Here is a 57,671-nt window from a genome sequence, read left to right on the forward strand (position 1 = left end):
ACTCCGACTCCGACTCCGACTCCGACTCCGACTCCGACTCCGACTCCGACTCCGACTCCGACTCCGACTCCGACTCCGACTCCGACTCCGACTCCAACACCTACGCCTGCCCAAGCTTTTGCTGGCACATGGGAATCAACTTACTGTAATAACTCATCATTAGGTGCATTTCGATTGGTGGTTGAAAATTATCAGACTCAAAGTAATACGCTTGATTTTGTTATAGATAGTGAGCAATACACTGAACCGCAATGCGCAGGCTCTGTTAAAGGCGATCTAAAATTAGATGGAGGTCCAACCAGTGGCTTAGTGCTTGAAAATATTGGTAATGCGATTACTGCGAATAAAACCAAATATCATACCGTTATGGTTAAAAGTCGTAGCGGTTCTCAAAGTGTTGCGGGTGTACTTGCGTTTAGAGATGCCAATACTTTTTGTTTATTAGAAAATAAACCAAATCCGGTGGGCAGTGAAATTGATCAATATGTTCAATCTATAAACTTAAATGCGACGCAGGGTGTGTGTTGGAAAAAGTCGAGCATTCAGCGATTCCAAAGAAAAGCGCCAACAACAGTAGTTTCATCAGCTAAAGCTTTATTAGCTGATGTTCAACCAAGTTTACAGAAATTACAAACGCAATTAGATACACAATCAAATGCAGGTTATCGTCTAAATCACGCGAACTTTGATACGCGGACCACATCGGAGACAGCATCTTTTGAGTTATACATTGATGCGCGAGACGATCGTAATTTATATGTAAAAGACAACTCAGCGAGTGCAGTTAAATATCAATACAAAGTTTTGGATGGTGCAGGTGCAACAGCCGCAGCACGATATGCACTATGGAAAACGCAATTAACGCAGCAGGCAAGTTTAGGCTTTATTTATAAGCAACAAGCAATTGTACGTCTTGCTGACAGTAAGCCATCCGTTTACAACAATATTTTCGAAAAACGTGTTGGCGATACTGCGATATATAGCATCTTAACCAAAGAGGTTGCTCAAACTACGGTGAAAGATAAGGCGACTTGGGAAGCAGCAGCTAATCAATTAGGTAGTCAAGGTTGCCGTATTTTCTTTGCAGAGTATATCTACGGTTCGCAGTTCGCATTTGCTTGTAGTAATAGCAGTGCGCACAACGGAACATATGAATATCGTTGGATTGCTTCAGCATCAAATGCAAAAGCAAATGAAGTTCAGGCTATTTTAGATGCTCAAAAAGCACAGGGCTTCATCTACCGTTTTGAATTAGAGTTACCAAATGGACAAGTTGGTTTTGTGTTTGAAAAAGACAGCACTCAAGCTAACTTAGCTGCTTCTGTTCAGTATAAAGTTTTTGATGATAGCATTATTGATAGTGGCGATAGCACGGCTTTGATGGATGAACGTTTAACCCACCAAGGACTTTTAGGATGGCATTTACTCGATGGGCGTTCTGTATTGGCTGAAAGTATTACCTTTGGAAATAACATGAAAACAATTTTTGTGAATCGCGCTTTACCATAATGATTCACTTAAAAAAAATCTGTGCCTCAGTGCACAGATTTTTTTATTTCAGGTTTTAATAAATACGGTCATAACCTTCGGCACGAGTTTTAAAACGCCGATGAAACCACATCCATTGCGTCGGTGCGATACGCAGTTGATTTTCAATAATTTGATTCACTCTTACTGCATCTGCAAGTTCATCTTCACTCGGCAAATTATCAACAACGGGTTCGAGCAAAACTTTGTATTGTGGATTACGAATATCACCATAGCGGTAAAAATACATAGGAATTGCAACTGCTTTCGTCATTTTAAGTAAACGACGATGCGCTGTTACCGTTGCAGCAGGAACACCAAAAAATGGTGCCATGACGCCTTGCTTTAAACCAAAATCTTGATCTGGGCTATACCAAATTGCTTCACCATCTTTGAGCTGTCGAATCAAACCACGCATATTATCGTGATCAATTTGATGATTATAAATCGTTGCCCGACAACGATAAATCAACATATCCAACATCGGATTATTCTGTGGACGATAGACCACACCGAGTTGAAAATATTGCGCGCAAAGATAACCACCTGCATCAAGTAAGGTGCTATGTGTACCTAAAAATAAAACGCCTTTGCCTTGTGCTTGTGCATTTCTAAGATGTTCTAAACCTTCGATATGATGACGATCTTTGAACCATTTTGGGCAGTACCACGCATTCAAGGTTTCAAACATGCCAATCATCATATCAACAAATACTTGTCTTGCTTGAGCTTCGACTTCAGCGGGCGACCATTCTGGAAAACAAACTTCTAAGTTTCTGAGCGTGGTTTTACGACGTGATTTCAGCAAATGCCAACATACAGCGGCTAAGCCATGAGCAATGCGCCATTGAATTGCCCAAGGCAGTATTGCCAATAACATTAAAAATGTAATGGCAATCCAGATTTTCCAGTATTTAGGTAATAAAAATTCCCATCGAAATTCGCCAGGAATATAAGACTGATGTTGGCTCATAGATCTTAGAAATGTGAATTAAGTTGAATTTTTGAGAAGTGTATCACGAAGTGTGTTTTTAATTCTCACTTGTAACATCAGATTCCATTTATTCTATTGTAAAGTACGTGTTTAAAAGAAAAAGTATAGACTAAAAATTGAAAAAAATAATTATTGAAAAAGGTGATATCACTCAAATAGAGGTTGATGCAATCGTGAATGCTGCGAATACTTCATTGTTAGGTGGTGGCGGTGTAGATGGAGCAATTCATCGTCGAGGTGGTGCGGAGATTTTGGCGGATTGTCAGAAAATTCGTGCCAAACAAGGTGGCTGTGCGATAGGTGAGGCGGTTATTACTACGGCTGGAAAGCTTCCTGCACAATACGTTATTCATACTGTTGGACCCACTTGGATAGGTGGTCAAAACAATGAAGAGAAATTGTTGGAAAATGCTTATCGGAATAGCTTTAGACTTGCCGAAAGTTTGGAACTGAAATCTATGGCTTTTCCGAATATTTCAACAGGAATTTATCGTTTTCCTAAACAGCTCGCTGCCCAAATTGCACTGAAAATAATTCATGAAGAACTCATTCAAAGTCAATTCGTACAGGAGGTGGTTTTTGTCTGTTTTGATGATGAAAATTTTAATCTTTACCAATTGCTTAAAACTGATTTTTCTTTAAATAATCAGCTTTAAAAACTAAGTGACTATACCCCGAAGAGATAGTCACTTTGGTCTGTTTTAGTTACCCTTAGACATGTTTTCTAAGATGTCCCAACGTTCCAACTTTTCAAGTAGAGATTCTTCAATCTCTGCAAGGCGTTGACTCGCTAAAGTCGCTGCATTCGCGTCAGAAACAAACCAAGAGCCATCAGCAAGCTTCGCTGAAAGTTCTGCTTGTTCTTTTTCAAGTTTTTCCATTTCAGCAGGGAGTTGTTCTAACTCACGTTGGTCTTTATAACTGAGTTTGACTTTTTTAGGCGCTGATGCAGCAGCGGCGGCCGCTTCTGCTTTGGCTTGCGCTTTCTTAACATCACTTTTTTGATCGACAACTTTGTCATCTGGGCGTTGTTCTAAATAATCTTGATAACCACCAACGTATTCATCAATATTGCCTTTGCCGTCAAAAACCCACGTTGAAGTCACGACGTTATCCATAAAGGCGCGGTCATGCGAGATCAATAACAAAGTGCCTTTATACTCAGATAACATCTCTTCAAGTAACTCAAGTGTCACCATATCTAAGTCATTGGTAGGCTCATCCATCACGATTAAGTTCGATGGTTTCAATAACAGTTTTGCCAATAAGATACGGTTTCTCTCACCACCCGAAAGCGCTTTCACTGGTGTACGTGCACGCTCTGGTGAGAATAAAAAGTCTTGTAAATAACTATAGATATGACGACGGTTACCATTTACATCAACAAAGTCAGAACCTTCAGAAACGTTTGCCATCACTGTTTTTTCAAGGTCTAAGGCGTTACGTAACTGATCAAAATAAGCAACTTCTAATTGAGTACCTGTTTTAACTGAACCTGCGTGTTCAATTTCACCCAAAATAGCTTTAATCAGTGTGGTTTTACCGACACCATTATCGCCCACTAAACCGATACGATCTCCACGAAGAACCAGTGCTGAGAAATCTTTGATAATCGGAGCATTATCGCCAAAGGTGACACTTAAATGCTCAATCTCGAATACCAATTTACCTGAACGATTGGCATCTTGGGTCGCCATGCTCACTTTACCTTGTTGTGAGCGGCGAGCTTTCGATTGCTCACGTAAATCTTTTAGTGCACGAACACGACCTTCATTACGTGTACGACGAGCCTTGATGCCTTGACGAATCCATGCTTCTTCTTCAGCTAATTTTTTATCAAATAAAGCATTTTGTTTTTCTTCTGCTTCCATTTGCTGTGCTTTAAGATCTAAGTAACGTGAATAGTTACCTTCATAGCTACGTAAAATCCCGCGATCTAGTTCAACAATACGGGTTGCAATGCTATCCACAAATGAACGGTCATGTGAGATAAATAATAAGGTTAGATTATTCTGATCAAGCAGGAATTTCTCTAGCCATTCAATACTTTCAACATCTAAATGGTTCGTCGGCTCATCGAGTAATAGCACATCTGGTTGAGTCAGTAAGGCACGCGCCAATAACACGCGACGTTTACGACCACCCGATAAATCTGCAAGATCGGCATTTGGATCAAGTCCCATTTTACTGAGAATCGAATTTACTTTGTTTTCTAATGCCCAACCATCAAGCTGATCAAGCTTGTGTTGTAACATTCCCATATGATCACAGGCTTCCATATCACCCAACACACAAGCATCACTTGCCTCGTGGTACGCTTTAAGTACAGCTGCCGCTTCACCTGCGCCATCTGCCACGATATCAGCTACTTTGCCTGAGTCCATTGGTACATCTTGGGCTAACATTGAAACAGTTAAACCATTTTGAATTGAAACTTCACCTGTATCAGGCAATAAGCTTCCCTCAATCAGTTTAAGTAAAGTAGACTTACCTTCACCATTACGACCGATTAAACAGACTCGTTCGCCACGTTCTAGGTTAAAGTTCGCGCCGTCGAGTAGGGCTGGTCCGCCAAATGCGAGATGGACATCCCTTAAAGTAATATAGGCCATAATGTTTCCTAAAAGCTCAGATGAGGTCTGAAATGACTAAACAACAAAATTTTGGTGATCACGCGCCATTGTCCGCACCCATTGAAGATTTGCAAGTCCGAATTGCATTTTTAGACGATTTAGTTGAACAATTAAATGAACAGCTCGCAATTCAGACTCAAGAAATCGCTATTTTAAAGAAACAAATGCAGCTTTTATACCAACGCGTTGAATCTTCAGATTTGTCAGAAGGCATTGCGCCGTTTGATCCAATCAGCAACAAACCACCGCATTATTAAGCCATGGTAAGTGTAAGACTTACCATGGAACTCATTTTTGGTGGTCTAGAAACCATGTAGAACGATTTTCCCTTTGGTTGAACCACTTTCAATTTGTTGATGTGCTGTTATTAAGTTTTCAGCATTTATGGGTGATAAAACTTGGTTAACCGTGGTTTTAATTTGTCCATCATCAACTAACTGAGCCACCTGATTCAATAGTTCGCTTTGTTTGATCATATCCATAGTTTGAAACATTGAACGTGTGAACATAAACTCCCAATGAACTGAAACCGATTTTGATTTAAAGAGTTTAATATCAAGCTGTTCTGGGTCATCAATTAAACCAAAATGCCCTTGAGGTGCGATCAATTCAGCAATATCTGCAAGATGTTGATCTGTTTGTGTTGTTGAAAATACATATTTGGGTGCATTTAAATTCAATTGTTTGATTTGTTTAGCTAAAGGTTGGCGATGATCGAGGACATAATCTGCACCCAGTTGCTCAACCCAAGTTTTTGTTTCGGAACGAGAAGCGGTGCTGATAATCTTTAAGTTGGTCAATTGCTTAAGAAGTTGAATCGTAATTGAGCCTACACCCCCAGCACCACCAATGACTAAAATAGTTGTATTTTCTGCGGCTACTTTGGGAACTTGTAAGCGATCAAAGAGCATTTCCCAAGCGGTAATGGCTGTTAATGGTAACGCGGCGGCTTGTTCAGCGTTTAAAGATTGAGGTTTATGCCCCACGATACGCTCATCAACCAATTGCAACTCACTATTACTTCCTTGCCGATTTAGCGCACCTGCATACCAAACCTCATCACCTACCTTAAAATTGCAAACATTTTCCCCGATAGCCTCTACAATACCAACAGCATCCCAACCTAAGACTTTCCATTGATCATGTTCCACACTTACATGCTTACGAATTTTGGTGTCAACTGGATTTACAGAAATTGCTTGAACTCGAACCAATAGATCATATCCCTGTACAATAGGGGACTGGATTTCAATATCGATCAGTGCCTGCTTTGAAGTTATTGTATTTGCTTGTTGATACGCTACAGCTTTCATCATCTTTGTTCCGCTTGATAGGAGTTTGAGCATAGCGTAGGCTTATATTTTGTGACTACAGACAAATAACGCTCATAGTGTCAAAAAGGATACTGTAAAATGGCAAAAATTCGACATTCGAGTTTTGATTGTTCTCCTGGTTGTTCAGTTGAAGCGGCGATTAGCTTAATAGATGGTAAATGGAAAACGGTGATTTTATGGCATCTATTGAACGAAGGGACTTTAAGATTTAATGAAATTAGGAAACGTGTTCCAAGCATTACCCAGAGAATGTTAACCAATCAGCTGCGCGAATTAGAGCAAGATGGCATCATTCACCGTGAGGTTTATCCTCAGGTACCGCCAAAAGTTGAATATAGTTTGACAGAATTGGGTCATAGTCTAGAGCAGATATTAATTGCTTTAAAAACTTGGGGAGATGCTCATTTAGATCAATTTGGTAAATTATCGTTAACCCAATAAAGTTTAAATCGTTTTGCATACCTCAATAAAAGGTTTTTATTTTTCAAAATGGGTCTTTTAACACTGAAAAATGATTTCAGTATTATTTTCATGTTGTAACTTGCGTTTTTGATTCAACTTATGTAACGCTAATAAAAGGAAGTTTTGGGCTACTTTATGAGTAATGTTGGAATTTGGATAACTGTTGCCATTGTACTGTTTGTACTTGGTTCAATTTTTGGCTTACGTGTTAGCCCAAGAGAAAAAGCATTGGGAATGATGCGCGATCAAGCACGCAAAATGGGATTGCACCCGCGTTTGATTGTCGCACCTGAATGGACCAATATTCCGATGGCATCTGAAAAGCGCGCCAGTATGGTGGCTTATTATAGCGTGCTTATTCCTGATGCTCGTTTAGCATTGATGCGGGCAAAAGTTGTTGATGGCAAACTTCAAGTTGTGCAAGGTGATCAGAAATTTAATGACTTACCCATTGCATTAAAAGGAGTTTATGCTATTGATATGCAGGCAAACTGTGTGGGAGTGTATTGGGATGAAGAAACCGATCTCCGTGCCACCCAACTTGACGCAATGAAAACGTATTTACACGAACTAGCACAACGCTAATTATTTGATTGATCATAGGAAAAACGATTTATTATGGCGAATACTCCACGCTCTGCTTCAAAAAGCACAGCAGCACCAGCCTCTGCTGCAACGAAACGTGCCTTAGTGATTGTGGAGTCGCCTGCAAAAGCGAAAACAATTAATAAATATCTAGGGTCACAATTTGTGGTGAAGTCGTCGGTGGGTCATGTACGTGATCTACCAACAGGCGGTGGGGCAAAGTCTACTGAAAAAAAGCCTGTAACACGCGCTAAACTTACAGAAGAACAGAAAGCTGAGAAAGCTCAAACTGCACTCATTAATCGTATGGGTGTTGATCCTGAACATGACTGGATTGCGCATTATGAAGTGCTTCCAGGTAAAGAACATGTCGTCGCTGAACTGAAAAAACTTGCCAAAGATGCTGATGCTATCTATCTCGCAACGGATTTGGATAGAGAAGGGGAAGCGATCGCGTGGCATTTAAGAGAAGTCATTGGTGGTGATGATAGCCGTTATCATCGTGTGGTATTCAACGAAATTACTAAAAATGCTATTCAAGAAGCATTTAAACAACCTACTCGTTTAGATATTAATCGTGTCAATGCTCAACAAGCACGTCGTTTTCTTGACCGTGTTGTGGGCTTTATGGTGTCACCCTTACTATGGGAAAAAATTGCACGTGGTTTATCTGCAGGGCGAGTTCAGTCTGTTGCTGTTAAATTAGTAGTTGAGCGTGAACGCGAGATCCGTGCTTTTATTCCAGAAGAATACTGGCAAGTTTTTGCAGATACCATTTCAAAGAAAGAAGACATTCGCTTAGAAGCGGTTAAGCAAGCAGGTAAAACACTTAAGCTTAAAAATAAAGCCGAAACTGATGCCTTACTCAGTGTATTAAAAGATGCTGAATATAAAGTGGCTTTGCGTGAAGATAAACCAACCAAAGTTAATCCGAGCGCCCCTTATATCACTTCAACCTTACAACAAGCGGCGAGTACGCGTTTAGGTTTCTCAGTCAAGAAAACCATGATGTTGGCGCAACGTTTATATGAAGGTGGTTTTATTACCTATATGCGTACTGACTCAACCTTTTTGAGTGATGACGCTGTAAGTATGGTACGTAACCACATTCAACAAAATTTTGGCGAGAAATACGTTCCAGCTAAACCAAATCGTTATGGCAATAAAGCGGGTGCGCAAGAAGCGCATGAGGCCATTCGTCCATCTGATGTTGTATTAACTGGCGATAAGCTTGCAGGCGTAGAACGTGATGCACAGCGTTTATATGATCTGATTTGGCGTCAATTTGTGGCTTGTCAAATGACACCAGCTGAATATTTATCTTCAACTTTAACGGTTGAAGCCGCCAATGTAGAGTTGAAAGCGAAAGGTCGTACACTGGTATTTGATGGTTTTACAAAGGTTCGTGGCGCAAATAAATCGGATGATGATGTCTTACTTCCTGCTGTAAAAGTTGGTGAAGTACTGAAATTAGAAAAGCTTGATCCGAGCCAACATTTTACCAAGCCGCCTGCGCGTTTTACTGAAGCATCTTTAGTTAAAGAATTAGAGAAAAAAGGCATTGGTCGTCCATCGACATATGCTGCGATTATTTCAACGATTCAAGATCGTGGCTACGTTAAGCTTGAAAATCGCCGTTTATTCGCTGAGAAGATGGGTGAAATTGTTACAGATCGTCTAGATGAAAGCTTCAATAACCTGATGAATTATGCATTTACGGCTGATTTAGAAGGACAACTTGATAAGGTTGCAACAGGCGAACGTAATTGGAAAGACCTATTAGATACATTCTATGGCGACTTTAAAAAGCGTTTGACCAATGCACAAGGTGAAGACGGTATGCGCCGTAATCAACCTGTTGAAGTGGCTGATGTGGCTTGTCCTGAATGCTCGCGTCCTATGCAAGTTCGTACAGGAACTACAGGGGTGTTCTTAGGATGCTCTGGTTATAATTTGCCACCGAAAGAGCGTTGTAAAGGTACTTTAAATCTTACACCTGTCGAATCATTGGCTGCATTATCGGATGATGATGGTGCTGAAACTGCCGATCTCATGTCAAAACATCGCTGTCCAAAATGTGGTACAGCAATGGATAGTTATGTGGTTGATGGTGGTCGTAAATTACATGTTTGTGGTAATAATCCAGATTGTGATGGCTACGAACTTGAAGAAGGCGAATTTAAAATCAAGGGCTATGATGGCCCGACCATTCCATGTGATAAATGTGATGGTGAAATGCAGCTAAAAACAGGTCGTTTTGGTCCGTATTTCGCTTGTTCAAGCTGTGATAATACTCGTAAGGTTCTCAAGAGTGGTCAACCTGCTCCACCGCGTGTAGACCCAATCAAAATGGAACATTTGCGTTCAACCAAGCATGATGATTTCTTTGTGTTGCGTGATGGCGCTGCTGGTCTGTTCTTGGCTGCAAGTAAATTCCCGAAAATTCGTGAGACACGAGCACCAAAAGTGGCAGAGCTACGTAGTGTTGCAGATCAACTCGATGCTAAATATCAATTTTTACTACAAGCACCTGATGTCGATCCTGAAGGTAATCCAACTGTCGTGAAATTTAGCCGCAAGAACCAAGAGCAATATGTAGGTTCTGAAACAGCAGAAGGTAAGCAAACCAAGTGGAGTCTTGTTTTCCAAAATGGAAAATGGGTTGAAGCCAAATAGTGATAAAATTAAAATGCTAGCAACTCGCTAGCATTTTTTATTAAACGAATAAAATAAGAATAGAAGATTTATTGGGGTGAGATGCATGTGGAAAAATATTCGAGTTGCATGTTTATTGATTGTATTGTTGATAGTCGCTGTGAATGCTTATCGCGATCAAAATCAGGATTGGAACCAACCGATTAATATTTTGCTACACCCAATTAATGCTGATGGACTTCCGACCACTGAAAAATATATTCAACAACTACAGTTGGATGATTTTGCGGAAGTAAAACATTATTTAGAAAAAAATAGTCAGCAATATCGTGGGCAAAGTAGTTACTTTATGGTTCAGGTTGGGCGTGAGTTATCTGAAACACCACCAAAAATGTCAGAACAACCTAGTATTTTAAATAACATTTTGTGGAGCCTTAAATTTCGCTACTATGCGTGGAAACAGCATGAGTCTATCGATGGTTCACCGAGTTTAACCCTATATTTAAACTTTTATGATCCAAAACAAACGCGAGAGTTAAAGCATTCAACGGCATTGGAGCGAGGGCGAATTGGCTCAGTTAATTTATTTGCTTCACTGAAACAAGCGGATCAAAACAATGTGGTCTTAGTGCATGAATTGCTTCATGGATTTGGTGCAACCGATAAATATAATCTAAACACTGGAGAACCTATTTTTCCAATCGGTTATGCTCAATACGATAAACAGCCTTTATATCCGCAAACTGAGGCTGAAATTATGGGTGGTAGAATTCCTTTATCAGAACATAAAAGTAAAATGCCAAATGATTTAGAGCAAACCGTTGTTAGTGTGCTAACCGCGCAGGAAATTGGCTGGATTAAATAAATTGTGGATAAGTTTCGACTTATCCATAAATGAAAAACTAAACAAAAATGAGTGTAATCAAAACTGTGCTTTTCTGACATTTCGTCATTATTTATCAACATCCTTTATACAATATCGTCAGTAAAACAAGCTCAAAATAAAGCTATAACATTGATGATAAAAGAGTAAATAATGATGAAAACAGTGGGTAACGATCTGATTCGCAATCAACTACACGCAGATCGTAAATGGTATCTGTTATTGGGTACATTATTGGTTGTTTTTGGTTTGGTTCTTTTAGCAGCACTACCTTTCGCAACACTTTCCGCAGTTCTGCTATTTGGTGTACTGATGATGCTAGGTGGAATTTTACATTTTATTGCAGCATTTGTGGTATTTAAAGGCGGCACGCGTTGGTTATGGGCAATATTCGGCATTTTGTATATTGCAGCAGGATATTTTGCTTTCACCACACCAGTTATTACAGCCGTCGTTTTGACTAATTTACTGGCAATTGCGTTGATTATTGCGGGGATCATTCGTACGGTGAATGCCTTTATTTTGAGACCCATTTCCGGTTGGGGATGGATACTCTTTTCAGGCGTATTAACACTTTTAACTGGTATTTTGATTTTATCATCATCGGATTCACCATTTTGGGTGCTCGGTATGTTCCTTGCAATTGATATTTTATTCCAAGGGATTAACTACTTAACTTTTGCTAACGCAATTAAACAGCTTCCACATAGTTCAACGACGCTTTAATTCAATGATAATTATTCGAAATTTAAGAGCATGTTGATACATGCTCTTTTTGTTTTTGTAGTTGAAAACCGCGATGCAGTTTTAGTCTGCTAAAATAGCGCTTCATTTCTTATTGACCAATTTTATGACGCTTGCCAAGCTAATTGATGAACTCAACCCTCAACAAAAACAAGCCGCCACTACAGTTGCGCAGAACTGTTTAGTTTTAGCAGGGGCTGGGTGTGGAAAAACTAAGACCATCGTGGCAAGAGCAGCATATTTAATTGATCAAGGTTTGCCAGCACAACAAATCCAAATTTTAACCTTTACTCGTCGTGCAGCTAGTGAAATTATTACTCGTGTAGAACAACACATGGGGGCACAAGCAAAAGGTTTACGTGCTTCAACATTTCATACCTTTTGTATGTATTTATTGCGTCGTAATCCACGTGCTTTTGGCTTGACTCAATTCAGTATTATTGACCGAGATGATCAATTACTGATGTTTCGTTTATTACGAGGTAAAGATAAAGGCAATGTTTTACCCAAAGCGGCTGAGCTGTGTGATTTATATTCTTATGCCCGCAATACTAAAACCAAATTATCTGATGCTTTGATTAAGCAATTACCGCAAGCTATTGAACATAAGGCCCCAATTGTTGAACTCATGAAGGCTTATGAACAACGTAAACAAGAACGTAATTTTCTTGATTATGATGACATTCTCTCCATCGTGGCAGTGCATTTACAAAATTCATTAGAGTTAGTGAAATGGGTGACAGGGTTTTGTTCAGCATTATTGGTTGATGAGATGCAAGATACCAACCCACTGCAATGGGCATTATTACAGCCCTTGGTGGGTAAGGTAAAATTATTCTGTGTAGGGGATGATGCACAATCTATTTATGGTTTTCGTGGTGCTGACTTTGAAAACATTCACCATTTTAAAGAGCGTGTTCCAGATGTTGAAGTGCTGACACTGGAAATGAATTATCGTTCAACCCAAGGCATTTTAGATTTATCCAATTGGTTACTCGAACAAAGTCAGATTGAATATGATAAACATTTGCGAGCTTATCGAGGACATGGCTTAAAACCACAGTTGCACATCCTCAGCAATGAATTTGAAGAAGCCAATTGGATTGTGCAAGATCTGAATCAACGGCATACCCAAGGTGCTGCTTGGGCAGAGCATATGGTTCTGTTACGTTCGGGTTTTAGTGGTCGTTATTTAGAAGGGGCTTTAATTGCGGCGAATATTCCATATCGATTTATTGGTGGGGTGAAATTACTTGAATCGGCGCATGTGAAAGATGTTTTGAGTTTACTTCGAGTCAGTGTTAATCCACAGGATGATTTAGCTTGGATGCGTTTTCTGACGTTGTGGGATGGCGTGGGTGATGTGGGTGCAAGTAAATTAGCGCAAGAACTGATTCAACTCCCTGATATTGAAGCGCGTTGTCAGCGATTAGAGCGACATGGCAAAGTGCCACAGCAAGCCATTTTGATCTTAATGCAATTGGATGTATTACAGCAGCATGTTGAAGCTTGTATCGGTTTGGCTTTGGATGCGTTGAATGAACAATTAGAAAATAATTACAAAAGCAAAGATTGGTCGCGCCGAGTCAAAGATTTTGACCTCGTGAAACAGTTAGCACGCAAGCATCATGCGCTTGGAGAATTTTTAGAAGAATACGTACTTGATCCCATATCAATTTCAGAAATTGATAAAACACCTGATCAAGACTTAGTCACTTTAATTACAATTCATTCTGCAAAAGGCGCAGAGCAAAAAGTCTGTTATGTTCCGCATGTGTCTCCAAACCAATATCCACATGCACGGGCTCAAGGCGATTTTGACGATGTGGAAGAGGAGCGCCGTGTGCTATATGTGGCATTAACACGTGCTGAAAATGAGTTGATTTTAACCAAACAAAATTTAAATTTATGGTCACAAGACCAATATGATGAGTTGGGTAGAAAGATAGAAAGCTACTTTCTGAATGATTTACCTCAACATTTAGTGGATACACACATTCATCGTGAGATTCCTCGTGCATATGGTCAAGCGAATCGCGTTAGACCCAATACAATCAATTTAGGTTTTGGCATAGATTTCGATTAAACTAGAACGATTCATTTCTTTTGATTCATCTCGTGGTGAATCATCTTTAGGTTTTAGCATGAAAATTTTAGTTCGCAATTTAGATCGTTTGGTGACAGACGCAGAAATCCTCGACTTATTTAAAGCATATGGCAAAGTAGAGTCTTGCGTGGTGGTTAAAGACGCTGAGACGGGTAAATCGAAAGGTTTTGGTTTTGTAGAAATGCCAAATCCTCGTGAAGCGATTAAAGCTGTGAAAGGTTTAAATACTTTAAAACTAAAAGGTTATGGCATTAAAGTAAAAATAGCGGAAGATAAAGCTTAACTTTAGATGCTCAGGCAATATACCGCTTTATCTATTGTTGCTCCAAATGCTGAGCGAATTGTGCAAGGTCTTAAAACCTTGGAAGTTCGCTCATGGCAGCCTGAAAAATTACCACTTAAAGATGTAGTGATTGTCCAAAATCAAAACTTCCTTTTGAATGAGGGAGATGAAGAAATGGGGCGTGCTATAGCATTGGTTGATATTGAATCTACACATTTATGGCAATCTGATGAAGTAGGTGCAGCATGTGCCTCTTACTGGGCAGCAGGATATTTTGCATGGGTTATTTCAAATGTCCGTCCTTTTAAGAAGCCTATTGATGTTGTAGCAAAAAGGAAACTCTATAAAATTAAATTATAAAAAAAGGCAAAAATATGAATAGATTTGTGATTGGTTTATTATTTTTATTTATGTTCCAGAATAGCTTTGCAATGCCTGAATATCGGGCAGAAATGAGAAAAAGACTACAAGAGCAAAAGGTATCCAAATTTAATTTTGAAGATGCTTCTGTATCAACCATGACCCATTTGATTCAACATCAGTTTGGTATCAATTTTAGTTTTGATGCAAATGTTGATAAAAATAAAACAGCTCCGATTCGTCTAAAAGACTCTAATTTTCTACAATTTTTAGAAGTGGGACTAAATAAGTTAGATATGCGCTATCAGGTCGTAAGCCCAAATCATATTAAAATTATGGCAAAAGCTCAGCAGGTAGATCAGCTCAATTCATCTCTTGATTCTCCTCCACAGCTTTGGTCAGACCATAAGCGATTAAAACTCACCGTTGGAGATTGTGCTCAAAAAGGATATGCTGCATTACAGAAACTGGGTTTCTCAAAGATTGTGAAGAATCAATATTATGTTTATGGTAATTCTCAAAATAATCGTGCTGCGGTGAAATGTGTTGATCTAGGTCAGCAGTCTTTTGTCTATGCAATGGTAGTGGGAGAAGATGTAAAACAAGTTGAGAAATTACGTAATCAAATTATTAAAGAACTGTAATGTCAATAAATTTGCATATTCAAACTCAACAATTACTTTTACAATGCATTAAGTTGTATTCAAGATTGAATAGACCGAAGCAAAGGCTTTACTGAAAGGAGTTTGTTATGTCCCGTGTTGCTCGTTACCATGCCGATCGTACTAATCAAAAACTATATTTCGCTCGACTCGCATGTCAACAAGCAGAGCAAACCGAACATATTCAACAAGCGCAGGCTCATCGTGAATCTGCGGTATTTCACCTACATGGTGCGATTTTAGCCTTCTTACAAGAATTAGTGCGTTACTATCGTTTAAATGATTTGCAACCCACCTTTAAGTCAATTGAAGCGCATATGGCGGACAAAGGACAGGTTTCACCAGAGGTCACTGTATTGCAGCAACTTGCCAAAGATGGTTTTATTGCTGAGTTAAAACGTGCATACCGTATGTGCCAATATGCACCTGAACCGACATCACCTGAACCTGAAAGTGAAACTTCTTCTAATTTAATTATCAAAGTGACACAAAGCCCTCAAGCTTGGTTGCCAGATGCAAAGATTCTTCGTGAATGGCATCGTGAATTGAGTCATCTAATTGATGGTTTTCGTAACGAGATGGTTGAGTTTTAAGGTGAATAAAGCATAGACTTGAAATATAGGCAAACAGCACTTATATAAATAAGACGTGAGATTGCAAAGTACAAGGGTGCTTTGCCACCATGTTGAAACATGGAGTAATTGTATGTCAATGCAACAGTTAAAAGAGTTATTTGGTAGTCAGGAAGCAATTCTTGAGTTAGTTCAGCTCGAAGGTGGTGAGCTTGCGTTACGTAACGCAGGTTCTGAAGAAGAGCCTTTGGTCAAAATTCAATTTAGTGAAGACGTTAAAAAGATCTTAGGTGATCAAACGCCAACAGTTGCTCAACATATGATTCAGGCAGCATTATTTGGTTTGTTAGAAAAACAGATGAATCAGCAACAAGCTGAAGTTGTCGATGAACAACCACAATATTTTAGTTAGATCCGAATAGTTAAATAAAAAAAGCGTATATTAAATTACGCTTTTTTTATTCTATGGGCATTTTAATGTGCCATAGACTGATGTGCTAATTCAATTTGATTGAGAATATGATGACTCATATTTTTAGCCATTTCCTCTTTCGCATAGAAAACTTCACCGATATTCTCATTACGAATAACAGCAGCTTCTTCTTTGCTTTCAGCGCAGACCAATACTTGTATTTCTGGGTTAAGTTGTTTGGAAATATCGACGATTCGATGAATATCTAAAATATCCATCGGTGAAATGACTAGTAAACGTGCATGCTGGATATGCGCTTGAATCAAAACATTGGGTTCGGTTGCTTCACCACTCACTGCCGCAATCCCTTGCTCGCGTAATTTTTCAACGATCTCACGGTTTTCTTCAGCAATCACGACCTTGATATTTTGTTGAATTAAATTTTCAGTAATTCGACGTCCCACACCACCATAACCAATAATCACCACTTGATCTCTAAGGTAAGCCTGATCAACCTCATCTGGAAGCATGGCCAAGGGATCAGCGCTACGTTCCAACATACGAGCTAAATGCGAACGTGCACGAATCCAACGTTGCACAGGTTCAATTGCAGAGAAAATAAATGAGTTGAGCGTGATAGAAAATAATGCCCCAGCAAGAATTAAGTTCTGTGCATCAGCTGTAAGCAATCCTAGAGATAAGCCCAATGTGGCTAAAATAAAGGAGAATTCACCAATTTGCGCCAAACTTGCGCCTACAGTTAAAGCTGTATTGAGTGGATAGCGGAAGAATAAAACCAATGCCATTGCGGCTAAAGTTTTACCGACCATAATAATGGCAACCACAGCTAAAATACGCAAAGGCTCTTCAACTAAAATTCGAGGATCGAAAAGCATGCCCACAGAGACAAAGAAAAGGATGGCAAAGATTTCACGCAAAGGTAGGGTTTCTTCTTCAGCACGATGACTAAAGTCAGATTCTTTAACCACCATACCCGCAAAGAAAGCACCCAGTGCCATTGATACGCCAAATACAGCGTATGAACCATAGGCAATCGAAACGGCTGCGGCAACCACGGTGAGGGTAAATAACTCGCGAGAGCCTAAACGAGCGACGAATTGCATGATAATGGGTACAAGTCGCTTGCCGATAATGAGCATAAATGCAATAAAGCCAGTGACTTTAAGGAGTGTGATTCCAATGGTAGCCCAAATGCTTTGAGACGGATCAGTACCTGGCAAAGCATGTCCACCAAGCAAAACAGCAATAGCAGGCAATAACACCAAAGCTAAGACCATGACGAGATCTTCAACCAATAGCCAGCCAACTGCAATTTTACCATTCACAGAGTCGAGTAAACCTCGATCACCTAATGCTTTGAGTAATACCACTGTACTTGCGCAGGAGAGGCTTAAACCAAAAATCAGTGCTGAGCCAAAGCTCCATCCCCAAAACATGGAAACGCCAATACCTAAGACGGTTGCAACCGCAATTTGTAAGATGGCACCGGGTAAGGCAATGCGTCGGACTTGGAGTAAATCATTTAAGGAGAAATGCATCCCTACGCCGAACATTAAAAACATTACTCCAAGTTCGGCAAGCTGATTTGCAAGCTGGATATCTCCCACGACTCCGGGCGTATTTGGGCTAATGATAATGCCAGCAACTAAATAACCAATTAAAGGAGGTAAGCGTAAGCGTGCTGCGATATAGCCAAAAATAAGTGCCATACCAAAACCAACAGCAAGCAAAATAATTAAATCAACATCATGTGGCATTGAAACTCCTTAATCATTGCGGTTAAGGTACAAATAAATGAGCATAAAACATGCCAAGAAAACTTCGAATAAATTGTAACAAGTAAAATCGAATTTGTTGATGACAATTTTTTTAATTATCAAAAAAAATCATGTAAATCTTTTAGGCTGTATTTGAGTATCCAAATTTTAGACATAAAAAAACGGTTTCAGAAGAAACCGTTTTTTTTAAGAGAACTAAAATTATTTAATTTTAGCTTCTTTGAAGATTACGTGTTGACGGATTTTTGGATCAAATTTTTTGATTTCCATTTTTTCCGGCATAGTACGTTTGTTCTTAGTAGTGGTATAGAAATAACCTGTACCAGCTGTAGAAACGAGGCGGATTTTATCACGCATTGTTCAGACTCCTTAGATCTTTTGACCTTGAGCACGGAGATCAGCAACAACTTTCTCGATACCCAATTTATCAATAATACGCATACCTTTAGTGGTTAAACGAAGACGTACAAAACGCTTTTCGCTTTCTAACCAAAAACGGTGGTGGTGCAGGTTCGGCTCGAACCGGCGTTTGGTTTTGTTGTTTGCGTGCGATACGTTGTTACCAACGATTGGACGCTTGCCGGTAACTTGGCAAACCTTAGACATGGTGAACTCCATTGCTAGTTTATATAGCACTGTTTCGTGCAACTAGCCATTCAAGTAAACGGATGAAATCATTCAAGGGGCGTTTTATACCAAAAATACGATTAAAAGACAAGCGAATTTGGTAAAAACAGGGCATGAGCGAGTGTGATAGCTCATGCCTTGATCATCTTAACGAAATAGTGTTTTCAAAAGCAGTTTATGTGCTGGTTTGTTATACGGTGGAAGAATGAATTTTAAACTATACAGTTTAGGGCTGACTGGGTTAGACATCATAGAACGTTCATGAGAGAAGCTAAAGAAACCTTCCTTACCGTGATATTTACCCATACCAGATGCGCCAATACCACCAAATGGAAGGTCGTCTTGAGCAACATGCGTCAATACTTGATTGATCCCGAAATGACCTGAGTGGGTACGACTAGCGATGTAATCAGCACGAGCACTATCCACATCAAAATAATAAAATGCCAGTGGGCGTGGACGATCATTAATGAATTTAAGTGCATCATCAATATGATCGTATTCTAAAACTGGAAGAATTGGACCAAAAATTTCATTCTTCATGATGTCCATTTCAGTCGTTACACCTGTTAATAAGGTTGGTGCAATTTTACGAGCTTCAGTTAAAGATTCATTTTTTGAGTTTAACTCAACGATATTTGCACCTTGGTTACGTGCATCCTCTAAATAACCCTGTAAACGATTGTATTGTTTATCGTTTACAATAGAGGTGAAGTCTTTGTTATCACGTAAAGTCGGATACATTGTGTTGACGAAATCATTGTAGTGCTTCGTGAACTCAGCAGTTTTACCTTTAGGTAAGAACATATAATCTGGTGCAACACAAGTTTGACCTGCATTCCATAGCTTTCCTACCGCAATACGTTGTGCAACATCGCGAATATTCATGCTTGAATGAACAAGGGCAGGAGATTTACCGCCTAATTCTAAAATTACGGGCACTAAATTCTCAGCTGCAGCAGCCATGACCGTCTTACCAACAGACGTTGAGCCAGTGAAAATCATTTTATCAAATGCAAGATGACTGAATGCATCTGAAATTCTTCCCCCACCGTTAACTACAGCAACCAATTCTTGTGGGAATGCTTCTGCAAGGGCATTTTCAAGTACATAACCAAAATGTGAAGAGGCACTTGAGATTTTAATCATGGCATGGTTGCCTGCCGCCAATGCACAAATCAATGGACCTAAAGATAATAAAAGTGGATAGTTCCATGGCGCAATAATACCGATTACACCTAGAGGTTGATATTCTACCCAGCCTTTTGCTGGTTGGTGTAACATGCTGATATGGCGTTTAGATGGTTTCATCCATTCAGTTAAGTTCTTGCTATAGTATTTAATATGCTCTAAACAAGTAAGAACTTCACCTATTTTGGTTTCCATGATGGCGCGGTTGCCATAATCTTGACTAATTGCGTTAGCAAATTGATCTTGATATTTTACCAAGATACTTTTAAGTCGAGCTAAGCGTTCAATACGTTCTTTTGCGCTTGGTACAGGATGGCGTTGGTAAGCTGCTTTTTGCTGCTCAAGCAAATCATGTAGCCGTTGCACATCAACATGAGGTGTCATAGCGGTTGTTTTTGTTTGACTGTTCATAGGAGTTGACCAAAAGAAAACTTATTATTTTTTAATTTTTAGAGTAAATACTCTAAAGTGTCAAGTCGCTTTATAGGTTTGTTTTATAACCTATTGATAATGTTATAGATGGTTAATATCAATGTCGAACGCTAAACCGAACAAAACAAAAGATCGAATTTTGCAAATCAGTTTGCAATTGTTTAATGAGCGTGGTGAGCGTTCGGTCACAACAAATCACATTGCGGCTGAGTTAGGCATCAGTCCTGGCAATTTGTATTATCATTTTCGGAATAAACAAGAAATCATTAAAGAGTTGGCTCAGCAATATCAGGCTGAAACCTTGGAAATGTTGTCATTACCAACAGATCGTCCATTGAATGCCAATGATAAAATTAGCTACTTTCAAGTGTTAAGTAATCAGTTATGGGCATACCGATTTATTCATCGTGATGTTTATCATCTTGTTGAAAATAATGAGGACTTTAGAAAGATTTATCCACGTTTTGCTGGGCAAGTCATGCAGCAGGGGCAGCGAATTTATCGCGCTTTCGTCGATGCTGGCTTGATGAAAATGACCGATTCTGAAATTGAAGCTTTGATTATTAACTTGTGGATCGTTCTCACGAACTGGACCAACTTCTTATATATGTCGGGTCATATTAGCGATAATAATCGCCTCGAAGAAAAGTGGGTTTGGCAAGCATTACGACAAATGGTGTTTTTAGAAGGACCATATTTAATGGGTGAAAGTCGCCAAACTTATGAGCAATTGTTGAAGTCTTTGGGTCCATCAGACTTATTTGCGAGCTTATCCAATCTGAAAAATGATGACGGCGAGTAGCGTGTAGCTATTTAGTCATTGGCAAAAAAGCGCTAGAATGCTCCGCTTGATTTTAATTTGATTCGAATAAGTGATACTAACCACATGAACACGACTACTGCCCATACAGCACGATTACTCATTACTTGTGAAGACAAGCCGGGGATTGTGCAAGCTGTATCGAGCTTTTTGTATCATCAGGGAGCAAACATTACCGCACTTGATCAATACGCAACAGAAGCTCAAGGCGGACGTTATTTTATGCGTGTTGAGTTCGAGTTGGATCATTTGCATTCTCGTAAAGATGCACTCATGCAGACATTTGCTGCAAATGTTGCTGAACGTTATGAAATGCAATGGAAACTTACTTTTGTTGGTGAATTAAAGAAAGTTGGTATTTTAGTTTCTAAAGTTGACCATGCATTGTTAGAACTGTTGTGGCGTCATGCCCGTGGTTCTCTACCGTGTGAAATTACACAGGTTGTTTCAAACCATCCTGACTTGCGCGAAGCAGTAGAGAATTTTGGTATTCCATTCCATGTGGTGCCAGTCAATAAAGACAATAAAGTCGAAGCCTATGCTCAAATTAATGACATGATGCAAGGCAATGATTTATTGATCTTAGCGCGATATATGCAGATTTTGAGTGAAGACTTTGTTTCTCAATGGGAAATGAAAATTATCAATATTCATCATTCATTCTTACCTGCTTTTGTGGGCGCAAATCCATATAAGCAAGCGTATGAGAAAGGGGTGAAATTGATCGGAGCAACAGCGCATTATGTGACTGCTGATTTGGATCAAGGTCCAATTATTGAGCAGGATGTTGAGCGTGTGAGTCATGATTATAACGTAGAACAATTACGTGAGTTAGGCGAAGACGTTGAACGTAATGTATTGGCGCGTGCGGTCAAATGGCATTTAGAAGATCGTATTATTGTTGATGGTAACAAGACGGTGGTTTTTTAAGTCATAATTAAGATATAAAAAGCATGCTGTTTCAGCATGTTTTTTTATGTGACAATTGTTATGTTATAACATTTTGTTTGAGATTGATTAATTATACTAAACTAATCAAAGGTTTAGTTTCGGTTTGTAAAAAAATAGTTGCAAATGAAAACACTTCTCATTTATTATTACGGCACTTTCATTGTTCTATCCGATGAGTGAGATCGTTTTTTATTTTAAGAAGCGCCACCATCTATTAGGTACTTAGATTCTTATGAGTCCATCTCCTGCAACATTAAATACATCAAACCCGATGAAAAAGAAAATCATCGCTGCCATCGTTGCAGTTGTGATTGGACATGTGGGAGTTTTGTGGGCGGTGAGCCACATGAAAACGATTGAGTTAAGACCAATCGAAAAAGAACCGCTTAAGGTGAAGTTCGTTAAAATTAAAGAACCACCTAAACCTGAGCCACCGAAACCAAAAGAACAGCCGAAGCCTGAACCTAAAAAGGAAGTGAAGGAAGTTAAGGTTGTTGAAAAACCTTTACCTCCACCGAAGAAGATTGAAAAGGTTCAACAGGTAAAAGAAGCAGCAAAACCTGTACTTCAAAAAACTGAACCAAAGATTGAGCCTAAAGTTGAGACCAAAGTTGTTACGACTGTGACTGAGAAAGTGGTTGAAAAACCACAACCTGCTCAGGAAGTGGTTAAACCTCAACCAGCAGCAGATCCATCTCCAAAACGTGTATCTATTGGGGGGGCAGGAGTTCAGTGGAGTCGATCACCAAAATTATCTGTAACAGCTAAAGATTTAGATAACCAAACACGTTCAGTAATGGTCTTAATCGAGGCTGACGAAAAAGGTAAAATTACGAATGTCCGCATTACGCGCACAAGTGGTTTACCGAGTTTAGATGAAAAAGTATTACGTGCTGTAAAAAGTGCAAAGTTTAAACCTTATATGGAAAATGGTGTTGCTTATCCTATTCGAGCTGAGCAGCCGTTTGATCTTAGTCCTTAATAAATTTGCGTCCTAGTGACAGATTAAATCAGGAGTTCGTATATGAACTTTTCAGTTTATTGGCAACATGCAGATGCAGTAAGTAAAACACTGTATTTCATCCTTTTAGCGATGTCGATTGCGACGTGGACTATTTTCATTCTGCGCATTTTAGGTACACGCCAGTTAAAGCAACAGGCGTATGGCCAACTTGTTCAAGCTTTGGCGACACTTAAAGCGAAGTTACAGCCTTTATCATTTGAACAACGTAAAGCAGTTGCTGAACAAGCATTGCTTCGCCAAATCTCTGCTGAGAAATCTCAAGCAGAAAAAGGTGTATCAGTACTGGGTACAATTGCTTCACTTGCACCGTTTGTGGGTTTGTTCGGTACAGTATGGGGAATTTTCCATGCGCTTGTTGCTGTCGGTAAAAGCGGACAGGCTGGTTTAGCTCAGGTTGCAACACCAGTAGGTGAAGCCTTGATCATGACTGGTTTGGGTCTTGCAGTCGCGATTCCAGCGGTAATGGCTTATAACATTTGTGTACGATTCAATCGTGGTTTGGCACATGATTTACAAGATCAAGCGCACAGCCTGTTAATCGATACCATGTTGCAGCAAGAAACAGCGGCAAAAACAGAAACTAAATCAACTCAACAAAGTTTAGTTGGAGGTCAAGCTTAAAATGGGCTTTCAATTGGGTGAAGACCACGATAGTGGCATGAATGAGATGAACCTCATTCCTCTGATCGACATTATGTTGGTATTGATGATTATCTTTTTAGTCACAGCAACGGTTGCTAACCCATCAATTCCATTAGCTTTACCAAAAACAACAGCTGAAATTATAGATCCACCACCGAAGGCAATTACCATTAGTATTAATGAAAATGGTGAAGTGGCTTGGGATGCGCAAATTATTAGCTTAGATGAGCTGCAAAAGCGCTTTGAAGAAGCTGGTCAGGCAGAAACAAAACCGACAGTGCAGTTACGTGCTGACAAAGAGTCTAAATACGATACGGTTGCACAAGTAATGTCTCGTGCCAGTGAAGCAGGTTTAAGTGATATTGCGTTTGTGAGTGAAAACTAAGACAAGCCAATATAAAGAAAAAAGCAACTCATGGAGTTGCTTTTTTATGCTTATTCGTCTTTGAGTAGGTCTAGATACTTGGCACGTAATTTAGAGAGTTTAGGAGGGATACTAAAATTGCAGTAACCTTGTGAAGGATTACGGGCAAAGAAGTTTTGGTGGTATTCTTCAGCGGGATAAAAGGTCGGTACAGGACTGAGTTCCGTCACAATATTTAACCCTTCTTCCTCGAGTGTTTGAATAACATGTTCGGCTTGCTGCTTTTGCTCATCGTTAAAATAGTAAATGACAGAACGATATTGAGTACCAATGTCATTGCCTTGACGATTTAATGTGGTTGGATCATGTGTCGTAAAAAATACGTTTAACAGTTGGCTATAGTTGATTTGCTGTTCATCAAAATCGATGAGTACTACTTCTGCATGTTGGGTAGTACCTTGGCAAACTTGTTCGTAACTTGGATTTTGCACGATACCGCCCGCATAACCACTCACTACTTTTTCTACGCCTTTCAGTTGTAAAAAAACAGCTTCTACACACCAAAAACATCCACCACCCAATAGTGCTTGTTGCATTAATTTCCCCAATTTTTAATTTTAACAATGCATATAAAGTAAACGAAGTCCTTCAAAAGTAAAAGCCTGCATTGATAATGAGTTTTTACTTTTTGTAGATAGCGATTACATTCTTGATTGATTAGCTCGAATAAAATGAACCAAAATTTTTCCAGATGAATCTAGTAAACGTAGCTCTTGTCCATGAATTTGATAAGACGCGACATGGTTCAATGCTTGCTTATATTGATTCGCTATCAATTTTATTTCTTGATTAAAACAAGCTATTTCCGTTGATGTCATAGAGTCTAAACGTAAGTAATTTCCTTTGAGTGCATAGTTGCCTTGTATGCGATTACAACCGTCATTGGCAAAGAAGCGATTATTCTTTGTATCAAATTCGATGCTTGGACGTTTACCTGTCAGTGGATTTGTTTCAATACCGATATGATTAATTTTTGTTGCGATCCAAACCTGATTTTCTAATTCAAAATCTTTTTTATGTGTTGATGGATTCGATGTATTAAATGAATGTGTGGTTACGCAACTTGTTGCAGTAATTGATGCAATCATCATGCATGAGGCAAGTAGGGGCTTTAACATAGGCATCTTAATTCATTCCTTATTTTTTCTATTTTTTAATCAAAACAAAAGTTAGTGAAGCGTTAAGGTTTATTCAGTATTATCTTGTAAAAATATAAGAATTTTTAAATATGCGATCCAAACTATTGGCTCTGAGGTAATCCAGCTCGAATCGCTTCTGAAAAAGCTTCACTGCTTTGATTCGGTTGTTTTTGATATTGCTCAGCACGAGGATTGATGTGGGCTAAACCATACCACTCTTTCATGGTATGGTTTTGATTAAGAGCTTTTAAATCATATAGATAGTTGGGTAAATATCCCGAAGCCAATAGGCGATAGTCTTTAGGTAAGCGTTGTGGGTTAATCGCCTGTACCATATCAAACACTAGCGTAGTGCAGTTACTGGTCAGTGTGTTGTACCATTTTGCCTCAGTGCGTAATTCGTCAGTTTTATGCAGGTATTCAATAAAAAGCGCTTTTCGTTCAGCTTCTGGCATTTTAATTGGGAATAAATAAACTTGTTCATGACGAATATTGCTGCGTGTATACACAATATCTTTTTCATCAGAAGCAATAAGGCTGAGTTCATATTTACGAAAAAAACCGCCGATTGCTGAAAATTCTTCGTCATTTTCTTTGCGAATTTCAATCGAGAAAACAAGTGGTTTTTGATCAGAGAAATCAAAACTTAATAGGGTGTGGGCAATTTGTGGTCCCATCCAATAAGAGGCAATGACATTGATCCCCGTAATTTTATTGAGATCAAATGTACGATCCTCCCAATGAACATCGTAAGTTCCATCAGGGTGCCAGTTAAAATTGCGCACATTATGTATGCGAACGATATTATCTTTTTTCTCATAACTAAATTGTTTGGCAACTTCAGGATCCCAGTCCCGATCTTGTCGTGCATCTAGGGAAAAATACCAAATTAATGAGCAAGCAAATGCCGCACAATAGATCAGAATATCAGCACGTCGACTAAAAATATGTCCACTCACGTACACGCCGATTAAGCTTAAAGCAAACAAGCACCACAGAATAATGACAATGCGAGTAAAGAGCGTGCCTAGTGGTTGTTGAATCCACAAAGCTAAACATAGCCAAATACTTGAAACAACAATGAAGAACGTAAACAGGCTATGCAGAACACCAATCCCTAAAGCGATAAAAAACTCTCGTGATCCAATATTATGCATAGCCATCTGCGATCCATTTTTATTTTTGGTAGGTCGCAAACTCAAAAGCTATATTTGATTTCTCATCATGCTGTTGCTCTGAGTTTACTTTTTTAAATTCCGCGGGAATTTTTGGATAATGTGCATCACCTTGTACATCGAGATCAACATGGGTCAGTTCAAGACGATCTGCGATATTCAGCGTTTGAGTAAAAATCTCTCCACCACCAATAATAAATAAAGATGCTTTTTCAGAGTGTTGTACGTCTGTAAGTGCATTATCCAAAGCATCTTCAATCGTGTGAGCAACTTTTACACCTTCAAATTGCCAAGATGGGTCACGAGTAATGACCCAATTCACACGATTAGGAAGTGTGCGCCCCATTGATTCGAGTGTTTTGCGTCCCATAATAACCACCCCACCTTGGGTGATTGCTTTGAAATGCTTTAAATCAGCAGAGATATGCCACGGTAATGCATTACCTTTACCAATACAGTTGTTTTTATCCATTGCTACGACGTGAACAACTTCTACACCTTGCCATGCCATTTTATTATTTCTCTCAGGTTAAACTGCTACAGGGGCTTTGATTGCTGGATGTGACTCATAACCTACGATTTCAATATCTTCAAATTTAAAATCAAAGATGTCTTTAATCTCTGGATTCAGTTTTAACTCACATAAAGATAATGGTTCACGGCTGAGTTGTAATTTTGCTTGCTCAAAATGGTTGGCATATAAATGGGTATCACCACCAGTCCAAACAAAATCACCTACGCCTAAACCACATACTTGGGCAATCATATGTGTAAGTAGGGCATAGCTTGCAATATTAAAAGGTACGCCTAGAAATACATCAGCACTGCGCTGATAAAGCTGGCAAGACAATTTATTATCTTGAACAAAAAATTGGAATAATGTGTGGCAAGGCGGTAATGCAACTTTACCTGCTTCGTTTGGATTCCAGCCAGAGACAATCAAACGACGTGAGTTTGGATTAGTTTTGATTTCGTTGACTAACCATTGAATCTGGTCAAAACCATTTTGCTGATAAACACCATCTTCATTTTGAGTCGCGCCAAAGTTACGCCATTGGTGACCATAGACAGGACCAAGTTCACCTTCTGGACGACCAAAACGAGCGGTTTGTTCTGCTGTTGCCCATTCATCCCAAATAGAAACTTTATTATCTTTTAGATATTGAACGTTGGTATCGCCTTTGAGGAACCAAAGTAGCTCAATCACAATCGAACGAAAGTGTACTTTCTTGGTAGTCAATAGGGGGAAACCTTGAGCCAGATCAAAGCGCATTTGATGACCAAATACTGAACGTGTACCTGTGCCAGTGCGGTCGCCTTTGTCGCCGCCATTGTCAAGGATATGTTGTAAAAGGTCTAAATAGGTACGCATAACTGTCTCTAAAATCGTTTATGAACTTGCAGGCTGAACGAGTTAATCAGTTCGATTTGCTCAATAGGGAATGATACTTGATTATTCCCGCTTATAATATTTCTATTCTTTAAAAATACAAAAAGCGCTTTAAAGCGCTTTTTGTATTTAGGAATTATTATTCAGTAATAAAAGTAACTTTACCATTTTCTAAAGATTTAACACGTGCTAATGACTCCACGCGATAACCTTTTTCGATCAATACATCACGACCTGGTTGGAATGATTTTTCAATCACAATACCTACGCCAACAACTTCAGCATTGGCTTGATGAATAAGATCGATTAGACCCAATGCAGCTTGACCATTTGCCAAGAAGTCATCAATCACCAATGCCTTATCCGATGAACTCAGATGTTTGTTTGAAATAGCAATGGTACTTTCAGTTTGCTTGGTGAAAGAGAACACTTTAGAACGGTAAAGATCATCTTTTAGGGTTAATGACTGGTATTTACGAGCAAAAATCACAGGAACACCAAGTTCTAAACCTGCCATGATGGCAGGTGCGATACCAGAAGCTTCGATAGTAATGATTTTTGTAATACCGGCATCTTTAAAACGCGCAGCAAACTCTTTACCAATCAGTTGCATTAATACTGGATCGATTTGGTGATTCAAGAAAGCATCTACTTTCAAGACTTGATCAGATAGAACGATACCTTCATTTAAGATTTTCTGTTCTAAAGCGTACACGGGAGAATCCTCTAAACGGATGCTTATTCAAGCAAAGGCATATTTTAAAAAGCATCTAAAAAAATGCAAGCTAAAATTGACCAGATGGTTAGTTGGTTTTACCGGTATAGCCTGTTAATAATAAGCCATAAGATGATTTTCCATCATTATGTGCCATTTTGACTGGCAAGTAATCAAGTTGAGGTGCTAACCAAAATACGGTGTTACGTTCAGCTTTATCATGTTGCATAACCACTTTGATTGTATTGAATGTTCCATAATTGGTTTTAATTGTTTCTGTGCCTTGTTTGACAAAGCGACGATCATCTAATGCCTTTGCATCAGCAATCAAATATTTGGTTTTAAGCGAATTACTTTTTAAATCTTCACGAATTTGTAGTTCAGCATTTAACTCATCCAATGCACCTGCTTGCCATGCAAATGATCGAGCCTTATCATCTTTTTTAGTATTAATTACTTTCGCGCTTGGATTGAAGTTAATATTCATGGTGTTGTTGTGGATTAAAATTTTGCTACTGCGGCTAAATTTCTGTGAAGTGATTTTGTTATCTACAAAACTAAATTGGCTTGTTTCAGATGCAGAGGCAATACCACCCGCTTTTGCAACAAATTTATAAGTCCAATTGTTTCCCTGTTGAGATAGGGTGCGTGTTGCTGAACCGAGGTTCTTGTTATTGTAGCTGAATTGATAACTTGCTTGAAATGGGGCCATCGCTAATGCATGACTAGATAGGCTTGCCGCTAAAATAGCAGCAGAACTCACGGTAGCGATACTAAGCACTTTCGATAATTTCTTTGTCATAACACTATATCCTTTGAATGATTTATATCAATGAATCACTCATTTATCATTACGATTTACGGCTATTATGCCTGTAGATTATGAAGAAAAGATCAGGTTTTTTACGTGGCAGTTGTTAATTTTTCGTATAAATCATGCAGATGTGTAACCTTGAAAGTGATATGACTTGATAATTATGCATATCACTTTTCAGCTAGATAGGTTTACCTTTTACTTCTTTCTTTTTGCTCGATCGGAGTGACAATTGTGTCATCTAATAGATCTTCATCATAATCATAATCATCATCGCTAGATGCTGATAACATTGCCGCTAAATTGACATTACCCCAAACGATTAATTCAGCAGGGCGAACTCTGGCACGATTGACATGTACTTTACTTAATGTGTCAATAATGCTCTGTTTTTTTCCAAGCCAACGATTTAAATCGAGATACAGTAATTCATCTTGAACTTTAACTACTTCAAAGTGTTCTAAGATTTTCCCAAGAGGGTCTTCTTCACGGAATTTTTGATAGTACCAAATAGCGAGATAAAAGCCCCATTTCTGAAAAATATTTTTAAATGTTGCCTCAATGACTTGGGTATTACTAATTTGTTCAAAAACCATGAGTTGCACATTTTGATTCATTTCCATCTGAATCAATTTTAGATCAACCGAAAGCGTTGTATGCAAACCTTTAACATCTAAGGTTGTGTACAAACGTAGCCACCCATCATAAAGATCTGCATGTAAATCTTGCATGATTTCTACATTTTCAGTGACGTAACGCTCCATTGTCGCGTTCACAAATACTTGTGAAAGTGAAAACTCTCTTTCTTCTTCGATGAAATCTTCGGCTTTTTGGTAAACTTTACGTAGACGTTTAACCACAGATGAAATTAGCGTTTGCATAAAAGCTGTTCCAGAAAGTGAAATGATCTAAAGCGGGCATTAAAGCTATAAAAACCCAAATGCAATGTCACAATCTTTGTATTAACTAAAAATAAAATAAATTTCTGACTTGCAGTGTAGCAAAATTAATTGCTACATTTTCATAAAATGATGGTATGGAAACACTGTAACTATAAGTGGATCACATTTTTGTAATTTTTTGAATATTGGTTCTATTTTTTATACGGTGTTACCGTCGGGGATGAGGCATTTTTTGTCGCTTTAATAGCTATGCTAAAGAAAATAAATTTTCGTTCTCACCTGTTACAGTATTGGTGGCAAGATCCAATTTTTGTCGGAGCAGTTGTCTTCGCAATATTCATGCATCTTGTAATACTTACCATCCAATTTGCAATGCCATCACCTTCAGATACCTCAACCAAAGAAATCGCAGTAACGGTTCGGACTAGTTCTGATAAAGTTAAAGATGCAGATTTCTTGGCGCAGGCTGATCAAAAAGGTTCTGGTGAGTTCCGTGAAGCACATCGCATGTCTAGTGATATGCCTTCACCTATGCAAGCAGATGCTACGACCGGCGAAGCTGAACTTGAAAGTTTAGAAAAGATTCAACAGAAAAGAGAATTAAAGTTTGAAGAAAAGGTCTTGATGACCGTTTTAAGTTGGCAAAAACAAGCTGAACAAAGTGAGCGTAAAAAGTCGTTAGATGAATTACAAAGTCAATTTCAAGCGAAAGCGGCAATGGTTGCGAGTTTAGAGGCGCAGTATTTACAACGACAACAAAATTTTAGTCGTAAACAGCGCATTAAAACAGTAGACGGCATTCAAGCTAAACAAGATGCATCTGCTGCATATTTGGATAAATTCCGTCAAAAAGTTGAGTTGTATGGAAATCGTTATTATCCGAATGAAGCCAAGCAACAACGCTTGAGCGGCGAGGTTCGTTTAATGGTGATTCTAAATGCTCAAGGTGGGATTCGTGCAATCCGTTTAATTGAAAGTTCTGGGCATAGCATTTTGGATGAGGCTGCGAAAGCATCGGTTCGTCGCGGTGCGCCATTTGGAACATTTGATGCCACTATGAAAAAAGATATTTCAGAATTACGCATTATTCGGACATGGCGCTTTGATCCAGTAGATGCAGAATTTGAAGTGCATTAATACAGTGTGCTTCATAATCCAAGAAAATTAAAAATAATTTAAAAAATATTAAAAAACAATTATTTGATTTTTGTTTTATGGAGATTATTAATTTTAAATAAAGAAAACAATAGATTAAATTAACTCAACAAAACTTGAATTGCTAATAAAAACGATTATCATTTGCTATATCTTTTTTATTAAATCTCCTTTTGGAAATCAATGCACCCTTCTTAAAATTTTTCGGGGGAATGAGGTGCATGTTTTCAAAGCCGCCCCCTTGCAATAAGGACATATTTCATGCATCAAAATCCATCTTTAAATGTATTTAAAGCACACCCGCTTGTATTGGCAATGGCTGCCATCTTATTACCTTCATTGGCTTTTGCAGAAGGTGATAACAGTAATGAAAATGCAAAATTACCGACGATTGTAGTAAAAGCTGAAAGTGTAAAATCCACTGATTCTTATACAGCAGAAACAGCTTCTACCGCTTTACCTTTAAATCTTGCATTAAAAGAAATTCCTCAATCTGTCTCTGTAGTTACACAGCAACGAATACAAGATCAAGGATTAACGACATTAGTTGAGGTTGCTGAAAACGTAACGGGATTGACTGTAAATCGTTATGAAACGAATCGTGGTGGATTGTATTCACGCGGCTTTGTTATTGATAATTATATTATTGATGGAATTCCAACATCTTATACTTTACCGTGGTCTTCTGGAGAAATTTTCGCAAGTACAGCAATTTATGATCATATTGATATTGTACGAGGTGCAACAGGTCTAACAACAGGAACAGGAAATCCTTCTGCAGCAATCAATATGGTTCGTAAGCGTGCGATAAGCAAAGTGCCTGCCGCTAATATTGAGGTTAGCGGAGGAAGTTGGAACAATTATCGTGTGATGGGCGATATTGCGAATAGTTTAAATGAGTCTGGTTCTTTACGTGGACGGGCTGTGGCGCAATATGAACAAGGCGATAGTTTTACGGATTTGTTGAGTAAAGAGCGTTTGACCGTAATGCTCACGGCTGAGGCTGATTTAACCGACTCAACATTAGTGTCAACAGGTGTGAGCTATCAAGAAGATGATCCGCGTGGTCCGATGTGGGGTGGTTTACCAGTTTTCTTTAGTGATGGTACACGGACAAATCTTAAAAAAGGTACAACAACAACTCAAGATTGGACACGCTGGAATGTTAAATATACCAATTGGTTTACTGATTTAACGCACAAGATTAACGAGGACTGGAATGTCAAATTGTCTTATGCACATGGCAAAAGAGAGGCAGATTCAAAACTATTTTATGTTTCTGGAAATCCTGATAAAACAACAGGCTTAGGGCTATCTGGTTTTGCTGGTTCATATAAAGTGAATGTTGATCAAGATAATGCTACGTTACAATTAGATGGTAAGTTCAATTTGTTTGGTCGAAATCATAAAGTTGTCGCAGGATATCAATACTCAAATCAAGATTTCGAGGCTTTGGGGCGATCTGGTACAACGCAAACACCTGGAAGCATTTATGATTGGAATACTTCTCTGCCAGAGCCTGTATGGAGTAACTGGAGTCCTTCGGAAAGTTATAAAGTTAAACAAAATGCAATTTTTGCAGCTACACAGTTTTCTTTACTTGATCCACTGAAGTTAATTGTTGGTGGTCGAGTAACTGATTATGAAAAGGATTTAGGTTCAACAGCCCCTAAGATTAAATATGAACATGAATTTATTCCTTATGCAGGATTGGTGTATGACATCAATTCCAATTATTCTACATATGTAAGCTATACCAGTATTTTTCAGCCACAGGATGCAAGAGATTTTAATAACAACTATTTAGATCCAATTGAAGGAAATAGTACAGAAATTGGTTTTAAATCATCTTGGTTTGATAATCGCTTAAATGGATCTTTAGCACTTTTTAATATTAAACAAGATAATCTTGCACAAGAAGCTGGTTTGATAGATCGAAATGGAACGAAAGAGGTTTATTATAGAGCTGCGAAAGGTGCTGAAAGCCAAGGTTTTGAACTTGAAGTCGCTGGTCAGATCACGCCAAATTGGAATATTACTGCGGGTTATAGCCAATATAAAGCAACAGATGCCAATGATGTTGATATCAATACTCAACTTCCTCGTAAATCGATTCAGACATATACAACCTATCAGCTTCCAGGTCATTGGGATGCCGTGAGTATTGGTGGTGGAGTAAATTGGCAAAGCGACACTTATGTACTCGCAAGCAATGCACCATTGGGGGCAAATCCTAAAATTGAGCAAGGTTCTTATGCTTTGGTTAATTTAATGGCAAAATATAAAATTAATAAAGACTTCTCAGCTCAATTAAACATCAATAATGTATTTGATGAGGGATATTACGGTGTATTCCCTGCATATGGACAGATCACTCAAGGCACGCCACGTAATGCAACATTAACTCTACGTTATCAATTCTAAAAATGGGAAATAGAAAACGGCTGAATTCAGCCGTTTTCTATTTAAGGTGTGGATAAGTTTGCACTTATTCACATGTTATTTTGACTCGAATAAGCACGTTCAACTGTGCAGATTTCCACACTGAAATCTTGATACCATTTTTCTTTACCTAAACGCTGAGCGGCTAAGTGCTCAGCATCTTGCTGCCAAAGCTTAATATCTTCAAGGCTATGCCAATAAGACAGAGCAATTTCAAAACCATTTTCACTACATGCTTCAAACTTAATACAGTTAAATTGGCTCAACGCTTTATTTCTCAGATTTTGCGCAATTTCTGAATAAGTTGCATCGAGTTGCTTGATTGTGGCTTTAAAAATAACAATATACATAAGGTTTAAGTTTAACTTTCATCAGCTTGATAAGGATTGGCGATACCCAGTTTTTTTAGAATCTCAATTTCCAAAGCCTCCATTTCTTCAGCTTCGACTTCATTCGTTTCATGGTCGTAACCAAGCAAATGTAGAACGCCGTGAACCAGTAAATGGGTGAAATGATCGTTTGGTATCTTTTGTTGTTCTTCCGCTTCTTGTAAAACGACAGGAATACAAATCACCAAGTCTCCTAGAGGCTCTGCATCGAGTAAGCTGAGCATTTCTTCAGGAATATCACTCGGAAAAGACAATACATTGGTGGGTTTGTCTTTCTCGCGGTATTGCAAATTCAGTTCATTGCTTTCTGCAATATCAACGCATGCAATACCAATTTCACAATCGAAGTCAAAACCGACATGACGTAGTGCAGTTTCGATATTTTTTTTGATTTGACCACGTTTAAGTGGTAATTCAGCAGCTTGAAAGTCTTGTTGAAGACTTAAATTGATTTTCAAAATAGATCCTTAAAATCATCCCCCTTATAAAAGGGGGATTGGAAGTTACTTTAAGAGTGTTGCGCATCCGCAGCAGAGTCATTTTCTGCAATCAATGCTTCTTGTTTTGCTTTGCGTTCAGCTCGAGCTTCAGCAGATAAACGTTGTTGCTCGTTATCCCAACCTTCATAAGCTTCAACAATTTTTTGCACTAATTGGTGACGTACCACATCTCGAGAGTGGAAATGAGTAATATGAATTTCATGTACATTTTCAAGTACACGTAGTGCCTGCGCTAAGCCAGATTGTTGCCCACGAGGTAAGTCAACTTGTGTTACATCACCGGTAATAACAGCACGTGAACCAAAACCTAAACGCGTCAGGAACATTTTCATTTGTTCAGGTGTGGTATTTTGCGCTTCATCTAAAATCACGAAAGAATGGTTAAGGGTGCGTCCACGCATATAGGCAAGCGGAGCGACTTCAATCACTTGACGCTCAATCAGTTTTGCTACTTTTTCAAAGCCCAGCATTTCATAGAGTGCATCGTAAAGTGGGCGTAAATAAGGGTCGATTTTCTGAGTCAGATCACCTGGTAAAAAACCTAATTTTTCGCCTGCTTCAACGGCTGGACGCACCAGTAAAATTCTTTGAATTTCGTTACGTTCAAGCATATCAACCGCTGCGGCAACTGCTAAGTAGGTCTTACCTGTACCCGCAGGTCCTACACCGAAAGAAATATCACTTTGTAAGATGCGTTGTACATAACGTTTTTGGTTGGCACCACGAGGATTGATACGACCTTTACGAGTCTGAAAATAGACATCCATAGGTGCATCATATTCATCAAGTTTCTCACTGACCAATTCAAAATTGCGATCAGTTTGTGAGGATTGGATCAGGAGATGTAATAAATCTGCACTGATTTGTGTGGACATTTCTGATTCTTGAAAGAGCCGTTGCAATAGTGCTTCGGCTCTTTCGACCGCTTCTAGATCACCATCTAAATAAAAGGCATCGCCTCGGTGAGTAATTTTGACATCTAAACGTTGTTCGATTTGTTTTAAATGCCCGTTATACGCACCGAGCATGCTTTTTAAACGTTCCATTGAAATCTCAGGAAACGTTACTGTACGTCGAATCGCTGCAGTCAAGAGAAACCCTTTTTGTTGCTTTGTAGGAATACCCTTACATTACGCTACGTCAGGTTCAAGATTCAAGAGTTCACCATAAACTAAATTTAAAGTTTTGATTTCAGTGATCTCAATCTCCGCGAAACGCCCGATCCACGCTGCGTCACCGACAAAGGTAACTAAACGTGTATTGTCAGCAGTTCCGATTAAAACATTTGGATCCTTATCTGACACTTTTTCAATCAAAACACGCTCAATTTTACCGAGCATGGCATCCGTTTTATCAATGCTTGATTGCTTAATCACTTGTTGGACTTGCGCTAGGCGATCTTTTTTTACTTGCTCAGGTGTGCTATCGGGTAAATCCGAAGCAGGTGTTCCTGGGCGTTTTGAATAAACAAAACTATAAGAATGATCAAAATCTAAATCTTTAATGAATTGTAAAGTTTCAGCAAAATGCTCATCTGTTTCACCAGGGAAACCGATAATAAAATCGCTCGATAAGTGCATATCTGGACGGACTTTACGAAGCTTGGCAATTTTATCGATATACACATCAATGGTGTGATTACGCTTCATTGCTTGAAGCACATCGTTTGAACCACTTTGTACTGGTAAATGTAAATGTGAAACCATTTGTGGTAAATCACGATAGCATTGAATTAATTCATCAGAAAACTCAAGCGGGTGAGAGGTGGTATAACGTAAACGTCCAATTCCAGGGATTTCTGCAACTAAGCGAAGTAATTCAGGGAAGGTGCAAATTTCACCTTCAAAGGTTTCACCGCGATAGCCGTTGACGTTTTGACCAAGCAAACTGATTTCACGAACACCTTTTTCGGCTAAGCCTGCAATTTCAGCGAGAACATCATCCAGTGGACGAGAAACCTCTTCACCGCGTGTATACGGCACGACGCAAAATGAACAGTATTTAGAGCAGCCTTCCATAATCGAAACAAATGCTTTAAAACCTTCTACACGTGGTTCAGGCAAAAAGTCGAATTTTTCGATATCTGGGAAAGAAATATCAACCAATTTGATTTTTTCTTTCTTTGGTTTTTCAATTTGTGCTTGGTGCTGATCTAACATCTGCGGCAAACGGTGCAAAGTTTGTGGACCAAAAACCATGTCTACATAAGGTGCACGTTTTTGGATGTTGTCACCTTCTTGAGATGCAACACAGCCACCGACACCAATGACTAAATCAGGATTTTGTTCTTTCAGTTTGCGCCAACGACCTAAACCACTGAAAACTTTTTCTTGTGCTTTTTCACGAATCGAGCAGGTATTCATCAGTAGAATATCTGCATCATTTGGATTGTCAGTGAGCACATAACCATGTGAATCACCTAATAAGTCTGCCATACGATGACTGTCATACTCATTCATCTGACACCCTTGCGTTTCAATATATAATTTCTTAATTGAAACATCAGTGGTGTGCATTGGCTGGGTAACAGTGTTTTCTGCAGCAGCTTTTATAGCACTGGGAATGAATGTTTGAACCGTCATGCAGGCTCCTAAAACGAGGTGGGTATCAACAAACCGCGAATTATAACAGCATTTTTAATAGAACGCAGAGAATAAAAAAGTGACAAAAATGGACACTTTGTGGATAAAATTACGTGAATTTTAATGAATATGAATCAGCAAGTTACATAACACAACAATTGTAGGAAGCCAGACTTATTAAACTATGACGGCAGGGCAAAATTGGGCAAATGTATTGATGAAGATGAATAAGCAGCATGATTTTATAATGACAGTAAGCAATAAATTCAATAACAAGAAAAACTTCCGCCAAATTATGGCGGTAGGTGGAATGATTGTTTGTTCATCTGTATATGCTTTAGATGAGCAATTTAATGATGCTTTACGTGCTGCAAATTCTGGCAATACTGCTTTGCTCGATCAGTATCAGTTTGATATGCAAAACGATGCATTGGGTTACTATCCTGAATATTGGAAATTGAATACTAATCTTGGATTTCAGCCTGCTAGCTCAATTATTAGTTTTGCCCAACGCTATCCTCAATCTGCTATGGCTGAAAAATTAGCTGCCGATTACGTCGAAGAAAAAGTAAAACAAGCAAATTATAGTGAAGCAAAACCTGTTTTAAGTTATGTGACAAATCCTGACCAAGATGAAAGCTGTGCGGTTGCTCAAGTGAGAGCACAAACAGGTGATAGTTTAGTCTATGCGGAATATAAAGATATTTGGTTAGCTACTGGCTCTCAGCCCGAAGCATGTAATGGTTTAGGACGGTTAATGCTTTCTAGTCCGTTAATGACTGCACAAGATCGTCAACAACGGTTATGGGGACAATTACGCGCAGGTCAGTCAGGACAAGCTATTGCTACAGCACAGACGATTGGATTAAATCTTTCTTTGGCTCAGTTTAATCAAATTCAAGCAAATCCTTTAGGGTATTTGTGGAGTGCGCCTAAATCAAATGATGCTGATTATGCCTATTTGATTTTTGCTTTAGGGCGAGTTGCTGACAGTGATTTAACCAATGCTTCAGGTAATATTCAGCGTGTGGCTCAAGATACACCGCCCGCAGTACAAAAATATTTATATCGTACGATTGGCTATATTGGCGGTACGACCGTCATGAAAAATGGCTTTAATCGACAAGTATTAAATGCTTATGATCAAAGTTATGGTTATCCATTTAGTCCTGAAGAAGCGGAAATTTATGCACGCCAAGCGATTCGATTTGGTGCATGGGAAAGTTTGATTCGTGCGATTGATGCGATGTCAGTTTCGCAAAAGCAAGAGGATCGTTGGCAATATTGGCTTGCGCGTGCATCTGAGCAGCGTTCTGATAAAGAGTCAAAACAAGCTGCTCAACAAATTTATCGTAAATTAGCTCAATCCGGTGATGACTATCACAACCTACTTGCGAAAGATCGTATAGGTGAGCGTTACAATCATCAACCTTATAATGAGCAGCCAAGCGCGCAAGATGCTCAGCGTCTGAGTCAAAATATTCATTTTAGACGCGCATTTGCATTAAGAGATGTAAACGCACCCGCGAATTACACCAATCGTGAATGGAACTGGGCAGTTCGCCAAGCGTATTTGCAAAAAGATGATGGATTAATTTTAGCTGCGGCTAAACGTGCGCATGATATGGGTTGGTATGATCGTGCTATTTATGCTGCTGATCGCACAACATCTCGTCATAATGATACATATCGTTATGCAACACCGCATCGCAGTAACGTAACTAGTCATAGCTATAATGCGGGGATTGATCCTGCTTGGGCATATGGCTTAATGCGCCAAGAGAGTCGTTTTGTCACTTCAGCACGTTCTCATGTAGGTGCAGGTGGCTTAATGCAGATTATGCCAAACACAGCAAAATTGATTGCACGTCAAATGGGTGAAACTTATAACCCAGCAGCATTGAGCGAGATGAATACGAATATTCGTTATGGTACTTATTATTTATCAATGATTCAGAGCCAACTCAGCGGCAATGCTGTGCTAGCGACTGCTGGCTACAATGCGGGACCAAATCGGGCTCGTCGATGGCAATCTGACTCACAAGTGATCAGCGCTGATCAATATACTGAAACCATCCCATTATTAGAAACACGTGACTACGTCAAACATGTCATGACCAATGCCACACATTATGGTGTTGTATTAGGGCAGGGTGCTCAATCTTTAGAGAAAAGGATGAGTACGATTCCTGTGCTGAATCAACCTTAAAGGCACAACGATGTTTAATGTGAAGTAATGAATTTTTTATATTTGATGAAGTCAATCAATTTACGCAAGGGGCAAATGATGAGAATAATGAAGGCATTAATTTGCTATCTATTCATATCATTTAGTGCACCATTATACGCGGCTGATAATGCTGATATTTCAGGCTATGTGATGCATGTACAAATGACGCCTGCGGCCTGCGCTTTTGACTCATCAAGACAAAAGCAAAGAAAATGTTTAGAGGGTTATTCTTTAACAATTTCAAGTTTATTGCCTGAAGTTCCTGTTGGGCGTGATTGTGAAACTCGGACTTCTGCAAAACTTACACCGTTACAGGCAAAAGTCGTGGCTCGTATCATGCCTGATGAAAATGCAAGGGTACAACTTTGGCAAAATGTTGGTGGTTGTGTACCAATGAATGCCAGTCAATATTTTAGAACGATTATCAATTTTGCAGAAAGATTAAAAGTTCCTGCTGATTTGACCAGTCCAAACACGATTGAAGTTCAAAAAGAAAACCTTAGACAGCAATTTACCAAGCTCAACCGAACATTACCGCCAAATGGTATCCGTTTTACTTGCCAATCTTCACGATTTGATTCATTTCTGACTGAAATTCGAGTGTGTTATCAAAAGAATGGTCAGTACAAACAATGTGCAAGTCATATTGTTTCAGGATGCCCGAATGAATTTACAATTAAAGGTAGTTATTAAGCTTTTTTCTGGCTTAATTTGTATTTTCTATCAGACTTTTGTTGAAATCCATTCTCTTTTACATGCATCTGAGTTCGCATTAGAGTACAATCTTTGCCGTTTATGATAATTCAGTTGAACCATAATAGCGTTCAATTGTGCAAACGCATCTCATTGGAGAATATCACATGAAGCAACCCGTTCGTGTTGCCGTTACAGGCGCTGCTGGTCAAATTGGTTATAGCTTATTATTCCGTATCGCAAGCGGTGAAATGTTAGGTAAAGATCAACCAGTCATTTTACAATTGCTTGAAGTTCCTTTTGAGAAAGCTCAACAAGCGCTTAAAGGCGTAATGATGGAACTTGATGACTGTGCTTTCCCATTATTGGCAGGCATGATCGGGACTGATGATCCTAAAGTTGCATTTAAAGATGCTGACTATGCTTTATTAGTTGGTTCACGTCCACGTGGTCCTGGTATGGAACGTGCTGACTTGTTAAAAGTGAATGGCGAGATCTTCATTGGTCAAGGCCAAGCACTTAACGAAGTTGCAAGCCGTGATGTTAAAGTATTGGTTGTAGGTAACCCTGCAAATACAAATGCTTATATCGCAATGAAATCTGCTCCAGATCTTCCAGCGAAAAACTTTACAGCAATGTTACGTCTTGATCACAATCGTGCATTAACTCAACTTGCTCAAAAAGCAGGTGTTGCAGTTTCTGACATCGAAGATATGACAGTTTGGGGTAACCACTCTCCAACAATGTATGCTGACTACCGTTTTGCTAAAGCAAATGGCGTAAGCTTAAAAGACAAAATCAACGATGCAGAATGGAATAAAGATGTATTCCTTCCAACTGTTGGTAAACGTGGTGCTGCGATTATCGAAGCACGTGGTTTGTCTTCTGCTGCTTCTGCTGCAAATGCTGCAATCGACCATATGCGTGATTGGGCTCTTGGCACAAACGGCAAATGGGTAACAATGGGTATTCCTTCTGACGGTTCTTATGGTATTCCTGAAGGCGTAATGTTCGGTTTCCCTGTAACGACTGAAAACGGTGAATACAAAATCGTTCAAGGTCTTGAAATCGACGAATTCAGCCGTGAGCGTATCAACTTCACTCTTAATGAGCTAGAAGAAGAGCGTGCCGCGATTGCTGACATGGTTAAATAATTTATCTTTTTGATAGATTGAAAAAGCACCTTTTATAAGGTGCTTTTTTTATGCTGAGTACACACAAAAAACAACAAGAAAATATAGACATACATCTGCAACTAGATCATTTTAATTGTTAGATTATTTGGATATAAGAAAGTATAGGAGAATAAGATGTTTGAACAACAACCGACACTAGAACTGTTATTCGAACAACTAGGACTTGGAGCGGATGAGGCAGCTATTGAAACATTTGTGAAAAACCATCAACTCAGTGCTGATCAAAAATTACATGAAGCTGAGTTTTGGAGTGCAGGTCAGCGTGATTTTCTAAAAAGTCATTGGGAAAAAGATGATGAATGGGCGATTGTGATTGATGAGTTGAATCAGCAATTACATATAGATAGCACGAACTGATTTTAATATTAAAAATAAAGCTCGCATTAGTGAGCTTTATTTTTAATTAGTATTTTGAACCATTCTTGTTGACGTGCTTGAGTAAAAGCAGGGTGCGCGTGTAACAACTCTAAGTCGTGATCTAAGCAAGATAGGTATTTCGTTAGCCAATGCCGTGTTAATGCCTGTTCTTGTTTAGCAGCTGAAGCGTAAGCCAAGAAGAAATAAATCTCTAAGTGTTCGGTATACGCCAAAGGTTTAAGAATTTGCTGGGTAATTAAGGCAAACCGTTGCTCCTTGGTCAATTCGAAATAAATCATATACGCTTTTGCAAGGCATAAAGACAGATTTAAATACAGACTTAAAGGCATTTCTTCATATTCAACTCGCGCCTGTTCTAATAAAACAATTGCTTCTTGTAAAAAATGTAATTGTTCTTGGCGTAAATGGCTCAATACAACCAACTGTAAACGCAAATCAGCGCGCTCTAAAGCAAGCTCAGGTGAGTTACTCTCTATAAAAAGTTGGTCAGTTTCACCAATTCGAGCAATCACTTGTTTGGTTTGATTCGACATGTATTGATCCAAAATCTTCAGTTGTTGGTGTTATATAGGGCTATTTTTAGTAATTTAAAGGGTTAAAGCTATTTCCAAATAGAATCGCTACTACGCAGCCAAGCTGTAATCGATAGACGTTGATGATTTGAAAGTAGCACTTCATGTAACAAATCACTTTGGAAAATAGCCAGTCGATTTGGTAAGGGTTCAATAATATGCCAATGTTCATTTTTATCCTGTAGGCGTAATTGTCCACCAAACTCTTCTTGCCAATTCTCATGCAAATAAAAAACAGTTGAAATCATACGATCATTTTTTTTCTGAGCATTATCTCGATGTAATGCATAAAACTCTCCCGCTTGATAGCAAGCGAAATGAGCCTCAACTTCTTTAATGCCGAGATAAAAAGCTTGATTTAGAATTTGAGATAAATCTTGTAAAAATTGAATATGTTGTTGAGCAACAGGCAGTTGACCATCAATCCATAAAATATGATCACTACGAATGTGGCTGACTACACCATTCTGTACACCTGCTGCTCGAAACTGTTCTAAATGAGAACTACATTCTTGCACTAGCGCAGAGATATATTCAGATGAATATAGATGATCAATCAGAGCAAACCCTGATTCATTTAAATCATCTAAGATTTTATCTATATTCCAAGATGTAGTAATGGAAGAGGATTGCATAAAGCTCCTATGATATTCGTTTAATTACATTGCAATTTTAGACGATCACATCAACGCTAAAGAATACTTTTTTCTTTCATGTTAAACTATCGGTTGAATTGAGGAATAATTGTCAACATGAATTACCGTCACCATTTCCATGCGGGTAACTTTGCCGATGTTATGAAGCATGTACTTTTACTTCAACTGCTCGCTCGTTTAAATGCTAAAGATAAACCTTATCGATATATCGATACCCATGGTGGTGCAGGTAAATATGATTTATCTAGGTCTGAAGCACAAAAATCAGGTGAATTCTTAACGGGTATCCATCGTTTGGTCAAGCTTGACGATTCGATTAAGCGTAATGCGCCTGAAGGTGTAAAACAATATCTTAAAATTGTTGAAGATATGCGCGTAGGTTCTGGTAAAGGGGCTTATCCAGGTTCACCTTGGTTTGCACTTGAGGGTATGCGTGATATTGATAAAGCAACTATTTTTGAAATGCAGCGTGATGTATTTCAGCAATTGTATTTAAATATTCGTGATAAACGTGCGGGTCTACATGAGCGTGATTTTTATGAAGGCTTAATGGGTGTCATTCCGCCGAAAGAAAAACGCGGATTGGTCATGATTGACCCACCTTACGAAATCGAGCGTAAAGATTTCCCGCAATTGGTTGAAATACTGCAAGATGCACATAAAAAATGGCCAACAGGCGTATTTGCAGTTTGGTACCCAATTAAAGACCGTGCCATGATTGAACGGTTTGAAAAGAAAATGTTTAAAACGGGTATTCGCCGTCAGCTGATTTGTGAAATTTGCGTATGGCCAGATGATACTCCAGTTGGATTAAATGGTTGTGGTTTACTTGTGATTAACCCACCTTGGAAATTTTCAGAAGATGCTGATCAAGCCTTACAATGGCTTTTCCCTCATTTACGCATGAGTGAAAATGGTGGTCATGCAGCGGTGCGTTGGTTGGTGGGTGAATAACCCATCAACGTCAAAATATTCTCGAGGAATTGAAAATAATGACAAATTCTCTTAAACCTGATGCTGATTTAAATAAAGATGATCATTCTTTTGATGGAATTACGTTTGAAGTAGAAGAAGAAGAGCATACGCACGAAGGTCAAAAAGTGAAACGCCGTGGTATTTACTTATGGCCTAATTTAATTACCACAGCAGCATTACTCTCTGGTTTTTATTCAATTATTGCCAGTATGAATGGTAACTTTAATCAAGCGATTTATGCCATTTTCTTGGCGGCATTACTTGATGGTTTAGATGGTCGAGTTGCGCGTGCGATTGGTGCACAAAGTGCCTTTGGTGAGCAATATGACTCACTTTCAGACTTATTAGCATTCGGTGTCGCTCCAGCTATTTTGATGTATAGCTGGAGTTTGCATGATCTTGGGCGTATTGGTTTAGCTTGTTGCTTCATTTATACAGCTTGTGCCGCGTTTCGTTTAGCTCGTTTTAATGTGCAGATCGGTATTGTAGATAAACGCTACTTTATTGGGATTGCAAGCCCGCTTGCTGCGGTTACAGTGATTTCACTTGTTTGGGTTGGAAGAGACTATCCTTTTATATTTGATTTAAAAGACATTGTGATTCAAGGTGTTAACTCTATTGTTATGGTAGGCGTTGGATTGTTGATGATTTCAAATATCAAATACTATTCATTCAAACAAATGGACCGTAAACGTGTACCTTTTGTTGTGATGCTGCCTGTGGTCTTGATTTTTGCTGCAATCACGTACAACATTCCTGTAGGGATTTTGATCGTATGTATTATTTACGTGCTCTCAGGATTCGTAACGACATTATTTGCGAAAAAGAATGATTCAAAAATAACAACTTAAAATATGGAGGTTCAGTATGCCATTGATCACTAATAATCAATTAAAGCAGCTGAACCTCAATAAGTCAGACGCTTTAACTTTTCATCCGCCTAAAGGTTTATTTAAAATTGTTTATCAAGCGCTGATTCTACCGAATTTGCCAGAACCCTTTCATTTTTTAAATTTCATTAGCTTAATTGGTCAGCCTCGTATTCCGATTTGCTATAACCCGAGTGCAATTCAGACAACCGCCATTGATACTGCGACTGTTCTAGTTGGCAGTAGCGTTTCAACTGTTGGACATCTCAAAAGTTATAGTGCCAAAGAGCAGTGTCAGTTAGAACAAGATCATTATCAATTTTCAGAAATAGATCAGATAAAAGTTGATTTTCCTAACTATCATTTTTATCGGATAGATGAAGAGTTGAGTTGTCAGCTCAAAGTGAATATCAGTACTGAAATTGAAAATCATTCGGCCTTACAATGGGGGGTTGGGGATTATTGGTATGTACGCTGCCAGTGCGAAGGCGAAATCATTTATAAAAAACAAAAATATCAAATCGAAGCGCAAGGTATTTTAAAACATGCCAGAGCCATCTATTTACCTTTTATCGCGTTTCATTTTTTTACCTATCAAATTATTCAGGTTAGTGCAGACATTCAGATCATCTTGTCTGAACTGAGAAATCAATGGAATAACATCATTTTTTCGAGGATTGAAATTCAGTCGAATAAAAAAGAATCGACGCTTTATAGTCAGAACGTCGTTTTAGACATAACTCGAGTTTATCCAAAGGTACATACCCCGAATGCTCGTGAAATGTACTTGGCTAGAGAGTTTATTTGGCAGTATCAAGAAAATAACGAAATAATCTTTCATCTCAAAGCGCAGAGTCGTGGGGATTATAAGTTTGGTTTGGGAGCGGGTTATGTTGGTAGTTTTAATTATGAATTGATTTGGAATAATCAAGATTACCAAGGCACGGGATATTGCGAATACATTGATTGTCGCCCATTACACTTGCAAGAAAAAAATAAAACTGAACAAATAATAGATCGAATCGCACATTTTCAGCCTTATTTGTGTAAAAAATAAACACTTGGATTAATAAGTTAAAAGAAATTGAGAAAAGTGCTTGCGCCTGACCTGAAATGCTGTAGAATGCACATCCATCGGCGGTGATGCAGATAAAAACTTGTTGAGAAACAAGGATTTGGCTAGAAAGGTTGGATTCTTGGATTGGTTGATAAGTTTGATAAATATCTAAATTACCTGTTGACTTTGAAGAAATTCAGAGTAATATAGCCGACCTAGCTTGATGATGACGAATCATTGAGAAGATCATTAAGAGAATAGAAGAACAACTTGTGTGGATTTTTACTGGTTAATCGATCGAAAATATTTCATTGATTAGATGGTAGAAATTACTCGAAGTTTATTTGAGAAATTAAAGTCAGAAAATTGATGAGCCAAGATTTGTAGCCATAAGCTACTAATGATTATAAACTGAAGAGTTTGATCATGGCTCAGATTGAACGCTGGCGGCAGGCTTAACACATGCAAGTCGAGCGGGGAAAGGTAGCTTGCTACCTAACCTAGCGGCGGACGGGTGAGTAATGCTTAGGAATCTGCCTATTAGTGGGGGACAACATTCCGAAAGGAATGCTAATACCGCATACGTCCTACGGGAGAAAGCAGGGGACCTTCGGGCCTTGCGCTAATAGATGAGCCTAAGTCGGATTAGCTAGTTGGTGGGGTAAAGGCCTACCAAGGCGACGATCTGTAGCGGGTCTGAGAGGATGATCCGCCACACTGGGACTGAGACACGGCCCAGACTCCTACGGGAGGCAGCAGTGGGGAATATTGGACAATGGGGGGAACCCTGATCCAGCCATGCCGCGTGTGTGAAGAAGGCCTTTTGGTTGTAAAGCACTTTAAGCGAGGAGGAGGCTACTAGTATTAATACTACTGGATAGTGGACGTTACTCGCAGAATAAGCACCGGCTAACTCTGTGCCAGCAGCCGCGGTAATACAGAGGGTGCGAGCGTTAATCGGATTTACTGGGCGTAAAGCGTGCGTAGGCGGCTGATTAAGTCGGATGTGAAATCCCTGAGCTTAACTTAGGAATTGCATTCGATACTGGTCAGCTAGAGTATGGGAGAGGATGGTAGAATTCCAGGTGTAGCGGTGAAATGCGTAGAGATCTGGAGGAATACCGATGGCGAAGGCAGCCATCTGGCCTAATACTGACGCTGAGGTACGAAAGCATGGGGAGCAAACAGGATTAGATACCCTGGTAGTCCATGCCGTAAACGATGTCTACTAGCCGTTGGGGCCTTTGAGGCTTTAGTGGCGCAGCTAACGCGATAAGTAGACCGCCTGGGGAGTACGGTCGCAAGACTAAAACTCAAATGAATTGACGGGGGCCCGCACAAGCGGTGGAGCATGTGGTTTAATTCGATGCAACGCGAAGAACCTTACCTGGTCTTGACATAGTAAGAACTTTCCAGAGATGGATTGGTGCCTTCGGGAACTTACATACAGGTGCTGCATGGCTGTCGTCAGCTCGTGTCGTGAGATGTTGGGTTAAGTCCCGCAACGAGCGCAACCCTTTTCCTTATTTGCCAGCGGGTTAAGCCGGGAACTTTAAGGATACTGCCAGTGACAAACTGGAGGAAGGCGGGGACGACGTCAAGTCATCATGGCCCTTACGACCAGGGCTACACACGTGCTACAATGGTCGGTACAAAGGGTTGCTACCTAGCGATAGGATGCTAATCTCAAAAAGCCGATCGTAGTCCGGATTGGAGTCTGCAACTCGACTCCATGAAGTCGGAATCGCTAGTAATCGCGGATCAGAATGCCGCGGTGAATACGTTCCCGGGCCTTGTACACACCGCCCGTCACACCATGGGAGTTTGTTGCACCAGAAGTAGGTAGTCTAACCGCAAGGAGGACGCTTACCACGGTGTGGCCGATGACTGGGGTGAAGTCGTAACAAGGTAGCCGTAGGGGAACCTGCGGCTGGATCACCTCCTTAACGAAAGATTGATGGCCGGTAAGAATCCACAACAAGTTGTTCTTCGAAGATGTATCTGAGGGTCTGTAGCTCAGTTGGTTAGAGCACACGCTTGATAAGCGTGGGGTCACAAGTTCAAGTCTTGTCAGACCCACCACTACTGACGAAGTGATGAATAATCACAAGCTGCTAGATTGAAAGATATGTCGTTCATTATGATTTAAGCTGGGGACTTAGCTTAGTTGGTAGAGCGCCTGCTTTGCACGCAGGAGGTCAGGAGTTCGACTCTCCTAGTCTCCACCATGAATTAAAAAGAGTTTGTAAAAACGAAATTAATTCAAAGCTAAAGTAAATTATAGAAATTAATAAATGCCTAAATAAATCAAAAGAGATTTTGATTTGAGTTTATTAACTTCTGTGATTTATCACAGTTTACTACGCACCGACGAGGTGGTAGTTAATCATTAACAGATTAGAAAATTGAGTCTGAAATAAATTGTTCAAACTCGATTAATTCAACACTAACAGTAATACGTAAGTATTTCAGTTGGATGAAGAGTTAATCTGAGAACTAGCAAAAACACTGAATCAAGCGTTTTGGTAATGAATTTAGATTGAAGCTGTATGGTGATTAAGTTCACAGACAACGAATAGTAGCAATTAAGTTTGCAACGCTAACACTCACTTGTATGTGTTAACGACTGTTTGGGGTTGTATAGTCAAGTAATTAAGTGCATGTGGTGGATGCCTTGGCAGTCAGAGGCGATGAAAGACGTGATAGCCTGCGAAAAGCTCCGGGGAGGCGGCAAATATCCTTTGATCCGGAGATTTCTGAATGGGGGAACCCACCCGCTATAAGGCGGGTATCATAAACTGAATACATAGGTTTATGAAGCGAACGAGGGGAAGTGAAACATCTCAGTACCCTTAGGAAAAGAAATCAATTGAGATTCCCTTAGTAGCGGCGAGCGAACGGGGAGCAGCCCATTAAGTTATGTGTGTTCTAGTGGAACGCTCTGGGAAGTGCGAACGTAGAGGGTGATATTCCCGTACACGAAAGGGCACACATAATGATGACGAGTAGGGCGAGGCACGTGAAACCTTGTCTGAATATGGGGGGACCATCCTCCAAGGCTAAATACTCCTGACTGACCGATAGTGAACCAGTACCGTGAGGGAAAGGCGAAAAGAACCCCTGTGAGGGGAGTGAAATAGATCCTGAAACCGCATGCATACAAGCAGTGGGAGCCGACTTGTTCGGTGACTGCGTACCTTTTGTATAATGGGTCAGCGACTTACATTCAGTAGCAAGGTTAACCGCATAGGGGAGCCGTAGAGAAATCGAGTCTTAATAGGGCGTTTAGTTGCTGGGTGTAGACCCGAAACCAGGCGATCTATCCATGAGCAGGTTGAAGGTTGGGTAACACTAACTGGAGGACCGAACCCACTGTCGTTGAAAAGCCAGGGGATGACTTGTGGATAGGGGTGAAAGGCTAATCAAGCCTGGTGATAGCTGGTTCTCCCCGAAAGCTATTTAGGTAGCGCCTCGGACGAATACCATTGGGGGTAGAGCACTGTTTCGGCTAGGGGGTCATCCCGACTTACCAAACCGATGCAAACTCCGAATACCAATGAGTACTATCCGGGAGACAGACTGCGGGTGCTAACGTCCGTAGTCAAGAGGAAAACAATCCAGACCGCCAGCTAAGGCCCCAAAATCATAGTTAAGTGGGAAACGATGTGGGAAGGCATAGACAGCTAGGAGGTTGGCTTAGAAGCAGCCACCCTTTAAAGAAAGCGTAATAGCTCACTAGTCGAGTCGGCCTGCGCGGAAGATGTAACGGGGCTAAAACTATGTGCCGAAGCTGCGGATTTACGCATTAGCGTAAGTGGTAGGGGAGCGTTCTGTAAGCCGATGAAGGTGTATTGAGAAGTATGCTGGAGGTATCAGAAGTGCGAATGCTGACGTGAGTAACGACAAAACGGGTGAAAAACCCGTTCGCTGAAAGACCAAGGGTTCCAGTCCAACGTTAATCGGGGCTGGGTGAGTCGACCCCTAAGGCGAGGCCGAGAGGCGTAGTCGATGGGAAATTGGTTAATATTCCAATACTTCTGTGTAATGCGATGAGAGGACGGAGAAGGTTAAGTCAGCCTGGCGTTGGTTGTCCAGGTGGAAGGCTGTAGGCATGCATCTTAGGCAAATCCGGGGTGCTCTATGCTGAGAGCTGATAGCAAGCTGTACTTGTACAGTGAAGTGGCTGATACCATGCTTCCAGGAAAAGTCTCTAAGCTTCAGTTACACAGGAATCGTACCCGAAACCGACACAGGTGGTCAGGTCGAGTAGACCAAAGCGCTTGAGAGAACTCTGCTGAAGGAACTAGGCAAAATGGTACCGTAACTTCGGGAGAAGGTACGCTGCTGACGGTGATGGGACTTGCTCCCTGAGCTATTGGCAGCCACAGAAACCAGGCCGCTGCAACTGTTTATTAAAAACATAGCACTCTGCAAACACGAAAGTGGACGTATAGGGTGTGATGCCTGCCCGGTGCTGGAAGGTTAATTGATGGGGTTAGCGTAAGCGAAGCTCTTGATCGAAGCCCCAGTAAACGGCGGCCGTAACTATAACGGTCCTAAGGTAGCGAAATTCCTTGTCGGGTAAGTTCCGACCTGCACGAATGGCATAATGATGGCGGCGCTGTCTCCAGCAGAGGCTCAGTGAAATCGAAATCGCTGTGAAGATGCAGTGTACCCGCGGCTAGACGGAAAGACCCCGTGAACCTTTACTGCAGCTTGACATTGAACTTTGACCTTACTTGTGTAGGATAGGTGGGAGGCTTTGAAGTTGGAACGCTAGTTCCAATGGAGCCGTCCTTGAAATACCACCCTGGTAATGTTGAGGTTCTAACTCTGCCCCGTAATCCGGGGCGAGGACCATGTCTGGTGGGTAGTTTGACTGGGGCGGTCTCCTCCTAAAGAGTAACGGAGGAGTACGAAGGTGCGCTCAGCGTGGTCGGAAATCACGCGTAGAGTATAAAGGCAAAAGCGCGCTTAACTGCGAGACCCACAAGTCGAGCAGGTACGAAAGTAGGTCTTAGTGATCCGGTGGTTCTGTATGGAAGGGCCATCGCTCAACGGATAAAAGGTACTCTGGGGATAACAGGCTGATACCGCCCAAGAGTTCATATCGACGGCGGTGTTTGGCACCTCGATGTCGGCTCATCTCATCCTGGGGCTGAAGCAGGTCCCAAGGGTATGGCTGTTCGCCATTTAAAGAGGTACGCGAGCTGGGTTTAGAACGTCGTGAGACAGTTCGGTCCCTATCTACCGTGGGCGCTGGAAATTTGAGAGGATCTGCTCCTAGTACGAGAGGACCAGAGTGGACGAACCTCTGGTGTACCGGTTGTCACGCCAGTGGCATCGCCGGGTAGCTATGTTCGGAAGGGATAACCGCTGAAAGCATCTAAGCGGGAAGCCTACCTCAAGATAAGATTTCCCTAGGACTTTATGTCCTCTAAAGAGCCGTTCGAGACTAGGACGTTGATAGGTTGGGTGTGGAAGCACGGTGACGTGTGAAGCTGACCAATACTAATTGCTCGTGAGGCTTGACTATACAACACCCAAACAGTTGTTGTATTCAAGATAAATTCAATACTTAACTTGATTTAGTGTATAAACTAGTTACAATACAGACCAATGATCTAATCCGTTAATAACTCTTTCGGTACTAAGTGGCAAAGAACTTAAAATTAAGTTCAAGAGTAAGACCACCGAAAGCCAAAACAGTTTGCTGGCGACAATAGCAAGAGTGAACCACCTGATCCCTTCCCGAACTCAGAAGTGAAACCTCTTCGCGCTGATGGTAGTGTGGCACTTGCCATGTGAGAGTAAGTCATCGCCAGCTTTTAAATTCAAAACACCCCTAACCTAACGGTTAGGGGTGTTTTTTATCGCGGGGGAAATGAAAATAGGATAAATGTTGTGCACAGTGGTGATATATTTCACTCATATATAAAACAAATAATACTTAAAGAGCAAATATGGTTTATAAATTAAGTGATCAGTTAGATCATGTAGGTAATTCCAAATATATTTTTGAAGCTTATAACGAATATTTAAGGGAAAATCGAAATAAATTTCCAACCAGCATCTTAGACTTGATGGCTTCTGAGCAATGGTACGGTGGAAGTGGTTCAACGGCTCCGTATTATTGTGAATTACAGAATGTTGAAATCATTGATTTTGGAAAAGAAACGGCTCATTTTATCCTCACATTAATAAAAAAAGATCATAGAGACTATAAAGAAAAGCCTTTTCGACTTAGATTGATTTATCAAGGTGTGCTAGAACTCGAGATTCCCTATCAAAAAGATATTTCAATTAATTCATTTATGTGGCGTTATGATGAGTTTTTATTTTTTGATCCATGGAGTAGTTATGGACATAATGAAAAAATGTTCACTCATAATATTGAATGGGTTGGGAAACATGTCTGGTCTATTACAGCAAAAGACTTAATTGCTACTTGGGAAGAGTTATGAGAATTAATTAAAGTAGGTTTACTTAAAAATAAATACTCATTTGAAAAAGTCTTGGCGTAGATGAGATCAAAGCAAGTATCCATAAGCAGTTTGCTGGGGACAATGGCAAGAGTTAATCACCTGATCCATTTCCGAACTCAGAAAGGAAACATTTTAGGGTTGGATGGTAATGTGGCATTTGCAAAGTGAGAATATAGCATCACTAGCTTAAAAATACTAAACCTTCCAATTCTTGTTGGGAGTTTTTTATGCGATGAATTCTATATACTGGTTGTTTACTTAAAGGCTTTCCTAAATGACATGGGTTGTTGTGCAAAGCTTTTCTTTTCCATATGAGGCTCAGATTGCCAAAACGCAATTAGAAGCGGCTGGCATTCCTGCACGTATTGAAAATGAACATACGATTAATATGGATTGGCTTTATTCCAATGCTTTAGGTGGTGTTCGTCTATTGGTTTTAGAAGGAGATTCGGAAGAAGCGAGAACGTTGCTTGCACAGGATTTTAGCCAACAATTACAACAACAGTTTGGACTAAGTGAAAACTGCCCAAATTGTGGTAGCAGTGATATACAGCCATATACTGAAGGAAAACGTCCTGCTTATTTAGTTTTTTTATTGCTTGGTTTTCCATTATTTTTTTATAAAAATGGAATGAAGTGTCAGCGATGCCAATATTTTTGGAGCTAATATTTTCTATAAGAATCTACAATAGGTTTTAAATAATCAATGATTGGCTTATGCTCACATTAGAATAAAAAGTGTATTGGTTATGAACATTCAAAAAAATATTCTATGGATTGATTGTGGGGCAGCTGCATTGGCAGGAATGCTTGTGTTATTTGCTGTCCAATGGCTAAGCTCACTTTATCATTTACCAAAGAACGTTATAATTTTTATTGGCTTTGTTAATTTGCTATATGCATGTTATTCATTTTTATTAGCCAATTATAAAAAACGTTCCATTCTATAGATCAACATGTTAGTGGTTGCTAATAGTATGTGGGGTTTGATTTGTCTAATTATGTTATGGATGTTTTGGCAAGAAATGACAATTTTTGCGATCATACATATTTTAGGTGAAGCGTTTTTTGTTAGCTCTTTAGCAAGATTAGAATATCTTTGGCGACAGCAACTTTCATCTTAGTATTGTTGATGTTACACAATGAATTTTTATTCTGTATTAATGATTTAGAATAAATGATCTATCAACCCACTATTTTTTGGTTAACTTATATATAAGCAATAGTTTAGAGAATAAAAATGAGTAATGTAAGGCAATTAGATGTAGAGCAAACAGAAGTTTTGCTGATGATCTTAAAGAAGCGTTTTGAAGCCAATATGCATCGACATCAAGGTTTAAATTGGTTTGATATTGAAGATCAATTAAAACAGCTACCTGAAAAGTTATGGTCACTCAATCAAATGGAAGAGACTGGTGGCGAACCAGATATCGTTTCATTTGAGTCAAAGCCATCACAAATTGTCTTTTATGATTGTGTCTTGGAAACGCCAAAAGGTCGCAGAAGCCTTTGTTATGACCGTGAGGCATTGGAATCACGTAAGGAACATAAACCTGAAAATAATATAATTGATATGGTTGAGGTTATGGGCGTTGAGCTTTTGACAGAAGAGCAATATAAGCAATTACAGTCTGTTGAGCATTTTGATTTAAAGACTTCGAGTTGGGTGAAAACGCCAGATGATATTCGAGTGAAAGGTGGAGCTATTTTTTGTGATCGTCGCTACGGACGAGTTTTCACTTATCACAATGATGCCCAATCTTATTATTCAACTCGAGGATTTCGTAGTTTACTAAAAATCTAAAGTTCAGTGGGTATGAATGGGATTCCTCTTATAAAGTTAAAGTAATCGAACCAATTGAATATTTTTTTAATTTTAAATTTTGCCAAGCGCTTGCTTGGTTTTTGTGGTTTTGATACCTTAGAGCTCACTAAATACTCGAAAACAATGGTCAATAATTACTAGGAAGCAAGCATGCTACTCAACCCCTTATATTACACTGAGCAACATTTAGCCTTTGCTGAAAGTGTTAGGCGCTTTACTGAAAAGGAAATTACTCCGTTTATCAATGAATGGGATGAAGCGGAAACCTTTCCTCGAGAGCTTTATAAAAAAGCAGCCGATATTGGCTTGCTCGGCGTTGGCTTTGATGAAAATTATGGAGGTATTGCGGGGACGGATGCATTTTATACTTTACTTGCCTCTGTTGAATTAGCGAAATGTGCCTCAGGTGGTTTGGCTGCATCTTTGCTTTCACATACGATCGGTACACCACCAATTCAACATTTTGCTCAAGAAGAAGTAAAAGCTGAAGTATTACCAAAAATTTTATCGGGAGAGAAAATTTCTGCATTGGCAATTACTGAACCGAGTGGTGGGTCAGATGTTGCGGCTTTAAAAACTAAAGCGGTCCGAGATGGTGATGATTATATTGTCAGTGGTGAAAAGACCTTTATTACATCAGGTATTCGTGCAGATTATTATTCTGTTGCGGTGAGAACTGATCCCGATGCGAAGGGTGCTAATGGTATTTCAATGTTGCTGATTGATGCACATAGTGAAGGCATTACAAAATCAAAACTGGATAAAATGGGTTGGTGGGCATCGGATACAGCTCATTTGCACTTTGATAAAGTGCGCGTGCCAGCCAAAAACTTACTCGGCGCAGAAAATATGGGCTTCTTCGTCATCATGAACAACTTCAACATGGAGCGATTTTTTCTTGCCGCAAGTAGTTATGGTTATGCATTGGTTTGCTATGAGGAGGCTTTGGATTGGGCAAAGCAGAGACAAACATTTGGGAAACGTTTGGTAGATCATCAAGTCGTTCGTCACAAGCTGGTTGATATGGCGACACGTTTAACTTCGACTCGTGCATTATTGGAAGATACAGCCTACCGTTTAGGAAAACCTGAATTACAAGGAAATGAACTGATTGCTCAAATTTGTATGCTTAAGAATGTCGCAACACAAACGATGCAATTCTGTGCCGATGCTGCGGTGCAGACATTAGGCGGTATGGGTTTTATGCGTGGTATGAAATCTGAACGTATTTATCGCGAAGTGAAAGTCAACATGATTGGCGGTGGGGCTGAGGAAATCATGAAAGATCTTGCCAGTCGCCAACTGGGCTATTAATCCAAATTTTAAAGGCTTTAAATCAACAGTAAACAGGTTTAAAGCCTTATCCACATAACAAGAATGCGTTAAATAATAATTTAGGAAAAAGACATGGATGGTTTATCACTTAACCCGATTTATTACACATCAGAACATCGGGCTTTTGCAGACAGTGTCAAACGTTTTGTAGAGAAAGAAATTTCACCTTATGTAAATGAATGGGATGAAGCAGGATCATTTCCACGAGAACTTTATCAAAAGGCTGCGAATGTCGGTTTAATGGGGCTCGGCTATGATGATGAGCATGGCGGTATTCCTGATTCCGATGCTTTTTACGTGATGTTGGCAGCTATTGAGATGGCAAAAGCTGGATCTGGTGGTGTACATATTTCGCTTATGATTCATAGCATTGGAACACCACCCATTCATCATTTTGCTCGACCTGAGATTCGTGATGAAGTTATGCCACAAATTATTGCTGGTGAAAAAATATCAGCCTTGGCAATTACAGAGCCTAGTGGCGGTTCTGATGTCGCTGCAATTAAAACCAAAGCAGTTCGAGAAAGAGACCATTATATTTTGAATGGTGAAAAGACCTTTATCACATCAGGGATTCGTGCTGATTATTATACGGTTGCTGTAAAGACGGATCAGAATGCTCAAGGCGCAAAAGGCATTTCTATGTTATTGGTCGATGCGCATAGTGAGGGAATAACCAAATCACCTTTACAGAAAATGGGTTGGTGGGCATCAGACACTGCACATCTGCATTTTGACAATGTCAAAGTCCCAGTTAGCCATTTGTTGGGCGAGGAAAATGCCGGTTTTAAAGTCATTATGAATAACTTTAATATGGAGCGTTTTTGGCTAGCCGCGATGGCATATGGTTATGCTTTGGTCTGTTATGAGGAAGCCTTAGATTGGGCAAAACAGCGACAAACTTTTGGAAAGCGCTTGGTAGATCATCAGGTGGTTCGCCACAAACTTGTAGATATGGCAACACAATTGACCACAACACGAGCGTTATTAGAAGATACAGCTTATCGAATGGGACAAAAAGAGCTTCAAGGAGCAGACCTCATTGCACAAATTTCGATGTCAAAAAATATAGCGACTTGTACTATGCAATTTTGTGCGGATGCTGCTGTGCAAACTTTGGGTGGAATGGGTTTTATGCGTGGAACGAAGTCCGAACGAATTTATCGTGAAGTCAAAGTGAATATGATTGGTGGTGGTGCTGAAGAAATTATGAAAGATCTAATCAGTAAGCAGCTAGGCTATTAATTAATATCTATGATGAATAAAAAGTGCGGTTAATTTCCGCACTTTTTATTTTCAAATTTATTCGAGTTCAGCCAATTCTTCTAAAGAAATCTGACGGATTTCGAATATAGGTTGTTTCAAAAATGAGTTCAAAGTTTTTATATCGATAAATTTTATATTATCTAGGGCAATACCTTCAATGCTGTCTTTTTCAGCATCGTAACGAATATCTGGAGTTTGTTCGATAAACTGTTTGAGTAATAGTGGACTATCGCTTAACTCTGCAAGTGGTTTGTCCATCAAAGCTTCAAACTCATAGTCCATCGCATAAATATTGGCTTCCCACGACACATCACTAAAGTTCTCATCTTGACTTGAAATAATGCTACCAGTTTCATAACCTGTGAAATAGTCTTCTTCAGAGTTGATCCAGAGTACATAGCAAGGTTGTGTCGCATCGATTTCTAAGAGTTGATACCAGACAATACCTGAAATTTTGGCAAACTCGAAAGCATCATCTTCATTGAGTTTTGGAATTTCTCCATCATCAATATTAAATTTTTTGCCTGTTTTTTCTAATACAAAAGCTTCAAGTTTTTCATAGATTTCATCATCTACTTCGCCATTACCGATGTCATAATTACATAGTTCATCATAATATAAGCCTTCGATAACTAAAGCTTTGTATGCCTTTTCCGCTTCAGCTTTATCAGTATAAATCTGTTTAATTGCCCCCGTAGAAACGCAATTCGTCAGATGCCATTCATCATTGTAAGCAAAATCATTTTGTCGAATGACGTATTGTATATTGTTCATTTTTATTTCCCCTTAAGTTAAGCAATTTTAGTTT

At 39.5% G+C, this 57,671-nt stretch carries 56 protein-coding genes, 2 tRNA genes and 4 rRNA genes (1 of these 62 only partly in view); 39 read left to right on the forward strand and 23 right to left on the reverse strand.

Annotated features, from left to right (window positions below):
• Positions 1-1,509: PT dipeptide repeat lipoprotein (locus F933_RS11340; protein WP_005061266.1), on the forward strand; the 1,509-nt coding region annotated here is incomplete at its 5' end.
• Between the two features lie 55 nt (positions 1,510-1,564).
• Here F933_RS11340 and F933_RS11345 read toward each other — a convergent pair.
• A complete protein-coding gene (locus F933_RS11345) occupies positions 1,565-2,500 on the reverse strand; it encodes an LpxL/LpxP family acyltransferase (protein WP_005061268.1) in 936 nt (311 codons plus the stop codon).
• Between the two features lie 137 nt (positions 2,501-2,637).
• Here F933_RS11345 and F933_RS11350 point away from each other — a divergent pair, with 137 nt between their 5' ends.
• Positions 2,638-3,177 (forward strand): O-acetyl-ADP-ribose deacetylase, encoded by a 540-nt coding sequence (locus F933_RS11350; RefSeq protein WP_005061270.1) that lies wholly within the window; start codon positions 2,638-2,640, stop codon positions 3,175-3,177.
• 45 nt (positions 3,178-3,222) lie between these two features.
• Here the strand turns inward: F933_RS11350 and F933_RS11355 are convergent, their stop codons facing one another.
• Positions 3,223-5,133 carry an ATP-binding cassette domain-containing protein gene (locus tag F933_RS11355; protein WP_005051278.1) on the reverse strand — a complete coding sequence of 637 codons (1,911 nt, stop codon included), beginning with the start codon at positions 5,131-5,133 and terminating at the stop codon, positions 3,223-3,225.
• A gap of 32 nt (positions 5,134-5,165) precedes the next feature.
• On the opposite strand from F933_RS11355, the gene F933_RS11360 reads away from it, so the two are divergent.
• Positions 5,166-5,411: a SlyX family protein gene (locus F933_RS11360; RefSeq protein WP_005061275.1), complete on the forward strand. Its 246-nt coding sequence runs from the start codon at positions 5,166-5,168 to the stop codon at positions 5,409-5,411.
• A gap of 45 nt (positions 5,412-5,456) precedes the next feature.
• On the opposite strand, the gene F933_RS11365 is transcribed toward F933_RS11360, so the two are convergent.
• Positions 5,457-6,467 carry a zinc-binding alcohol dehydrogenase family protein gene (locus F933_RS11365; protein ID WP_034710988.1) on the reverse strand — a complete coding sequence of 337 codons (1,011 nt, stop codon included), beginning with the start codon at positions 6,465-6,467 and terminating at the stop codon, positions 5,457-5,459.
• 99 nt (positions 6,468-6,566) lie between these two features.
• Between F933_RS11365 and F933_RS11370 the strand changes: the two genes are divergently transcribed.
• The 11 genes from F933_RS11370 to F933_RS11420 all read left to right on the forward strand — a co-directional run bounded on the left by F933_RS11370 (position 6,567) and on the right by F933_RS11420 (position 16,213).
• A complete protein-coding gene (locus F933_RS11370; RefSeq protein ID WP_005061278.1) occupies positions 6,567-6,929 on the forward strand; it encodes a winged helix-turn-helix transcriptional regulator in 363 nt (120 codons plus the stop codon).
• Between the two features lie 156 nt (positions 6,930-7,085).
• The gene (locus F933_RS11375; protein WP_005061280.1) at positions 7,086-7,535 is read left to right on the forward strand and encodes a hypothetical protein; all 450 of its coding nucleotides are present in this window, start codon (positions 7,086-7,088) and stop codon (positions 7,533-7,535) included.
• Positions 7,536-7,568: 33 nt separating this feature from the next.
• Positions 7,569-10,211 (forward strand): type I DNA topoisomerase, encoded by a 2,643-nt coding sequence (gene topA, locus F933_RS11380; protein WP_005061282.1) that lies wholly within the window; start codon positions 7,569-7,571, stop codon positions 10,209-10,211.
• An 85-nt stretch (positions 10,212-10,296) separates the two neighbouring features.
• Complete coding sequence (locus F933_RS11385; protein WP_005061284.1) at positions 10,297-11,055, forward strand: hypothetical protein; 759 nt, start codon at positions 10,297-10,299, stop codon at positions 11,053-11,055.
• A gap of 171 nt (positions 11,056-11,226) precedes the next feature.
• Positions 11,227-11,799, forward strand: a complete 573-nt coding sequence (locus tag F933_RS11390) for an HdeD family acid-resistance protein (protein WP_005051294.1) — start codon at positions 11,227-11,229, stop codon at positions 11,797-11,799.
• A gap of 124 nt (positions 11,800-11,923) precedes the next feature.
• Positions 11,924-13,903, forward strand: coding sequence for an ATP-dependent helicase (locus F933_RS11395; RefSeq protein WP_005061287.1), 1,980 nt, complete (start codon positions 11,924-11,926; stop codon positions 13,901-13,903).
• Positions 13,904-13,961: 58 nt separating this feature from the next.
• Complete coding sequence (locus tag F933_RS11400) at positions 13,962-14,207, forward strand: RNA recognition motif domain-containing protein (protein ID WP_005051299.1); 246 nt, start codon at positions 13,962-13,964, stop codon at positions 14,205-14,207.
• 6 nt (positions 14,208-14,213) lie between these two features.
• Complete coding sequence (locus tag F933_RS11405; protein WP_005061291.1) at positions 14,214-14,567, forward strand: ASCH domain-containing protein; 354 nt, start codon at positions 14,214-14,216, stop codon at positions 14,565-14,567.
• A gap of 14 nt (positions 14,568-14,581) precedes the next feature.
• Positions 14,582-15,211, forward strand: coding sequence for a hypothetical protein (locus tag F933_RS16875; RefSeq protein ID WP_005061292.1), 630 nt, complete (start codon positions 14,582-14,584; stop codon positions 15,209-15,211).
• Positions 15,212-15,318: 107 nt separating this feature from the next.
• Positions 15,319-15,822, forward strand: a complete 504-nt coding sequence (locus F933_RS11415; RefSeq protein WP_005061295.1) for a DUF6586 family protein — start codon at positions 15,319-15,321, stop codon at positions 15,820-15,822.
• Between the two features lie 112 nt (positions 15,823-15,934).
• Entirely contained in the window at positions 15,935-16,213 is a 279-nt protein-coding gene (locus tag F933_RS11420; protein ID WP_005051310.1) for a hypothetical protein, read from the forward strand.
• 62 nt (positions 16,214-16,275) lie between these two features.
• On the opposite strand, the gene F933_RS11425 is transcribed toward F933_RS11420, so the two are convergent.
• The 4 genes from F933_RS11425 to F933_RS11440 form a co-directional block, all read right to left on the reverse strand.
• On the reverse strand, positions 16,276-17,991 hold the full coding sequence (locus F933_RS11425) for a cation:proton antiporter (RefSeq protein ID WP_005061297.1): 1,716 nt from the start codon (positions 17,989-17,991) through the stop codon (positions 16,276-16,278).
• Between the two features lie 222 nt (positions 17,992-18,213).
• Entirely contained in the window at positions 18,214-18,369 is a 156-nt protein-coding gene (gene rpmG, locus F933_RS11430; RefSeq protein WP_003654787.1) for a 50S ribosomal protein L33, read from the reverse strand.
• Between the two features lie 12 nt (positions 18,370-18,381).
• The gene (rpmB, locus tag F933_RS11435; RefSeq protein ID WP_004649871.1) at positions 18,382-18,618 is read right to left on the reverse strand and encodes a 50S ribosomal protein L28; all 237 of its coding nucleotides are present in this window, start codon (positions 18,616-18,618) and stop codon (positions 18,382-18,384) included.
• Between the two features lie 168 nt (positions 18,619-18,786).
• The gene (locus tag F933_RS11440) at positions 18,787-20,241 is read right to left on the reverse strand and encodes a coniferyl aldehyde dehydrogenase (RefSeq protein ID WP_005061298.1); all 1,455 of its coding nucleotides are present in this window, start codon (positions 20,239-20,241) and stop codon (positions 18,787-18,789) included.
• 121 nt (positions 20,242-20,362) lie between these two features.
• On the opposite strand from F933_RS11440, the gene F933_RS11445 reads away from it, so the two are divergent.
• From F933_RS11445 to F933_RS11465, 5 genes are all read left to right on the forward strand, one after another.
• Positions 20,363-21,064: a TetR/AcrR family transcriptional regulator gene (locus F933_RS11445; protein WP_005061299.1), complete on the forward strand. Its 702-nt coding sequence runs from the start codon at positions 20,363-20,365 to the stop codon at positions 21,062-21,064.
• Positions 21,065-21,148: 84 nt separating this feature from the next.
• The gene (gene purU, locus F933_RS11450; protein ID WP_005051319.1) at positions 21,149-22,012 is read left to right on the forward strand and encodes a formyltetrahydrofolate deformylase; all 864 of its coding nucleotides are present in this window, start codon (positions 21,149-21,151) and stop codon (positions 22,010-22,012) included.
• Between the two features lie 253 nt (positions 22,013-22,265).
• Positions 22,266-23,015: an energy transducer TonB gene (locus tag F933_RS11455; protein WP_005061303.1), complete on the forward strand. Its 750-nt coding sequence runs from the start codon at positions 22,266-22,268 to the stop codon at positions 23,013-23,015.
• Between the two features lie 42 nt (positions 23,016-23,057).
• Entirely contained in the window at positions 23,058-23,678 is a 621-nt protein-coding gene (locus tag F933_RS11460) for a MotA/TolQ/ExbB proton channel family protein (protein WP_005061305.1), read from the forward strand.
• Position 23,679: 1 nt separating this feature from the next.
• Positions 23,680-24,084 carry an ExbD/TolR family protein gene (locus F933_RS11465; RefSeq protein WP_005051327.1) on the forward strand — a complete coding sequence of 135 codons (405 nt, stop codon included), beginning with the start codon at positions 23,680-23,682 and terminating at the stop codon, positions 24,082-24,084.
• A gap of 50 nt (positions 24,085-24,134) precedes the next feature.
• Here F933_RS11465 and msrA read toward each other — a convergent pair whose 3' ends face one another.
• The 8 genes from msrA to F933_RS11505 all read right to left on the reverse strand — a co-directional run bounded on the left by msrA (position 24,135) and on the right by F933_RS11505 (position 30,237).
• Positions 24,135-24,659: a peptide-methionine (S)-S-oxide reductase MsrA gene (msrA, locus tag F933_RS11470; RefSeq protein ID WP_005061308.1), complete on the reverse strand. Its 525-nt coding sequence runs from the start codon at positions 24,657-24,659 to the stop codon at positions 24,135-24,137.
• 105 nt (positions 24,660-24,764) lie between these two features.
• Positions 24,765-25,247: an META domain-containing protein gene (locus F933_RS11475; RefSeq protein ID WP_005061310.1), complete on the reverse strand. Its 483-nt coding sequence runs from the start codon at positions 25,245-25,247 to the stop codon at positions 24,765-24,767.
• 116 nt (positions 25,248-25,363) lie between these two features.
• Positions 25,364-26,419: an Lnb N-terminal periplasmic domain-containing protein gene (locus F933_RS11480; protein ID WP_034710997.1), complete on the reverse strand. Its 1,056-nt coding sequence runs from the start codon at positions 26,417-26,419 to the stop codon at positions 25,364-25,366.
• A gap of 19 nt (positions 26,420-26,438) precedes the next feature.
• Positions 26,439-26,948 carry a dihydrofolate reductase gene (locus tag F933_RS11485; RefSeq protein WP_005061314.1) on the reverse strand — a complete coding sequence of 170 codons (510 nt, stop codon included), beginning with the start codon at positions 26,946-26,948 and terminating at the stop codon, positions 26,439-26,441.
• Positions 26,949-26,966: 18 nt separating this feature from the next.
• On the reverse strand, positions 26,967-27,809 hold the full coding sequence (gene thyA, locus F933_RS11490) for a thymidylate synthase (protein WP_005061316.1): 843 nt from the start codon (positions 27,807-27,809) through the stop codon (positions 26,967-26,969).
• 157 nt (positions 27,810-27,966) lie between these two features.
• Positions 27,967-28,542 (reverse strand): xanthine phosphoribosyltransferase, encoded by a 576-nt coding sequence (locus tag F933_RS11495; protein ID WP_005061319.1) that lies wholly within the window; start codon positions 28,540-28,542, stop codon positions 27,967-27,969.
• Positions 28,543-28,630: 88 nt separating this feature from the next.
• A complete protein-coding gene (locus F933_RS11500; RefSeq protein ID WP_005061321.1) occupies positions 28,631-29,344 on the reverse strand; it encodes a DUF3108 domain-containing protein in 714 nt (237 codons plus the stop codon).
• A gap of 203 nt (positions 29,345-29,547) precedes the next feature.
• A complete protein-coding gene (locus F933_RS11505; protein WP_005061324.1) occupies positions 29,548-30,237 on the reverse strand; it encodes a hypothetical protein in 690 nt (229 codons plus the stop codon).
• Between the two features lie 270 nt (positions 30,238-30,507).
• Here F933_RS11505 and F933_RS11510 point away from each other — a divergent pair, with 270 nt between their 5' ends.
• Both F933_RS11510 and F933_RS11515 read left to right on the forward strand, forming a co-directional pair.
• Positions 30,508-31,395 carry an energy transducer TonB gene (locus tag F933_RS11510; RefSeq protein ID WP_034710806.1) on the forward strand — a complete coding sequence of 296 codons (888 nt, stop codon included), beginning with the start codon at positions 30,508-30,510 and terminating at the stop codon, positions 31,393-31,395.
• A gap of 279 nt (positions 31,396-31,674) precedes the next feature.
• Complete coding sequence (locus tag F933_RS11515) at positions 31,675-33,837, forward strand: TonB-dependent siderophore receptor (protein ID WP_005061327.1); 2,163 nt, start codon at positions 31,675-31,677, stop codon at positions 33,835-33,837.
• 68 nt (positions 33,838-33,905) lie between these two features.
• Here the strand turns inward: F933_RS11515 and F933_RS11520 are convergent, their stop codons facing one another.
• From F933_RS11520 to miaB, 4 genes are read right to left on the reverse strand one after another with little or no spacing between them, the layout of a single operon-like run.
• Positions 33,906-34,205 (reverse strand): antibiotic biosynthesis monooxygenase family protein, encoded by a 300-nt coding sequence (locus tag F933_RS11520; RefSeq protein ID WP_005061329.1) that lies wholly within the window; start codon positions 34,203-34,205, stop codon positions 33,906-33,908.
• A gap of 11 nt (positions 34,206-34,216) precedes the next feature.
• A complete protein-coding gene (gene ybeY, locus F933_RS11525; protein ID WP_005061330.1) occupies positions 34,217-34,702 on the reverse strand; it encodes an rRNA maturation RNase YbeY in 486 nt (161 codons plus the stop codon).
• 50 nt (positions 34,703-34,752) lie between these two features.
• Entirely contained in the window at positions 34,753-35,835 is a 1,083-nt protein-coding gene (locus tag F933_RS11530; protein ID WP_034710810.1) for a PhoH family protein, read from the reverse strand.
• A gap of 39 nt (positions 35,836-35,874) precedes the next feature.
• Complete coding sequence (gene miaB / locus F933_RS11535; protein WP_005061336.1) at positions 35,875-37,326, reverse strand: tRNA (N6-isopentenyl adenosine(37)-C2)-methylthiotransferase MiaB; 1,452 nt, start codon at positions 37,324-37,326, stop codon at positions 35,875-35,877.
• Between the two features lie 295 nt (positions 37,327-37,621).
• On the opposite strand from miaB, the gene F933_RS11540 reads away from it, so the two are divergent.
• The 4 genes from F933_RS11540 (at position 37,622) to F933_RS11555 (ending at position 41,802) form a co-directional block, all read left to right on the forward strand.
• Positions 37,622-39,535 (forward strand): lytic transglycosylase domain-containing protein, encoded by a 1,914-nt coding sequence (locus F933_RS11540; protein WP_171065961.1) that lies wholly within the window; start codon positions 37,622-37,624, stop codon positions 39,533-39,535.
• Between the two features lie 45 nt (positions 39,536-39,580).
• The gene (locus tag F933_RS11545) at positions 39,581-40,249 is read left to right on the forward strand and encodes a ribonuclease T2 family protein (protein WP_171065962.1); all 669 of its coding nucleotides are present in this window, start codon (positions 39,581-39,583) and stop codon (positions 40,247-40,249) included.
• A 167-nt stretch (positions 40,250-40,416) separates the two neighbouring features.
• The gene (locus F933_RS11550; protein ID WP_005061343.1) at positions 40,417-41,403 is read left to right on the forward strand and encodes a malate dehydrogenase; all 987 of its coding nucleotides are present in this window, start codon (positions 40,417-40,419) and stop codon (positions 41,401-41,403) included.
• Between the two features lie 156 nt (positions 41,404-41,559).
• Positions 41,560-41,802 carry a DUF2789 family protein gene (locus F933_RS11555; RefSeq protein WP_005061345.1) on the forward strand — a complete coding sequence of 81 codons (243 nt, stop codon included), beginning with the start codon at positions 41,560-41,562 and terminating at the stop codon, positions 41,800-41,802.
• 26 nt (positions 41,803-41,828) lie between these two features.
• On the opposite strand, the gene F933_RS11560 is transcribed toward F933_RS11555, so the two are convergent.
• Entirely contained in the window at positions 41,829-42,356 is a 528-nt protein-coding gene (locus F933_RS11560; RefSeq protein ID WP_005061351.1) for a hypothetical protein, read from the reverse strand.
• Between the two features lie 68 nt (positions 42,357-42,424).
• Complete coding sequence (locus F933_RS11565; protein ID WP_005061353.1) at positions 42,425-43,030, reverse strand: 2OG-Fe(II) oxygenase; 606 nt, start codon at positions 43,028-43,030, stop codon at positions 42,425-42,427.
• Between the two features lie 117 nt (positions 43,031-43,147).
• Here F933_RS11565 and F933_RS11570 point away from each other — a divergent pair, with 117 nt between their 5' ends.
• The 14 genes from F933_RS11570 (at position 43,148) to F933_RS11640 (ending at position 56,842) form a co-directional block, all read left to right on the forward strand.
• Entirely contained in the window at positions 43,148-44,005 is an 858-nt protein-coding gene (locus F933_RS11570) for a 23S rRNA (adenine(2030)-N(6))-methyltransferase RlmJ (protein WP_005061355.1), read from the forward strand.
• Between the two features lie 38 nt (positions 44,006-44,043).
• Positions 44,044-44,877 carry a CDP-diacylglycerol--serine O-phosphatidyltransferase gene (gene pssA / locus F933_RS11575; protein ID WP_005061357.1) on the forward strand — a complete coding sequence of 278 codons (834 nt, stop codon included), beginning with the start codon at positions 44,044-44,046 and terminating at the stop codon, positions 44,875-44,877.
• 16 nt (positions 44,878-44,893) lie between these two features.
• Positions 44,894-45,952: a DUF6670 family protein gene (locus F933_RS11580; RefSeq protein ID WP_005061359.1), complete on the forward strand. Its 1,059-nt coding sequence runs from the start codon at positions 44,894-44,896 to the stop codon at positions 45,950-45,952.
• Between the two features lie 408 nt (positions 45,953-46,360).
• A 16S ribosomal RNA gene (locus F933_RS11585) occupies positions 46,361-47,898 on the forward strand.
• 59 nt (positions 47,899-47,957) lie between these two features.
• Positions 47,958-48,034, forward strand: a tRNA-Ile gene (locus tag F933_RS11590).
• Between the two features lie 70 nt (positions 48,035-48,104).
• Positions 48,105-48,180, forward strand: a tRNA-Ala gene (locus F933_RS11595).
• A 414-nt stretch (positions 48,181-48,594) separates the two neighbouring features.
• Positions 48,595-51,488: ribosomal RNA gene (locus tag F933_RS11600) — 23S ribosomal RNA — on the forward strand.
• Between the two features lie 176 nt (positions 51,489-51,664).
• A 5S ribosomal RNA gene (gene rrf / locus F933_RS11605) occupies positions 51,665-51,779 on the forward strand.
• Positions 51,780-51,915: 136 nt separating this feature from the next.
• Positions 51,916-52,416, forward strand: a complete 501-nt coding sequence (locus tag F933_RS11610; RefSeq protein ID WP_005061360.1) for a hypothetical protein — start codon at positions 51,916-51,918, stop codon at positions 52,414-52,416.
• 92 nt (positions 52,417-52,508) lie between these two features.
• Positions 52,509-52,624, forward strand: a 5S ribosomal RNA gene (gene rrf, locus F933_RS17550).
• The 16S, 23S and 5S rRNA genes sit together here with 2 tRNA genes alongside, the layout of an rRNA operon.
• An 87-nt stretch (positions 52,625-52,711) precedes the next feature.
• Positions 52,712-53,104: a putative signal transducing protein gene (locus F933_RS11620; RefSeq protein ID WP_005061363.1), complete on the forward strand. Its 393-nt coding sequence runs from the start codon at positions 52,712-52,714 to the stop codon at positions 53,102-53,104.
• 573 nt (positions 53,105-53,677) lie between these two features.
• On the forward strand, positions 53,678-54,241 hold the full coding sequence (locus F933_RS11630; RefSeq protein ID WP_005061368.1) for a DUF4256 domain-containing protein: 564 nt from the start codon (positions 53,678-53,680) through the stop codon (positions 54,239-54,241).
• 171 nt (positions 54,242-54,412) lie between these two features.
• On the forward strand, positions 54,413-55,576 hold the full coding sequence (locus F933_RS11635; protein WP_005061370.1) for an acyl-CoA dehydrogenase family protein: 1,164 nt from the start codon (positions 54,413-54,415) through the stop codon (positions 55,574-55,576).
• 93 nt (positions 55,577-55,669) lie between these two features.
• Positions 55,670-56,842 (forward strand): acyl-CoA dehydrogenase family protein, encoded by a 1,173-nt coding sequence (locus F933_RS11640; RefSeq protein WP_005061373.1) that lies wholly within the window; start codon positions 55,670-55,672, stop codon positions 56,840-56,842.
• Positions 56,843-56,899: 57 nt separating this feature from the next.
• Here the strand turns inward: F933_RS11640 and F933_RS11645 are convergent, their stop codons facing one another.
• Positions 56,900-57,637, reverse strand: coding sequence for a hypothetical protein (locus tag F933_RS11645; protein WP_005061375.1), 738 nt, complete (start codon positions 57,635-57,637; stop codon positions 56,900-56,902).
• 17 nt (positions 57,638-57,654) lie between these two features.
• On the reverse strand, positions 57,655-57,671 hold the 3' portion of the coding sequence (locus F933_RS11650) for a DUF6915 family protein (protein ID WP_005061377.1). The gene runs 601 nt beyond the window's last position; 17 of the gene's 618 nt are visible here — the last part of the coding sequence; the start codon falls outside the window, past its right edge; the stop codon is at positions 57,655-57,657.

This window comes from Acinetobacter beijerinckii CIP 110307 (genome assembly GCF_000369005.1).
GTDB lineage: Bacteria > Pseudomonadota > Gammaproteobacteria > Pseudomonadales > Moraxellaceae > Acinetobacter > Acinetobacter beijerinckii.

Bases quoted from the DNA above. Each gene is read 5' to 3' on its own strand.
- F933_RS11400 (WP_005051299.1), top strand. From the start codon at position 13,962: ATGAAAATTTTAGTTCGCAATTTAGATCGTTTGGTGACAGACGCAGAA.
- F933_RS11445 (WP_005061299.1), top strand. From the start codon at position 20,363: ATGTCGAACGCTAAACCGAACAAAACAAAAGATCGAATTTTGCAAATC.
- F933_RS11465 (WP_005051327.1), top strand. From the start codon at position 23,680: ATGGGCTTTCAATTGGGTGAAGACCACGATAGTGGCATGAATGAGATG.
- F933_RS11565 (WP_005061353.1), bottom strand. From the start codon at position 43,030: ATGCAATCCTCTTCCATTACTACATCTTGGAATATAGATAAAATCTTA.
- F933_RS11580 (WP_005061359.1), top strand. From the start codon at position 44,894: ATGCCATTGATCACTAATAATCAATTAAAGCAGCTGAACCTCAATAAG.
- F933_RS11510 (WP_034710806.1), top strand. From the start codon at position 30,508: ATGCTAAAGAAAATAAATTTTCGTTCTCACCTGTTACAGTATTGGTGG.
- msrA (WP_005061308.1), bottom strand. From the start codon at position 24,659: ATGCAACAAGCACTATTGGGTGGTGGATGTTTTTGGTGTGTAGAAGCT.
- F933_RS11640 (WP_005061373.1), top strand. From the start codon at position 55,670: ATGGATGGTTTATCACTTAACCCGATTTATTACACATCAGAACATCGG.
- F933_RS11370 (WP_005061278.1), top strand. From the start codon at position 6,567: ATGGCAAAAATTCGACATTCGAGTTTTGATTGTTCTCCTGGTTGTTCA.
- F933_RS11415 (WP_005061295.1), top strand. From the start codon at position 15,319: ATGTCCCGTGTTGCTCGTTACCATGCCGATCGTACTAATCAAAAACTA.
- F933_RS11405 (WP_005061291.1), top strand. From the start codon at position 14,214: ATGCTCAGGCAATATACCGCTTTATCTATTGTTGCTCCAAATGCTGAG.
- F933_RS11520 (WP_005061329.1), bottom strand. From the start codon at position 34,205: ATGTATATTGTTATTTTTAAAGCCACAATCAAGCAACTCGATGCAACT.
- F933_RS11460 (WP_005061305.1), top strand. From the start codon at position 23,058: ATGAACTTTTCAGTTTATTGGCAACATGCAGATGCAGTAAGTAAAACA.
- F933_RS11375 (WP_005061280.1), top strand. From the start codon at position 7,086: ATGAGTAATGTTGGAATTTGGATAACTGTTGCCATTGTACTGTTTGTA.
- F933_RS11550 (WP_005061343.1), top strand. From the start codon at position 40,417: ATGAAGCAACCCGTTCGTGTTGCCGTTACAGGCGCTGCTGGTCAAATT.
- miaB (WP_005061336.1), bottom strand. From the start codon at position 37,326: ATGACGGTTCAAACATTCATTCCCAGTGCTATAAAAGCTGCTGCAGAA.
- F933_RS11385 (WP_005061284.1), top strand. From the start codon at position 10,297: ATGTGGAAAAATATTCGAGTTGCATGTTTATTGATTGTATTGTTGATA.
- F933_RS16875 (WP_005061292.1), top strand. From the start codon at position 14,582: ATGAATAGATTTGTGATTGGTTTATTATTTTTATTTATGTTCCAGAAT.
- F933_RS11425 (WP_005061297.1), bottom strand. From the start codon at position 17,991: ATGCCACATGATGTTGATTTAATTATTTTGCTTGCTGTTGGTTTTGGT.
- rpmG (WP_003654787.1), bottom strand. From the start codon at position 18,369: ATGCGTGATAAAATCCGCCTCGTTTCTACAGCTGGTACAGGTTATTTC.
- F933_RS11610 (WP_005061360.1), top strand. From the start codon at position 51,916: ATGGTTTATAAATTAAGTGATCAGTTAGATCATGTAGGTAATTCCAAA.
- F933_RS11395 (WP_005061287.1), top strand. From the start codon at position 11,924: ATGACGCTTGCCAAGCTAATTGATGAACTCAACCCTCAACAAAAACAA.
- thyA (WP_005061316.1), bottom strand. From the start codon at position 27,809: ATGCGTACCTATTTAGACCTTTTACAACATATCCTTGACAATGGCGGC.
- F933_RS11345 (WP_005061268.1), bottom strand. From the start codon at position 2,500: ATGAGCCAACATCAGTCTTATATTCCTGGCGAATTTCGATGGGAATTT.
- F933_RS11365 (WP_034710988.1), bottom strand. From the start codon at position 6,467: ATGAAAGCTGTAGCGTATCAACAAGCAAATACAATAACTTCAAAGCAG.
- topA (WP_005061282.1), top strand. From the start codon at position 7,569: ATGGCGAATACTCCACGCTCTGCTTCAAAAAGCACAGCAGCACCAGCC.
- F933_RS11645 (WP_005061375.1), bottom strand. From the start codon at position 57,637: ATGAACAATATACAATACGTCATTCGACAAAATGATTTTGCTTACAAT.
- F933_RS11560 (WP_005061351.1), bottom strand. From the start codon at position 42,356: ATGTCGAATCAAACCAAACAAGTGATTGCTCGAATTGGTGAAACTGAC.
- F933_RS11635 (WP_005061370.1), top strand. From the start codon at position 54,413: ATGCTACTCAACCCCTTATATTACACTGAGCAACATTTAGCCTTTGCT.
- F933_RS11420 (WP_005051310.1), top strand. From the start codon at position 15,935: ATGTCAATGCAACAGTTAAAAGAGTTATTTGGTAGTCAGGAAGCAATT.
- rpmB (WP_004649871.1), bottom strand. From the start codon at position 18,618: ATGTCTAAGGTTTGCCAAGTTACCGGCAAGCGTCCAATCGTTGGTAAC.
- F933_RS11540 (WP_171065961.1), top strand. From the start codon at position 37,622: ATGGCGGTAGGTGGAATGATTGTTTGTTCATCTGTATATGCTTTAGAT.
- F933_RS11485 (WP_005061314.1), bottom strand. From the start codon at position 26,948: ATGGCATGGCAAGGTGTAGAAGTTGTTCACGTCGTAGCAATGGATAAA.
- F933_RS11480 (WP_034710997.1), bottom strand. From the start codon at position 26,419: ATGCATAATATTGGATCACGAGAGTTTTTTATCGCTTTAGGGATTGGT.
- purU (WP_005051319.1), top strand. From the start codon at position 21,149: ATGAACACGACTACTGCCCATACAGCACGATTACTCATTACTTGTGAA.
- F933_RS11630 (WP_005061368.1), top strand. From the start codon at position 53,678: ATGAGTAATGTAAGGCAATTAGATGTAGAGCAAACAGAAGTTTTGCTG.
- F933_RS11455 (WP_005061303.1), top strand. From the start codon at position 22,266: ATGAGTCCATCTCCTGCAACATTAAATACATCAAACCCGATGAAAAAG.
- F933_RS11515 (WP_005061327.1), top strand. From the start codon at position 31,675: ATGCATCAAAATCCATCTTTAAATGTATTTAAAGCACACCCGCTTGTA.
- F933_RS11355 (WP_005051278.1), bottom strand. From the start codon at position 5,133: ATGGCCTATATTACTTTAAGGGATGTCCATCTCGCATTTGGCGGACCA.
- F933_RS11570 (WP_005061355.1), top strand. From the start codon at position 43,148: ATGAATTACCGTCACCATTTCCATGCGGGTAACTTTGCCGATGTTATG.
- F933_RS11620 (WP_005061363.1), top strand. From the start codon at position 52,712: ATGACATGGGTTGTTGTGCAAAGCTTTTCTTTTCCATATGAGGCTCAG.
- pssA (WP_005061357.1), top strand. From the start codon at position 44,044: ATGACAAATTCTCTTAAACCTGATGCTGATTTAAATAAAGATGATCAT.
- F933_RS11440 (WP_005061298.1), bottom strand. From the start codon at position 20,241: ATGAACAGTCAAACAAAAACAACCGCTATGACACCTCATGTTGATGTG.
- F933_RS11505 (WP_005061324.1), bottom strand. From the start codon at position 30,237: ATGCAAACGCTAATTTCATCTGTGGTTAAACGTCTACGTAAAGTTTAC.
- F933_RS11360 (WP_005061275.1), top strand. From the start codon at position 5,166: ATGACTAAACAACAAAATTTTGGTGATCACGCGCCATTGTCCGCACCC.
- F933_RS11475 (WP_005061310.1), bottom strand. From the start codon at position 25,247: ATGCCTATGTTAAAGCCCCTACTTGCCTCATGCATGATGATTGCATCA.
- F933_RS11545 (WP_171065962.1), top strand. From the start codon at position 39,581: ATGAAGTCAATCAATTTACGCAAGGGGCAAATGATGAGAATAATGAAG.
- F933_RS11390 (WP_005051294.1), top strand. From the start codon at position 11,227: ATGATGAAAACAGTGGGTAACGATCTGATTCGCAATCAACTACACGCA.
- F933_RS11555 (WP_005061345.1), top strand. From the start codon at position 41,560: ATGTTTGAACAACAACCGACACTAGAACTGTTATTCGAACAACTAGGA.
- F933_RS11500 (WP_005061321.1), bottom strand. From the start codon at position 29,344: ATGACAAAGAAATTATCGAAAGTGCTTAGTATCGCTACCGTGAGTTCT.